The 54,712-nt window shown below is 39.8% G+C and carries 62 protein-coding genes, 9 tRNA genes and 1 riboswitch (1 of these 72 running past the window's edge); of the genes, 4 read left to right on the forward strand and 67 right to left on the reverse strand.

The features are described 5' to 3' along the window. The 9 genes from gatB to DD627_RS02300 all read right to left on the reverse strand — a co-directional run. On the reverse strand, positions 1 to 529 hold the 5' portion of the coding sequence (gatB, locus tag DD627_RS02260) for an Asp-tRNA(Asn)/Glu-tRNA(Gln) amidotransferase subunit GatB (protein ID WP_260274918.1). 899 nt of this gene lie to the left of the window's left edge; only the first 529 of its 1,428 coding nucleotides appear in the window; it begins with the start codon at positions 527 to 529; its stop codon lies beyond the left edge, outside the window. After that, entirely contained in the window at positions 529 to 1,992 is a 1,464-nt protein-coding gene (gene gatA / locus DD627_RS02265) for an Asp-tRNA(Asn)/Glu-tRNA(Gln) amidotransferase subunit GatA (RefSeq protein WP_260267059.1), read from the reverse strand. Before gatA ends, gatB begins: the two co-directional genes overlap by 1 nt. Next, positions 1,993 to 2,310, reverse strand: coding sequence for an Asp-tRNA(Asn)/Glu-tRNA(Gln) amidotransferase subunit GatC (gene gatC, locus DD627_RS02270; protein WP_057782535.1), 318 nt, complete (start codon positions 2,308 to 2,310; stop codon positions 1,993 to 1,995). Positions 2,311 to 2,386: 76 nt separating this feature from the next. Beyond that, positions 2,387 to 3,547 (reverse strand): CamS family sex pheromone protein, encoded by a 1,161-nt coding sequence (locus DD627_RS02275; RefSeq protein WP_057782534.1) that lies wholly within the window; start codon positions 3,545 to 3,547, stop codon positions 2,387 to 2,389. Between the two features lie 113 nt (positions 3,548 to 3,660). Continuing rightward, complete coding sequence (pcrA, locus tag DD627_RS02280; protein WP_068805969.1) at positions 3,661 to 5,928, reverse strand: DNA helicase PcrA; 2,268 nt, start codon at positions 5,926 to 5,928, stop codon at positions 3,661 to 3,663. 178 nt (positions 5,929 to 6,106) lie between these two features. Further along, complete coding sequence (locus DD627_RS02285; protein ID WP_260274917.1) at positions 6,107 to 7,276, reverse strand: ATP-grasp domain-containing protein; 1,170 nt, start codon at positions 7,274 to 7,276, stop codon at positions 6,107 to 6,109. 132 nt (positions 7,277 to 7,408) lie between these two features. After that, positions 7,409 to 7,981: a xanthine phosphoribosyltransferase gene (locus DD627_RS02290; protein WP_260274916.1), complete on the reverse strand. Its 573-nt coding sequence runs from the start codon at positions 7,979 to 7,981 to the stop codon at positions 7,409 to 7,411. 20 nt (positions 7,982 to 8,001) lie between these two features. Further along, positions 8,002 to 8,643 (reverse strand): glycoside hydrolase family 73 protein, encoded by a 642-nt coding sequence (locus DD627_RS02295; RefSeq protein ID WP_260274915.1) that lies wholly within the window; start codon positions 8,641 to 8,643, stop codon positions 8,002 to 8,004. Positions 8,644 to 8,662: 19 nt separating this feature from the next. Beyond that, on the reverse strand, positions 8,663 to 9,268 hold the full coding sequence (locus DD627_RS02300) for an ECF transporter S component (protein WP_260274914.1): 606 nt from the start codon (positions 9,266 to 9,268) through the stop codon (positions 8,663 to 8,665). A 114-nt stretch (positions 9,269 to 9,382) separates the two neighbouring features. Here DD627_RS02300 and DD627_RS02305 point away from each other — a divergent pair, with 114 nt between their 5' ends. Next, complete coding sequence (locus DD627_RS02305; RefSeq protein WP_260274913.1) at positions 9,383 to 10,336, forward strand: NAD(P)-dependent oxidoreductase; 954 nt, start codon at positions 9,383 to 9,385, stop codon at positions 10,334 to 10,336. A gap of 344 nt (positions 10,337 to 10,680) precedes the next feature. Here the strand turns inward: DD627_RS02305 and DD627_RS02310 are convergent, their stop codons facing one another. Together DD627_RS02310 and DD627_RS02315 are read right to left on the reverse strand one after the other, a co-directional pair. Further along, positions 10,681 to 12,120, reverse strand: coding sequence for an APC family permease (locus DD627_RS02310; protein WP_260274912.1), 1,440 nt, complete (start codon positions 12,118 to 12,120; stop codon positions 10,681 to 10,683). Positions 12,121 to 12,239: 119 nt separating this feature from the next. After that, positions 12,240 to 12,785 (reverse strand): PadR family transcriptional regulator, encoded by a 546-nt coding sequence (locus DD627_RS02315; protein WP_260267713.1) that lies wholly within the window; start codon positions 12,783 to 12,785, stop codon positions 12,240 to 12,242. Between the two features lie 105 nt (positions 12,786 to 12,890). On the opposite strand from DD627_RS02315, the gene DD627_RS02320 reads away from it, so the two are divergent. Further along, the gene (locus DD627_RS02320; protein ID WP_260274911.1) at positions 12,891 to 13,427 is read left to right on the forward strand and encodes a phenolic acid decarboxylase; all 537 of its coding nucleotides are present in this window, start codon (positions 12,891 to 12,893) and stop codon (positions 13,425 to 13,427) included. Positions 13,428 to 13,572: 145 nt separating this feature from the next. Here the strand turns inward: DD627_RS02320 and rpsI are convergent, their stop codons facing one another. The 35 genes from rpsI to rpsJ form a co-directional block, all read right to left on the reverse strand. Then, positions 13,573 to 13,965, reverse strand: coding sequence for a 30S ribosomal protein S9 (gene rpsI / locus DD627_RS02325; protein WP_057782518.1), 393 nt, complete (start codon positions 13,963 to 13,965; stop codon positions 13,573 to 13,575). A gap of 14 nt (positions 13,966 to 13,979) precedes the next feature. Continuing rightward, entirely contained in the window at positions 13,980 to 14,423 is a 444-nt protein-coding gene (rplM, locus tag DD627_RS02330) for a 50S ribosomal protein L13 (protein ID WP_057782516.1), read from the reverse strand. A 119-nt stretch (positions 14,424 to 14,542) separates the two neighbouring features. Further along, complete coding sequence (gene truA, locus DD627_RS02335; protein WP_260274910.1) at positions 14,543 to 15,310, reverse strand: tRNA pseudouridine(38-40) synthase TruA; 768 nt, start codon at positions 15,308 to 15,310, stop codon at positions 14,543 to 14,545. A gap of 9 nt (positions 15,311 to 15,319) precedes the next feature. Beyond that, a complete protein-coding gene (locus DD627_RS02340) occupies positions 15,320 to 16,117 on the reverse strand; it encodes an energy-coupling factor transporter transmembrane component T family protein (protein WP_260274909.1) in 798 nt (265 codons plus the stop codon). Then, positions 16,110 to 16,982 carry an energy-coupling factor ABC transporter ATP-binding protein gene (locus DD627_RS02345; protein WP_260274908.1) on the reverse strand — a complete coding sequence of 291 codons (873 nt, stop codon included), beginning with the start codon at positions 16,980 to 16,982 and terminating at the stop codon, positions 16,110 to 16,112. Before DD627_RS02345 ends, DD627_RS02340 begins: the two co-directional genes overlap by 8 nt. Next, a complete protein-coding gene (locus tag DD627_RS02350; RefSeq protein ID WP_068805998.1) occupies positions 16,958 to 17,794 on the reverse strand; it encodes an energy-coupling factor ABC transporter ATP-binding protein in 837 nt (278 codons plus the stop codon). Before DD627_RS02350 ends, DD627_RS02345 begins: the two co-directional genes overlap by 25 nt. Before the next feature lie 232 nt (positions 17,795 to 18,026). Next, entirely contained in the window at positions 18,027 to 18,410 is a 384-nt protein-coding gene (gene rplQ, locus DD627_RS02355; RefSeq protein WP_057782506.1) for a 50S ribosomal protein L17, read from the reverse strand. A 21-nt stretch (positions 18,411 to 18,431) separates the two neighbouring features. Beyond that, complete coding sequence (locus DD627_RS02360) at positions 18,432 to 19,376, reverse strand: DNA-directed RNA polymerase subunit alpha (RefSeq protein WP_260267704.1); 945 nt, start codon at positions 19,374 to 19,376, stop codon at positions 18,432 to 18,434. A gap of 82 nt (positions 19,377 to 19,458) precedes the next feature. Beyond that, on the reverse strand, positions 19,459 to 19,848 hold the full coding sequence (gene rpsK / locus DD627_RS02365; protein ID WP_057782502.1) for a 30S ribosomal protein S11: 390 nt from the start codon (positions 19,846 to 19,848) through the stop codon (positions 19,459 to 19,461). A 21-nt stretch (positions 19,849 to 19,869) separates the two neighbouring features. Beyond that, positions 19,870 to 20,235, reverse strand: a complete 366-nt coding sequence (gene rpsM, locus DD627_RS02370) for a 30S ribosomal protein S13 (RefSeq protein WP_260267703.1) — start codon at positions 20,233 to 20,235, stop codon at positions 19,870 to 19,872. A gap of 21 nt (positions 20,236 to 20,256) precedes the next feature. Continuing rightward, positions 20,257 to 20,376, reverse strand: a complete 120-nt coding sequence (rpmJ, locus tag DD627_RS02375; protein WP_011668476.1) for a 50S ribosomal protein L36 — start codon at positions 20,374 to 20,376, stop codon at positions 20,257 to 20,259. Positions 20,377 to 20,402: 26 nt separating this feature from the next. Then, positions 20,403 to 20,621, reverse strand: a complete 219-nt coding sequence (gene infA / locus DD627_RS02380; RefSeq protein WP_057771895.1) for a translation initiation factor IF-1 — start codon at positions 20,619 to 20,621, stop codon at positions 20,403 to 20,405. 161 nt (positions 20,622 to 20,782) lie between these two features. Next, a complete protein-coding gene (locus DD627_RS02385) occupies positions 20,783 to 21,442 on the reverse strand; it encodes an adenylate kinase (protein WP_260267700.1) in 660 nt (219 codons plus the stop codon). 16 nt (positions 21,443 to 21,458) lie between these two features. After that, complete coding sequence (secY, locus tag DD627_RS02390; RefSeq protein ID WP_260267698.1) at positions 21,459 to 22,772, reverse strand: preprotein translocase subunit SecY; 1,314 nt, start codon at positions 22,770 to 22,772, stop codon at positions 21,459 to 21,461. Continuing rightward, a complete protein-coding gene (rplO, locus tag DD627_RS02395; protein WP_057782494.1) occupies positions 22,772 to 23,206 on the reverse strand; it encodes a 50S ribosomal protein L15 in 435 nt (144 codons plus the stop codon). The genes secY and rplO overlap by 1 nt, the downstream gene beginning before the upstream one ends. Before the next feature lie 29 nt (positions 23,207 to 23,235). Continuing rightward, positions 23,236 to 23,418, reverse strand: a complete 183-nt coding sequence (gene rpmD / locus DD627_RS02400; RefSeq protein ID WP_057751191.1) for a 50S ribosomal protein L30 — start codon at positions 23,416 to 23,418, stop codon at positions 23,236 to 23,238. A 13-nt stretch (positions 23,419 to 23,431) separates the two neighbouring features. Further along, positions 23,432 to 23,935 carry a 30S ribosomal protein S5 gene (gene rpsE, locus DD627_RS02405; RefSeq protein ID WP_057782492.1) on the reverse strand — a complete coding sequence of 168 codons (504 nt, stop codon included), beginning with the start codon at positions 23,933 to 23,935 and terminating at the stop codon, positions 23,432 to 23,434. A gap of 21 nt (positions 23,936 to 23,956) precedes the next feature. Next, on the reverse strand, positions 23,957 to 24,313 hold the full coding sequence (gene rplR / locus DD627_RS02410) for a 50S ribosomal protein L18 (protein WP_147206664.1): 357 nt from the start codon (positions 24,311 to 24,313) through the stop codon (positions 23,957 to 23,959). Between the two features lie 43 nt (positions 24,314 to 24,356). Next, positions 24,357 to 24,893: a 50S ribosomal protein L6 gene (gene rplF / locus DD627_RS02415; protein WP_057782489.1), complete on the reverse strand. Its 537-nt coding sequence runs from the start codon at positions 24,891 to 24,893 to the stop codon at positions 24,357 to 24,359. Positions 24,894 to 24,922: 29 nt separating this feature from the next. Continuing rightward, positions 24,923 to 25,321, reverse strand: coding sequence for a 30S ribosomal protein S8 (gene rpsH, locus DD627_RS02420; protein WP_057782487.1), 399 nt, complete (start codon positions 25,319 to 25,321; stop codon positions 24,923 to 24,925). Between the two features lie 34 nt (positions 25,322 to 25,355). Continuing rightward, a complete protein-coding gene (locus DD627_RS02425) occupies positions 25,356 to 25,541 on the reverse strand; it encodes a type Z 30S ribosomal protein S14 (RefSeq protein WP_074693903.1) in 186 nt (61 codons plus the stop codon). 18 nt (positions 25,542 to 25,559) lie between these two features. Beyond that, entirely contained in the window at positions 25,560 to 26,102 is a 543-nt protein-coding gene (gene rplE / locus DD627_RS02430) for a 50S ribosomal protein L5 (RefSeq protein WP_057782485.1), read from the reverse strand. Between the two features lie 25 nt (positions 26,103 to 26,127). Beyond that, positions 26,128 to 26,439 carry a 50S ribosomal protein L24 gene (rplX, locus tag DD627_RS02435; RefSeq protein WP_057782483.1) on the reverse strand — a complete coding sequence of 104 codons (312 nt, stop codon included), beginning with the start codon at positions 26,437 to 26,439 and terminating at the stop codon, positions 26,128 to 26,130. Positions 26,440 to 26,472: 33 nt separating this feature from the next. Continuing rightward, a complete protein-coding gene (gene rplN, locus DD627_RS02440) occupies positions 26,473 to 26,841 on the reverse strand; it encodes a 50S ribosomal protein L14 (RefSeq protein WP_057782481.1) in 369 nt (122 codons plus the stop codon). Positions 26,842 to 26,895: 54 nt separating this feature from the next. Continuing rightward, a complete protein-coding gene (gene rpsQ, locus DD627_RS02445; RefSeq protein WP_057782479.1) occupies positions 26,896 to 27,162 on the reverse strand; it encodes a 30S ribosomal protein S17 in 267 nt (88 codons plus the stop codon). Positions 27,163 to 27,189: 27 nt separating this feature from the next. Next, a complete protein-coding gene (gene rpmC / locus DD627_RS02450; protein WP_057782477.1) occupies positions 27,190 to 27,384 on the reverse strand; it encodes a 50S ribosomal protein L29 in 195 nt (64 codons plus the stop codon). Then, positions 27,374 to 27,808: a 50S ribosomal protein L16 gene (gene rplP, locus DD627_RS02455; protein ID WP_057782475.1), complete on the reverse strand. Its 435-nt coding sequence runs from the start codon at positions 27,806 to 27,808 to the stop codon at positions 27,374 to 27,376. The genes rpmC and rplP overlap by 11 nt, the downstream gene beginning before the upstream one ends. Before the next feature lie 2 nt (positions 27,809 to 27,810). Then, positions 27,811 to 28,482, reverse strand: coding sequence for a 30S ribosomal protein S3 (rpsC, locus tag DD627_RS02460; protein ID WP_057782473.1), 672 nt, complete (start codon positions 28,480 to 28,482; stop codon positions 27,811 to 27,813). 12 nt (positions 28,483 to 28,494) lie between these two features. Then, positions 28,495 to 28,842: a 50S ribosomal protein L22 gene (rplV, locus tag DD627_RS02465; RefSeq protein ID WP_260274907.1), complete on the reverse strand. Its 348-nt coding sequence runs from the start codon at positions 28,840 to 28,842 to the stop codon at positions 28,495 to 28,497. A gap of 12 nt (positions 28,843 to 28,854) precedes the next feature. After that, positions 28,855 to 29,139: a 30S ribosomal protein S19 gene (gene rpsS, locus DD627_RS02470; RefSeq protein WP_057782469.1), complete on the reverse strand. Its 285-nt coding sequence runs from the start codon at positions 29,137 to 29,139 to the stop codon at positions 28,855 to 28,857. Between the two features lie 29 nt (positions 29,140 to 29,168). Beyond that, the gene (gene rplB, locus DD627_RS02475; protein WP_068806022.1) at positions 29,169 to 30,017 is read right to left on the reverse strand and encodes a 50S ribosomal protein L2; all 849 of its coding nucleotides are present in this window, start codon (positions 30,015 to 30,017) and stop codon (positions 29,169 to 29,171) included. Positions 30,018 to 30,044: 27 nt separating this feature from the next. Beyond that, positions 30,045 to 30,332: a 50S ribosomal protein L23 gene (gene rplW, locus DD627_RS02480; RefSeq protein WP_057782465.1), complete on the reverse strand. Its 288-nt coding sequence runs from the start codon at positions 30,330 to 30,332 to the stop codon at positions 30,045 to 30,047. Further along, on the reverse strand, positions 30,332 to 30,955 hold the full coding sequence (gene rplD, locus DD627_RS02485; RefSeq protein ID WP_260274906.1) for a 50S ribosomal protein L4: 624 nt from the start codon (positions 30,953 to 30,955) through the stop codon (positions 30,332 to 30,334). The genes rplW and rplD overlap by 1 nt, the downstream gene beginning before the upstream one ends. 18 nt (positions 30,956 to 30,973) lie before the next feature. Beyond that, positions 30,974 to 31,609, reverse strand: a complete 636-nt coding sequence (gene rplC / locus DD627_RS02490; RefSeq protein ID WP_057782461.1) for a 50S ribosomal protein L3 — start codon at positions 31,607 to 31,609, stop codon at positions 30,974 to 30,976. Positions 31,610 to 31,657: 48 nt separating this feature from the next. Continuing rightward, positions 31,658 to 31,966, reverse strand: a complete 309-nt coding sequence (rpsJ, locus tag DD627_RS02495) for a 30S ribosomal protein S10 (protein WP_260274905.1) — start codon at positions 31,964 to 31,966, stop codon at positions 31,658 to 31,660. 300 nt (positions 31,967 to 32,266) lie between these two features. Between rpsJ and DD627_RS02500 the strand changes: the two genes are divergently transcribed. Further along, positions 32,267 to 32,833, forward strand: coding sequence for a cysteine hydrolase family protein (locus DD627_RS02500; RefSeq protein ID WP_260274904.1), 567 nt, complete (start codon positions 32,267 to 32,269; stop codon positions 32,831 to 32,833). Between the two features lie 88 nt (positions 32,834 to 32,921). Here DD627_RS02500 and fusA read toward each other — a convergent pair whose 3' ends face one another. The 3 genes from fusA to rpsL form a co-directional block, all read right to left on the reverse strand. Then, complete coding sequence (gene fusA, locus DD627_RS02505) at positions 32,922 to 35,021, reverse strand: elongation factor G (RefSeq protein ID WP_057782456.1); 2,100 nt, start codon at positions 35,019 to 35,021, stop codon at positions 32,922 to 32,924. Positions 35,022 to 35,157: 136 nt separating this feature from the next. Next, entirely contained in the window at positions 35,158 to 35,628 is a 471-nt protein-coding gene (rpsG, locus tag DD627_RS02510) for a 30S ribosomal protein S7 (RefSeq protein ID WP_057782453.1), read from the reverse strand. Positions 35,629 to 35,641: 13 nt separating this feature from the next. Continuing rightward, positions 35,642 to 36,055, reverse strand: coding sequence for a 30S ribosomal protein S12 (gene rpsL, locus DD627_RS02515; RefSeq protein WP_046871289.1), 414 nt, complete (start codon positions 36,053 to 36,055; stop codon positions 35,642 to 35,644). 349 nt (positions 36,056 to 36,404) lie between these two features. On the opposite strand from rpsL, the gene DD627_RS02520 reads away from it, so the two are divergent. Further along, the gene (locus DD627_RS02520) at positions 36,405 to 37,088 is read left to right on the forward strand and encodes a prepilin peptidase (RefSeq protein ID WP_260274903.1); all 684 of its coding nucleotides are present in this window, start codon (positions 36,405 to 36,407) and stop codon (positions 37,086 to 37,088) included. Between the two features lie 67 nt (positions 37,089 to 37,155). Here DD627_RS02520 and rpoC read toward each other — a convergent pair whose 3' ends face one another. The 18 genes from rpoC to DD627_RS02610 form a co-directional block, all read right to left on the reverse strand. After that, positions 37,156 to 40,797 carry a DNA-directed RNA polymerase subunit beta' gene (gene rpoC / locus DD627_RS02525; protein ID WP_260274902.1) on the reverse strand — a complete coding sequence of 1,214 codons (3,642 nt, stop codon included), beginning with the start codon at positions 40,795 to 40,797 and terminating at the stop codon, positions 37,156 to 37,158. Positions 40,798 to 40,839: 42 nt separating this feature from the next. After that, positions 40,840 to 44,460 carry a DNA-directed RNA polymerase subunit beta gene (gene rpoB / locus DD627_RS02530; RefSeq protein WP_260267243.1) on the reverse strand — a complete coding sequence of 1,207 codons (3,621 nt, stop codon included), beginning with the start codon at positions 44,458 to 44,460 and terminating at the stop codon, positions 40,840 to 40,842. A gap of 254 nt (positions 44,461 to 44,714) precedes the next feature. Continuing rightward, on the reverse strand, positions 44,715 to 47,198 hold the full coding sequence (locus DD627_RS02535) for an ATP-dependent Clp protease ATP-binding subunit (RefSeq protein WP_057782443.1): 2,484 nt from the start codon (positions 47,196 to 47,198) through the stop codon (positions 44,715 to 44,717). 19 nt (positions 47,199 to 47,217) lie between these two features. After that, positions 47,218 to 47,685, reverse strand: a complete 468-nt coding sequence (locus tag DD627_RS02540; RefSeq protein ID WP_260267240.1) for a CtsR family transcriptional regulator — start codon at positions 47,683 to 47,685, stop codon at positions 47,218 to 47,220. Between the two features lie 281 nt (positions 47,686 to 47,966). After that, positions 47,967 to 48,040: transfer RNA gene (locus DD627_RS02545), tRNA-Pro, on the reverse strand. A gap of 67 nt (positions 48,041 to 48,107) precedes the next feature. Further along, positions 48,108 to 48,181 (reverse strand) — tRNA-Pro (locus tag DD627_RS02550). A gap of 131 nt (positions 48,182 to 48,312) precedes the next feature. Continuing rightward, positions 48,313 to 48,386, reverse strand: a tRNA-Arg gene (locus DD627_RS02555). A gap of 12 nt (positions 48,387 to 48,398) precedes the next feature. After that, a tRNA-Leu gene (locus DD627_RS02560) sits at positions 48,399 to 48,484 on the reverse strand. A 32-nt stretch (positions 48,485 to 48,516) separates the two neighbouring features. After that, positions 48,517 to 48,588 (reverse strand) — tRNA-Gly (locus DD627_RS02565). An 11-nt stretch (positions 48,589 to 48,599) separates the two neighbouring features. Next, positions 48,600 to 48,672, reverse strand: a tRNA-Thr gene (locus DD627_RS02570). Between the two features lie 27 nt (positions 48,673 to 48,699). Continuing rightward, positions 48,700 to 48,781 (reverse strand) — tRNA-Leu (locus DD627_RS02575). Positions 48,782 to 48,799: 18 nt separating this feature from the next. Continuing rightward, positions 48,800 to 48,872, reverse strand: a tRNA-Lys gene (locus DD627_RS02580). Between the two features lie 3 nt (positions 48,873 to 48,875). After that, positions 48,876 to 48,948: transfer RNA gene (locus DD627_RS02585), tRNA-Val, on the reverse strand. A 124-nt stretch (positions 48,949 to 49,072) separates the two neighbouring features. Then, entirely contained in the window at positions 49,073 to 50,350 is a 1,278-nt protein-coding gene (serS, locus tag DD627_RS02590) for a serine--tRNA ligase (RefSeq protein WP_260267170.1), read from the reverse strand. A 283-nt stretch (positions 50,351 to 50,633) separates the two neighbouring features. Then, complete coding sequence (locus DD627_RS02595) at positions 50,634 to 51,266, reverse strand: deoxynucleoside kinase (RefSeq protein ID WP_260267171.1); 633 nt, start codon at positions 51,264 to 51,266, stop codon at positions 50,634 to 50,636. 129 nt (positions 51,267 to 51,395) lie between these two features. Further along, a complete protein-coding gene (locus DD627_RS02600) occupies positions 51,396 to 52,865 on the reverse strand; it encodes an amino acid permease (RefSeq protein WP_260267172.1) in 1,470 nt (489 codons plus the stop codon). A gap of 118 nt (positions 52,866 to 52,983) precedes the next feature. Further along, positions 52,984 to 53,169, reverse strand: a riboswitch (Lysine riboswitch). 46 nt (positions 53,170 to 53,215) lie between these two features. After that, positions 53,216 to 53,752, reverse strand: coding sequence for an Rrf2 family transcriptional regulator (locus DD627_RS02605; protein ID WP_260267173.1), 537 nt, complete (start codon positions 53,750 to 53,752; stop codon positions 53,216 to 53,218). Then, positions 53,739 to 54,299, reverse strand: a complete 561-nt coding sequence (locus tag DD627_RS02610) for a GNAT family N-acetyltransferase (RefSeq protein WP_260267175.1) — start codon at positions 54,297 to 54,299, stop codon at positions 53,739 to 53,741. The genes DD627_RS02605 and DD627_RS02610 overlap by 14 nt, the downstream gene beginning before the upstream one ends. Between the last annotated feature and the right edge of the window lie 413 nt (positions 54,300 to 54,712).

Here is a 54,712-nt window from a genome sequence, read left to right on the forward strand (position 1 = left end):
ATTGGATGCGTTGACGCAAAGCTTCAAGGTAAGCATAAGCTTCATCAGGTGAAGCAATATCCGGTTTCGACACGATTTCAATCAGTGGCGTTCCCTGACGGTTTAGATCGACAAAGGAGTAACCGTTTGGATTATGGGTATTTTTACCGGCATCCTCTTCAATATGCATTTCAGCAATTCCGATTTTCTTCTTTTCGCCATCAACTTCAATTTCAATCCAGCCATCATGGGCAATGGGTTTGTCAGATTGCGTAATTTGATAGGCTTTTGGATTATCAGGATAGAAGTAGTTTTTACGATCAAAATGATTATGTTTTTCAATTTCTGCATGCAAAGCCAAAGCAGCTTTGATTCCGGACTCCACTACGCCTTTGTTGGTTGTAGGTAAAACACCAGGATAGCCCCAATCAATGACGTTAGTATTTGCATTCGGATCATCCCCGAATTCTACAGGAGACGGACTAAAAATTTTAGAATTCGTCTTTAATTCCACGTGGACTTCAAGTCCAATTGTCGTTTGAAAATTCATTATTTGTCTCCTCCAATCTCAGGGGTTTTGCTATGAAAATCAGTTGCCTGTTCGAAAGCATAACCTGCCTTGTACAAAGTTTGTTCATCAAATGGCTTGGCAATAATCTGCAAACCAACTGGCAAACCATTGCTGAAACCAGCAGGCAATGACATTCCAGGTAGACCGGCCATATTAACAGGCACAGTCAACACATCGTTCATATACATTTTTTTAGGATCATTGGAATCTTCACCAATGCCAAATGCTGGGGTTGGTGCAGTTGGTCCAATAATGAAGTCATGATCTTCAAAGACCTTCTTGAAGTCGTTAATCATTAAAGTTCGGACTTCAGCAGCCTTACGGAAGTAAGCATCGTAAAAACCAGCTGAAAGAGAATAAGTTCCTAACATGATTCGGCGTTTGACTTCATCGCCAAAACCTTCTGAACGGGAACGCACATAAACGTCTTCCAAGTTTTTGACGTCTTTTGCACGGAACCCATAACGAATCCCATCAAAACGTTGAAGATTGGAAGAAGCCTCAGAAGAACTGATAATGTAGTAGGCAGCAATACCGTACTTACTGTGTGGTAAGGACACTTCATCAACAGTGGCCCCAAGTTCTTTGAATGTATTGGCAGCGTCTAAAACGGCCTTTTTGACGTTTTCATCGACGCCTTCACCTAAATATTCTTTTGGTAAAGCAATTCGCATGCCCTTAACCGAACCATCTAAACCAGCAGTAAAGTCAGGCACTTCTTTATCAGAACTAGTCATATCATGCTCATCATGACCGGCAATTAAGTTTAATAAAGTAGCATTATCTTTAACTGTACGTGTGAACGGACCCACTTGATCCAAACTTGAACCAAATGCGATGATTCCCCAACGAGACACACGGCCATATGTAGGTTTGACCCCCACGACACCAGTGAATGAAGCTGGTTGACGAATTGAACCACCAGTATCCGTTCCTAAGGCAGCTAAAACGCCTCCTGCAGAAACGGTTGCAGCAGAACCACCTGAAGAACCACCAGGAACTTTCGATAAGTTCCAAGGATTCCGGGTTGTTTTAAAGTAAGACGTTTCGGTCGAACCACCCATGGCAAATTCGTCCAAGTTAGTTTTCCCAATCACAATCACATCATTGGCACGGAGTTTTTCGATCACTGTAGCATCGTAAATGGGATTGAAGTTCTCCAAAATTTTTGATGCAGCAGTTGTTCGCAACCCCTTTGTCACAATGTTATCTTTGACAGCAATGGGAATACCAGCCCAAAGGTTATCAGGATTAATTCCTTTAGCATCAATAGCCTTAGCCGTTTCAATTGCTGCGTTTTCATCAATTGTAATATAGGCATTGATCGCTTCATTATCAGCTTTAATTTTAGCCAACGTGTCGCGAGTTAATTGTTCAGCAGTCAGTTTTTTATTGACCAGCTTTTCATGCAACGTAGTTAAATCAGTATCGTAATAATTCATCTAGTTGGCACCTTCACTTTCATCAATAATTGCAGGAACGCGAATATAACCGTCCTGAGTATCAGGCGCATTTTTAATTAAGGCGTCTTTTTCATGACTGTTAACAGCCACATCTTCACGCATTGTGTTAAATTGATCCGTTACACTAAATGTGGGTTCGACACCAGTTGTGTCAACTTCACTTAACGTGTTGAACAATCCCATAATGTCGGCTAATTGTGTGGTAAATTTACCCAAATCAGCATCGTTAAATTCCAATTTTGCTAAACTGGCAACGTGCTCTACTTGGGCCTTATCAATTTTTTCTTCGTTTGCCATGTGTTATCCTTCTTTCAAATCTATCAAATTATTTTACCATAAATTTTCTGTGGATTATAAAAAGTACCCTTACCGCTTAATAACTACCGAAAACGTGCGTTGTAAAACTCTTGCCAGAACTCTTGCGACTTAGGAAACTTTGTACCCCATCAGTCGTTGAACTGACCGTGATATCTGTCTTTACACCACTTGGTAAGTATTTTTCCGCCTGATCAGCTAAGAATTGCGTAAAACTCTTAATTTCAGTTTCACTATAAAATTGAGTAGTAATAGAAACGTTCATCCCTTGCAAAGACCCGTTCTTATACTGAGCTTGGGCAGTGACACCACTTAAGTTGGGGAAGAAACTTTCAACTTCTGATTTGAAGTTTGAAAATGCATCGGCATCATTGGTGTTTGGTGCCGTTTCACCAGTTTTAAGTGGGAAAACCACATTTTGAATGTCTAGAGCCTTCCACTTCTTAATAGAATCGCCATTGCTGACAGAGTAAGTAACGTAATGCCCACCAATTAGACTATCATTAGAGGCCTGTTTATACAGGGCAATCACGATTGGGACATTCTTAAGAGCCGCCCTTTTACGTAACCGAGCCAAAACCTCTTTGGCCATGGCTTTTCCCTCTTTTTCCAGAGTTGCATCACTAATATCAGTTTCGTACTGAGCACCATAAGTGGTCTTTCGATAATAATCAACCGAGTTCATTGCTAAGCCAATGGTGACCCCACTCAACTTCAATTTGCTACCACTCTTTTGCATGTAATCTTGTTCTTCAATACTCTGCAAATAAATCGGATTTCGTTTGGTTGGTTCGGTTGAACCATTGCTTGCTGGATTCAATCCAGTCGTATTGGATTTCGTTTTTCGACCAAGCCAATTTTCAACGGTACTCTTAGATAAATATTGACCTTCCTGGAACACATACTTTGTGGTTGAAAATTGTGTTTTTGAAATATCCTGCAAGCCAGTTTCAAAACTCTTCAAATTCATTAAATTAGAATCTTGATTAGCAGTTACACCACGTGATTTACTGGTTAAATATTTTCCATTCTTAATCACACCCGCATATTCCGAATCATTTGTTTGACCCGTCACTTGATAGCTGCCACTCTTAGAACTTGTGGTCGTTTTACTGCTACTTGAACTGGAACTTGATTTATTACTGCTACTGCCACACGATGCTAGGACCACTGCGCTAAACACAACTGCAATGCCAAGCAAACTTTTCTTTAGATTCACCGCGTATTTCCTCCCATTTCAATCATAATTCACTCTTGAATTATGAGGATTAAATCGAAAAACTGTCAAGGTCTTTTCTATAGATAAGCCGTTTATTACTTGAAAATTAACATTTAATCTTTGGAGACGTGACTAATTGGGGCAAAAGCAGCCAGCAGTCGTTTGACACCTTGATCTGGAAAAGCAATATCTAATTCTGCATCTTCGCCTTCGCCAGTTACTTTGACAACTGTTCCAACACCCCAAGCTTTGTGTTGCACTTTATCACCCGCTGACCAACTAACCTTGTCAGCTCCAGTACCAGCATACTTTTGTGGTTTAGCGGCTGGTCGATGATATGTTGTAGCAGTTGCCCGTTCTAGTTTACGATCAAATGGATATGATTTCTGCCGATTGGCATACCCACTTGGTGCAGCCCCAGCTGTTTGATTAGCAGACTCCAAAACATCTGGATCAATTTCTTCAATAAATCTTGATGCTGGGTTATTTTGTAAACGACCATACAGCATTCGAGAATATGCATTGGTAATGTAAAGTTTCTTTTGTGCACGCGTGATGCCCACGTAGGCTAAACGGCGCTCTTCTTCGAGTTGATCTTCGTCCATCGCCGCTCGTGCTAGTGGGAAGATTCCCTCTTCCATTCCAATCAGGAACACAACAGGAAATTCAAGTCCTTTGGCCGCATGCAAAGTCATTAACGTAACTGCGGAAGGTTCTTCTTCCACACTATCCTGATCAGAAACTAACGCTAAGTCAGCTAAGAAATCAGCCAAACGTGTTTCCGCAGTTGTTTCTTCGTCATCTTGATGACTATCATCAAACTGTTTGGTAACTGTCAAAAATTCTTCGATATTTTCTAAACGAGTTTGAGCTTCTAGAGAACGAGATTTCTCAAGTTCAGCTTTGTAACCCGTTTTGTCTAAAACTTGTTCCGTTAAATCGGTGATGTTCAAGAATTCTGCCATCCGTTTTAAATCGGTCATAATACCTGCGAACTCATCAATGGCATTTTTGGCGCGACTCGCAATTTCATTAGCCACTTCCACATTTTGAGCAGCTTCAAACAGGGACCAGTGATTGTAATTTGCAAAATCCGTCAATTTTTCGAGTGAGCTGGTTCCAATTCCACGTTTAGGTTCATTAATCACCCGTTCAAAACTCATCGAATCATCAGGATTGGCAAGTAACGTTAAATAACTCAAAACATCCCGAATTTCTTTTCGATCATAAAACTTATGACCACCAACCATTGTGTACGGTACATTTGATTTTAAAAATGTATCTTCAACGGCTCGTGATTGCGCATTTGTTCGGTACAGCACAGCAAAGTCGCCATATTGATAATGATTATCTTCAATTTGTTGTTTCACCTGTTGCACAATGAAATGCACTTCATCATTTTCACTTTGGCCCCGGTAATAAGTAATATCTTCGCCTTCATTATTTTGGGTCCATAACTTTTTAGGTCGCCGGGTGGTATTGTTTTTGATCACAGAGTTTGCTGCATCCAGAATTTTTTTAGTTGAACGATAATTTTGCTCCAGTAAAATAACCTGGGCATTTTTATAGTCCTGTTCAAAATTTAAAATATTTTGCATGTCAGCACCCCGCCAACCATAAATACTCTGATCAGCATCACCCACAACACAGATATTTTCAAACCGTTTTGCCAACATGTTGACTAATGTGTATTGGGCCTGATTAGTATCCTGATACTCATCAACATGAATATAGTGGAATTTATTTTGGTAATAACTCAGTGTTTCTGGATTTTTTTTGAACAAGAGGATGGTTTGCATAATCAAATCATCAAAATCCAAAGCCTGATTAACTTTCAAACGGCGTTGATATTCTTCATAGGCCGCTGCCACGACAACTTCAAACGGTGTTTTAGCGTTTGCTTTATATTCTTGTGGCGTTAACAAATCATTTTTAGCATTGGAAATAGCTGACAACAATGATTTTGGATCAAATTTCTTAGGATCGTAGTTTAGCTCAGACACAATATGTTTCATCAGCGTCCGTTGTTCACTGGTATCAGCAATTGAAAACGCTCGATTATACCCAATTTGATCAATATTGCGCCTTAAAATCCTGACACACAACGCATGGAATGTTGAAACCCATGTGTCAGATCCGGCACTACCTAGAAGTTTAACAACTCGCTCTCGCATTTCCTTTGCTGCCTTGTTTGTGAAGGTAATGGCTAAAATATTCCAGGGATTAACGGCCTTTTCTTCAATCAAATAAGCCACCCGATGCGTCAAAACTCGGGTTTTACCACTACCAGCACCCGCCATAATTAAAAGTGGCCCTTCAGTTGCCTGAACTGCCTCTTTCTGTTTGTCATTTAGACCCTTTAATAACCTATTTTCGGCCAAAAGTTTCAATCCTCTCTATCCAAAACCAATTCTATTCAAAAAACTCAATTACCCTTAATTATACCAAAAAGTGAGGCATACTTGACCTTCCCGGCCAAAATAACCTAAATTTCTTGCATAATCACAAAAAAAGAATCAAGACAAAGTTTTCTTATCCTGATTCTAAAGATTACTGACTTTATTCTGCTTTCCCAAAGTCGATAATTGGGTGATTCGCCCAAATCTCTGTATTATCAATTTGCTCTTGTGCTTGCTGTGTAGAGTTGGCTTCCACCAATGCATAACCGGCACGTGTTTGTTTTTCGGTTGTTTTATTTTGCGCGTACATGTGGAAATACCAATTATTTTTGATATTCCACTGTGTCCGAATAGCTTCCATCTGGCTCTTATCAAAGTTCACCATAATACTTGGCATGAATAACTTGATATCGCTTAGTGGCATTCCTGCAATTGCTCGGAGCTGTTGGTCAAACACACTCACATTTGTGGCCCGGTTGAAAACATAGCCAGGACGATGAATAGCTGGCACAATGCGATTGACATAAATATCTTCTGATCCGGTTACGGCAAACGAAATTTCAAATACACCCACATATTCCAAAGCATCAGCAACTTCATTTGTAATTCGCAATAGCTCATTTTGGACACTATCAGAAACAACAGCCGGTACAATGGTTTCAACCAAATGTTCCTGAGCATACACGTTTTCTGCAATCGGAAAAATCTTACGTTCGCCGTTCATTCCCTGCACCACTGTAAGTACCAATTCCTGTTGAGAATCAACTGTGGATTCCAGAATGTAAGTCCGCTCATTTAATAAGTCTGCCGCTGCGGGGATATCCGTTTGGGTATTGATCCGTAACTCCGTGTTGGGTTCGAAACTCTTTTGAATTGGTTTCAAAACACTTGGGTATCCAATTGAATTAATGGATTCGTAAATATCACTCAAACTAATCACCGTTGCGTACGGTGCGGAATTTAAATTAAGCTGATCAAAAAAGGCACGCTCAATTAGACGATCTTGGGTGACTTCTAGAGCATTGGTTCCCTGCGGAATTTTCGTAAACTGCTCTAGATATTTAAGTGTTTGTGAATCAACATGTTCGGATTCATAAACTACAGAATCACATTTTTCGCCAAATTCACGTAATTTATTACCATCGTTTGGTTCACCAACGATATGTACATCTGCTAATTGCATAGTTTCACTGACTTCGTTTGCGCCATATGCAATCACCCGAAGACCTAAACGACGTGCCGCTGTGATTAGTTGGGAACCATTTGTACTATCCCCAATAATTCCCAAAGTATCACCAGGATATAACGTTGCATTACTTGCTACTGCCATTTAGCCCACCCATTCTTATGCACCCATTAACGTGCAGATTTCTTTTCATTCTTTTTACCGATCATAATGACTTCAACCTTAATATTACTGTTGTCATCCTTAGTTGGCAAGTATATTCACTGGGTTTTTGCATTAATTTAAAAATTGGACCTCACCATTTTCCAAACTACTAATTTGCGCTAACGCTTCCAACTGAATATTTCGATTGGTGATTAAAGTTCGTCCCTTTTGGAAAGTCTTTTCAATCACAATCCCGATTCCTTGTACTTTAATATTAGCTTCGTCCACAATGTTCAACAGTCCTTGGACAGCCTGACCATTTGCTAAAAAATCATCAATAATTAAAACAGAATCATCTGGGCTGATGAATCGTTTGGCAATTGAAATTTTATTCGTAGTTTGTTTTGTGTAGGAATACACATCCGCCGTATACAGGTCATCAGTTAACGTCAGGCTTTTATGTTTTCGCGCAAAGATCACCGGAACCTGCATAGCTAACCCGGTCATCACTGCTGGTGCAATTCCTGAAGATTCAACCGTTAAAATTTTTGTGATTGGTTTATCTGCGAACCGCTTCGCAAACTCTTTACCCACTTCAAACATGAGCTGCGGATCAACTTGATGATTTAAAAAGCTGTCTACTTTCAAAACATTATGGGGAAGAACAATTCCCTCTTTACGAATGCGGTCTTCTAATAATTTCAAAATAGTGCCTCCAAATAGTTTTATTGTGCATCATATTGCTCTAAGTTATAGGTCTGGATCAAGTCGATCAATTTTTCTGGGTAATTCGGATCGGTTGCATAACCGGCAGTGTAAAGTGCCTGGGCCGCTGTTTTATAGTTAATTGCCGTTCGAACTGCTTTATACTGATCTTTATTCCAATTCGTTCCGTTCACAAATAGTAACGTATGATCTTTAACAGAGTCTTTCCAACTATTGTACACCCGAAAACGGGCGGTAACAGTAATCCATTTACCATTCACAAATTCCTGAGTCTTCATTTCTTTGGTCGTTTGGTAAACGGTCCCTTTTATCCCAAAATAATTGTTGTAGTCTTTCGAAAGCTGACTAGTCCCCCAGTCGGATTCCAAAATGGCCTGCGCAATCGTTATGCTGGGGAGCACGCCATACCTTTTTTGCATTGTTTTTGCATAGGGGGCCATGGTCCGAATAAACTTTTGATGATTAACTGTACTCAAATTAGGTGCCGGCGTTGAATTGGAAAACGAAAGCCTAGGCACCAATTGTGCAAACAACACGATTAACATGCCTAAAACTAAAACCAGCGAAATAACCCCAGATAATTGTAATTTACCTCGTTTAAATAAAAAATTGTTCTTTCGTCGTTTTTTTCGTTTCGCCAAATTCATCCATCTTTCTACATTATTTATTAAATCGTTGTTTTCCCAACTTAGTATATTTCAGAAGCGGTAGCGAAATCAAAGGTACCAAAATACCTGCTGCAATCGCTTCTGGAATTCCGTTAGTTCCTGCCACAAACAAAATGTACGGCGTTAGCGCTTGAAAATTGATAGCCGCTAACACTGCAGAACCCTTGCCAAAGAAGATGGCAATGCCCCCTAAAACTAGGATCGTGTTGACCAAAGCTCCTACCACACCACTTATCACTAGCGGTACGGTTAATTTGGCGTGATTACGTGCCAATTTTGTAAATAGCCAACCAGCAATTAAACCAATCAGAATCCTAGGCAGGACCGAAATGAGCGGATTAACCATTACAATGTTACCTAACACACTCGAGGTAACTGTTAACGCACGAATCCAACCCGCGATACCCCATATGCCGCCAATAATGGCCCCATCAACCGGTCCAAGCACCACCGCGGCAATAATTACCGTAATATGAATCGTGGTAATATTTAGTGGTCCGACTGGTAAATACCCAATTATTGGTACATAATTTTGAAGGATGATGATTGCCGCAAACAATCCTAAAATACTAATCCGACCTGCAGAATTTTTTCCCATTGTTGTCCCTCACAAGATAAAAAGCCATTTGATTTCATAATTGTTAAGAAACATTATACCATGTAAGTGACCAAAAAATTAACTACAAACCACTTTATAAGGAGTTGTTAAGGTTTGGAGAACCTTTTACTTTTAACAGATAATTCAGAATTAAATTTAAGCGCCTACCGAAATTTAGGTGTGCACATTTTTACTGAAGCAACCATTAAGCCGAGCGACTATGCTTCTATCACCATTATGTTCGGCTGGAAACCTGATATTTCCAAAAAAGTTTTAACAGCTACTGGTAGTTCCCTAAAATGGCTGCAAACTTTTAGTGCGGGCGTTGATTATTTACCGCTTGCTCAATTGAAAGCAAAACACATTCTGGTCTCAAATATGAGTGGTGTTCACGCCATCCCTATTTCACAGACTATTTTACTTTATGCGTTATACTTTGCCCGTGATCTACCACGAGTATTGGCTGATGCTGGACAAAAGCACTGGACTGATCAACATAATTTTGGTGAGGTGGTTACCCTCGATGACCTAACCTGGACCATTTTTGGGACTGGCCATATTGGTAGCGAACTAGCCCGCCTGTTAAAGTCATTTCATGCCAAAGTGATTGGTGTCAACCGTACTGGCCACTCAGCTGCCAATTTTGACGAAACCTATGCCCAAAGTGACTGGCGAAAAGCCGTGGCGGATACAGATGTCATTGTAAACATCATGCCATTAACTAAAGAAACTGCTCATTTCTATGACAAAACCTTTTTTGATTTCTTAAAATCGGCTTATTTGTTTGTGAATGTTGGCCGTGGTGGTTCTGTGGATACGACTGCCTTGATTGAAGCGTTGCATTCTGATCATCTTCAGCACGCAGCATTAGATGTATTTGAGCAAGAGCCTTTGCCGAGCAGTAGTCCATTGTGGCAAATGCCCAATGTATTGGTCACGCCACACTACTCTGCGCAAATGCCTCATTTAGGTCGTGCCTGGGACAAAATCTTGCTACCAAATCTAGAACAATTTATGAAGGACGGCACCGTGGCTACTAATCGAGTGAATATGAAAAATGGGTATTGATGCTTGATATTATAGTCTGCAAAAACGGTGATTGGTTTCTTCGTATTTTAAAAGGACTGAAGAAAAAATATTTTCTTCAGTCCTTTTTTATCTGAAACGTGTTCCAATGCGCAGACTCTTCCGCTGCCATGCTTCTTGCGGTCTGCTTTTCGGCCACAAGAATGGTCAACGACCGAAGCACAAAGCTTATTAGCGACTTGGGCTAATACTCACAGTCTAACCGTGCTTTTCCACATTCTTTTCTGAAACGTGTTCCAATGTGCAGACTCTTCCGTTTAGCCCAACATCAGACACCATCCACACAACCCGTGGATAATATCTGATGTTATGCTAATACTCACAGTCTAACCGTGCTTTTCCACACTCTTTTCTTCATTTCTTCTTGCAATACTATGCGAAAATCCATAACTAAAGTAGATCACCAATCCGATCACTAGCCAAATTCCAAACATCTTCCACGTAAATGGCGCCAACTGCAACATCAAATACACGCATGCCGCAAACGACAATATTGGAATAAACGGATACAGCGGCACCTCGAATGACTTAGGCAAATTTCTAAACTTTCGATCACTTCGCAAAAACACAACGCCCAATGACACCATCGCAAACGCAAACAACGTTCCGATATTCACCAACTCCGCAATTTTACTCAATGGAATCACACCCGCAAAAATACTTGCGATCAATCCAAAAATCCAGGTATTAATTACTGGTACATGCGTTTTAGGATTTAGTTTATGTAACGCCTTTGGTAAAAGACCATCCCGACTAATCGCAAAAATCAACCGGGTTCCCCCATAAGACATCACAATTAGCACCGTGGTCATCCCGATGACTGCCCCAAGTGAAACAATGCCGGCCACCCAGTTTTGATGAATCAGATGTAAAGCTAGTGCCACTGGATCAGCCACATTGAGTTTGGTGTAATGGACAACACCAACCAACACCACAGAAAGCGCAATATATAAGACTGAAGCCACAATCAGTGAAGAAACAATTCCAATTGGCATATCTCGTTTCGGATTTTTAACTTCTTCTGACGCCGTAGAAACTGCATCAAAACCAATGTACGCATAAAACGCAACCGCAGCCCCTCTGATCACACCTTTCACTCCGAAAGGTAAAATTGGATTGTAATTAGCGGGACGCACATAAAACGCGGCGACAACGATAAAAAGTAAAATCACCGAAATCTTCAAAATAACCATCACGGCATTAACTCTGGCAGATTCACGCACGCCTTGGACCAGTAAATAAGCAATGATCATTGTAATCACAAAAGCTGGTAAATCAAATAGCGCATGAGGACTACCAGAAGTGCCATAAGCTGCACGAAAAATTTCCGGTAAGTGAACGTTAAACCCAGCCAAAATGTTTTGGAAATAAGCTGACCAACTAACCGCCACCGACGAAACAGCAAACAGATACTCCGAAATTAATGCCCAACCAAGCACCCAAGCAATGAGTTCCCCAAATACAGTGTAGATATACGTATACGCACTTCCAGCTAACGGGATGGTTGATGAGAATTCTGAGTAACACAAAGCCGCTAAGGAACAAACAATCGCTGCCACTAAGTAAGATAACCAAACACCTGGGCCACTATAAGATGCGGCAATAATTCCTGGAGTGATAAAGATTCCAGCACCGACAATCGCGCCAACCCCCATAGTTGTTAAACTAAAGGCATTTAAGGATTTCTCCAATCCAGTCTTTTTAAACATATCAGTATTAACTTCTTTACGAACAAACAAATCCGCAAATTTACTACCTCTTGACATAACTTTGCTCCAATCATTATTGGTTTTCGATTAGACATAATGTTTAATTCTAATCAATATTTAAGAAAATGTCAATTTTGCTTCTCAAATCGAACACCGATGTCAGGCCTTTGTTTTAATCATTCCGTTTTAATTGTTTGCACCATTTCAGCCAACCAGTTGCTATATCCGCGTTCGCGATCAATTGCATGCCGTAATACTAATGAATGCCCAAAATCTTGATCAATTCGTTTTTGATTCGGAAACTTCTCCTGAAATTGTTGCTCTAAATGATGTAATTTTTCATCATGATACTGTTGTTGCGTTGTAATCATTGGTCTAAGTAATTTTGATTTCGGATCATCAATAAAAAATAGCTTCAAAATAAATTCATCATGACTTCCATTCAAATCCGATGGTGATTTTAACCACGAGCTAAAGGTCCGCTGCCCAATCGATGTTACATAATACTGCTTTTTTTGAAGCTTTTGGCCCACCGTAATAGCTTCGTGAGCAATCAGGTGATCAGCCTCCATCCGTTTCAAAAGCGGATAAATTTGACTGTGGTTTGCCGTCCAAAACTCCCCAATATCCGAATCAAACGATTTAGCAAGGTCGTAGCCGGTCTGACGTTGCCTGTTAAGTAATCCTAATAAAATATATTTTAAGCGATTTTTTTGAGCCATTTATGCATCCTCCTTGACGAAGTGTTAAAAATATTGTAGCATGATAAAGTCATCAAAAACATGTAATTAATTACATGATTACTTATTATTGTAGGAATTTAAATTATGACAAAAACATTTAAGACATTGGACGACTTCTTAGGTACTCATTTTATCTATACGTACGATAACGGCTGGGAATATGAATGGTATGCAAAAAATGACCATACGGTTGATTACCGAATCCACGGTGGCATGGTTGCAGGCCGTTGGGTCAAAGACCAAGAAGCCAACATTGTGATGCTCGTTCCTGGAATCTATAAGGTTGCCTGGACTGAACCGACTGGAACTGATGTGGCTCTTGACTTCGTTCCTAATGAAAAGAAGCTTAATGGAACCATCTTTTTCCCTCGCTGGGTTCAAGAACATCCCGAAATTACGGTAACTTACCAAAACGATCACATTGATCTCATGGAAGCTTCTCGGGAAAAATATGAAACTTATCCTAAGTTGGTCGTTCCAGAATTTGCACACATCACTTATATTGGCGATGCGGGCCAAAATAATGAAGATGTCATTAGTGAAGCCCCTTATCCAGAATTGCCTGCTGACATTCGCGCAGGTAAATATTTTGATAAAAATTACAAACGCATCCATAAATAAATAGTTTTTCAAAAAGTTATCACCTGTCAGTTTCTTGCTCTGCGCGTAATCGCATTCGGAAACTGTCTGAGTGATAACTTATTTTTTTATAAAAAAACACCTCTTCGCATAGAAGAAGTGTCTGAAACATTGAAAAGAATGAATTTTAACGTTTTGAGAACTGACCTGCTTTACGGGCCTTTTTAAGACCGTATTTCTTACGTTCCTTCATACGAGGGTCACGAGTTAAGAGACCAGCACGTTTTAAAGGTGTACGGAAGTCAGGATCTACATCAAGCAATGCACGTGCAATTCCATGACGAATAGCACCTGATTGTCCAGAGAAGCCACCACCATTAACATTTACGAGAACATCGTAATTGCCAGTTGTTTCGGTAACTTCAAATGGTTGGATAACAACTTGACGTAAGTTAGCGAATGGAATGTAGTCTTCAATCGCTTTGTCATTTACAGTAATTTTTCCTGTGCCGGGTACAAGACGTACACGAGCAACAGAGTTTTTACGGCGACCAGTGCCGCGATATTGTGCTTCTGCCAAAATTCGTTTCCTCCTTAAATTAAGTTAGTGATGTCAAGCTTTTCAGGTTGTTGAGCTTGATGATCATGTTCTGAGCCAGCATAGACATGTAATTTGAGTCCCATATTATGACCCAGTGAATTATGAGGAAGCATTCCCTTAACTGAAGTCTCAATTAATTTTTCAGGAGTCTTATCACGCATTTCACCAGCAGTCTTAGCCTTTAAGCCACCTGGGTGATTAGAATGATGATAGTAAATTTTACGTGTCGCTTTACGACCTGTTAATTTGACGTTTGCTGCATTCACAACGATTACATAGTCACCTGTATCAACGTTGGGTGTGAATGTTGGTTTGTTTTTACCGCGTAAGATAGATGCAACTGTACTTGCTAAACGTCCCAAAGGAACATCTGTAGCATCTACTACGTACCATTTGCGATCTACTTCGCCTGGTTTTGCTAAATATGTTGTACGCACTTGTATTTCCTCCAATTTCTGTTTTGTTTAACTCAACTTTAATAAGTTTCCGGGGCCTATTTGTGGAGGTAAACAATACCAAGTTCAATTTTACTAATTACCTTCACTAAAGTCAATCATCATTTACCAAAATTTTCCGGGTAATACACTTTTTTTAAATAAAGTCCACTTGCTGGGGCTGTTCCCCGAGCTTCATTCCGGTTTTTAGCCTCAATTATCCGAGAGATATCATTGACCGGACGGCGTCCACTACCAATTTCAATCAAAACAGCGACCATAATTCGTACCATATTATAAAGAAATCCACTGCCATAAAACTCAAACACAATTTCATTTTGTTTTCCGTCAAAAATAGCCGTAGCCTCATAGATCTCCCGAATATTAGTTTTTGTATGCCCGCCAGACGCGCAAAAACTTGTAAAATCATGCTTGCCAAGTAAATCTGGTAACGCACCTTGAATCAGTTTCAAATCCAGTGGAAACTTCCAATGACCTGTATAATTACGTTTAAACGGGTCCACAAATTCTCCTAAAGCCAATCGATACTGATACCGTTTGCCTGCTGTCCCATAGCGTGCATGAAACTCTGACGACACATGTTCAACTTTCAACACCTCGACATCCAACGGTAAAATACTGTTCAGCGCATGCAGCATCGCATTTTCCGTTAAATCAAAAGGAATATCAAAATGTGCGACTTGACCCAAGGCGTGAACACCAGCATCTGTTCTACCAGATCCATAGACCTTTATCAGCTTATCTGGCTTTTTGGCGATTTTATTGACCGCACGTTCCAACGTTTCTTCCACTGTTCTTTGCTTCGGTTGTTTCTGAAAGCCTGCGAAATTGGTCCCATCATAGGCAATTGTAATTTTATAACGATACATAAATTCTCCTTAAAAGAAACGTATAGCAAACACGGTCACCGTCATTAACAAATAAATTAAAGTGGCAATCGTATCCCGTGTTCCCCATTTTAATAATCGATACTTCGTTCGCCCGGCTCCGCCTTGATAGCCACGAGCTTCCATGGCTGTTGCCAAATCCTCGGCCCGATTAAAAGCACTCACGAAAAGCGGAATTAGAATGGGAATAATTTTTTTGATTCGGTTCACAATATTGCCAGTTCCAAAATCAACACCGCGGGCACGCTGAGCATTCATAATGGCTTCCGTTTCATCCATTAACGTTGGCACAAATCGCAAGGCAATTGAGAGCATTAATGCCACTTCATAAACTGGAAAATGGATTTTCGTTAATGGCTTTAATAAAGATTCAATAGCATCCGAAATCTGAATTGGCGACGTTGAAAGAGTTAATAATGTTGAAATTAAAATAATTAACGTGAAACGAACAAAGATGTACGCCGCATTGAGGATTCCTAGGCTCGTGATGGAAAAGATACCCCAATGCCAGTACAAATGCCCACCAGTACCGAAAAAGACCTGTATAAGCATTGTAAAGGCAATGATCCATACCAATGGCAAGATGCCCTCGACAAACAGTTTAAAATTAATTTTAGACGCCCAAATGCTTAGAATAGCGACTAACGCCATTAACAAATAGATCCACCAATTATTGGCGAAAAAAATAACAATCACGTATAAAAAACTGAGAACAAGTTTTGCCCGTGGGTCCATCCGATGTACAAAAGAGTCTTGGGGAATATAGCGACCAAATAATAGTTTATTCATTGGCTAGTCCTCTCTTTTCAAACATGGCCGCAATGTCATCGGCCAACTCCTCTTCTGTTAAAGGTAGTTGGTCAAAATGAAATCCTCTTTTCTGCATTTCAAAGGCAAATTCTGTACTAGCAGGCACATCTAACTGTTTATCGTGCAACCACTCAACGTTTGCAAATACCGCTCGTGGATTGCCTTCTTTAACGATTTTTCCATGCTCCATTACAATCACATGATTTGCATAGTTGGCCACATCTTCCATTTGATGTGTCACTAATACAATCGTAAAGTGTTGGGTTTGCTGCAATTTTGTAAACAATTGCATAATCTCTTGACGCCCACTTGGATCTAATCCAGCCGTTGGTTCATCAAGAACTAAAACCTCTGGCTGCATTGCGAGAACTCCAGCAATGGCAACTCGCCTCATCTGACCTCCCGACAACTCAAAAGGAGAACGGTCCAATAAAGCTTCCGATAACCCAACTAGTTTTATCATCTTCTTCGCAAGTTCATGTGCTTCTTCAGGAGTACTGCCAAAGTTTTCTGGTCCAAACGCAATATCTTTGCCCACAGTGTCCGCAAAGAGTTGTTTCTCGGGAAATTGAAAAACAATCCCCACTTTTTTGCGTAAAGGTTTTAAATTCTTATTGCTGGTTTCGCGCGTAATAGCGGAATTACCAATTAAAACGGTGCCAGAATTTGGTTTTAATAGTGCGTTTAAATGCTGTAGAAAAGTAGATTTACCACTACCCGTATGCCCGATCAAAGCGGTAAATGAACCATCCTTTATGTGCGTTGATATCTCATTTAGAGCCTGATACTCAAATGGTGTGTTGGGTTGATAGGTATAACTTACCTTTTTAAAAGTGATTGCCATAACCAATCCACCATTCCCTTCTCATCAGAATAAGTTTTTGGTGTGTGAATATTTCTTGTTTGCAGTGCAGTTTTTAGACGTTGCGAATATGGTACATCCAATCCTAATTGCAACAATAACTCACTGTGAGCATAAATAACTTCGGGTGTCCCTGTTTCCACAATTTTACCATCATTTAACACAAGAACTTCATCTGCACTAGTCGTTTCGTCAATTTCGTGCGTAATGGATAAAACCGTAATACCCAAACGTTTGCGTAACCGTTTGATCACACCAAGAATTTCTCGACGACCAATCGGATCCAGCATACTGGTCGCTTCATCCAAGATAATAATCTTAGGCTGCATAGCAATCACACCAGCTAAAGCGACCCGTTGTTTTTGTCCTCCCGATAGTTGTTCTGGCTGTTTATGACGAAACGCACTCATTTGAACTTGTGACAGTGCAGAATCAACGCGAGCCTGAATTTCTTCATGTGGCACTGCCATATTTTCCAAACCAAATGCCACATCATCCTCAACAGTCGCGCCCACAAACTGATTATCAGGATTTTGAAAGATCATACCAATTTTACTACGGACCTTCCAAACATTAGCTTCGTTCAATTCAACGCCATCAACCACAATTGTTCCTTGTTTGAAGTCAATTAAACCGTCTAAAGAATGAGCAAGTGTACTTTTACCACTCCCGTTATGACCAACAATTGCTACCCAAGCACCATCTGTAATCTCAAAAGATACGTCATTTAATGCAGGCTGATCATTTTGCGAATACTCGTAAGTTAAATGGGAAACCTTAATTATGTGGTTCATTGCAAACATTCCTTCTAAAGTTATTTTTTCTATTTTAACATATCAAAAACCTGCACCCTAGTATACGTTCTTTTTTATGTAGATACAAAAAAATCACTGAAAAGAAGTGATAGTTAATACAACGTATTAACCGTGGGCTAGACTCGGAATTACTTCCACCATCATTACACCCTACCACAACTTTTAGTGATAAATTTGTTAAATCAAAGATTCAAAAATCTTTGTTTGGAAATTAGTCAACAAACTCCAAGATAACCATTGGTGCAGCGTCTCCGCGGCGAGGCATAGTCTTAAGAATTCGTGTATATCCACCCTTACGATCAGCGTAGCGAGTAGATAAATCACCAAACAACTTCTGAAGAGCCGAAGTAATTTTAACTTCGTCACCGTCTTCAGCAACATCAGCGACTACATTACGAAGAAAAGCGGCTGCTTGACGACGTGCATGTAAGTCCCCACGTTTACCTAATGTGATCATTTTTTCGGTAGTTGATCGTACTTCTTTGGCACGTGCTTCTGTTGTGACAATCTTTTCATTAACAATTAAGTTAGTAGTTAAGTCACGAAGCAAAGCCTTTCGTTGTGAACTCGTACGACCTAATTTACGATAGCCCATGAATGGAAACCCTCCTTATAATTAGTCTTCATTACGTAATGAAAGTCCAAGATCAGTTAATTTAACCTTAACTTCTTCAAGGGATTTACGCCCAAGATTACGAACTTTCATCATCTGTGCTTCAGTTTTGTCAGTAAGTTCCTGAACAGTATTGATACCAGCACGCTTCAAACAATTGTATGAACGAACTGATAAATCAAGCTCTTCAATGGACATTTCTAACATTTTTTCTTTATGTGTTTCTTCCTTTTCGACCATGATTTCAGCATCTTGAGCTTCATCTGTCAAATTAACAAACAATGCCAAGTGTTCTGTTAGAATTTTTGCTGAAAGACTGGTAGCCTCACTAGGACTAATTGAACCGTCAGTCCAAACATCCAATGTGAGCTTATCATAGTCATCCCGCTGACCAACACGTGTATTTTCAACCTGATAGTTGACACGCTCGATTGGGGTATAAATGGAATCGATTGGAAGTACACCAATTGGCATATCATCCTTGCGAGCCTTATTTTCATCAGCCGAAACATAACCACGACCAGTATCAGCTGTTAAAACGGCATGAAAGGTAACACCATCAGCAACGGTACAAATATACTGATCCGGATTAAGGATCTCAACATCACTGTCGCCCTGAATGTCACCAGCAGTGACAGTAGCAGGTCCTTTAACATTAATTTCCAAAGATTTTTCTTCGTCACTTTCAATCTTTAAAGAAACCTTTTTAATGTTTAAGATGATTTGTGTGACATCTTCAACTACGCCTTCAATCGTTGAAAACTCATGAAGAACGCCATCAATTTGAATGCTTGTAACCGCTGCACCCGGCAATGACGATAACAAAATACGACGTAATGAATTACCTAAAGTTGTTCCATAACCACGTTCAAGTGGTTCTACAACAAATTTGCCGTAATTTGCATTCTCATCAATCTTATGAATGTTTGGTTTTTCAAATTCGATCATTCTAATCTTTACCCCTTTCAAAACGCGTTGTGCATAGTAACTTGAAATGCATCATGAAGTTAGCCCTCAAAAAATTGACGCACTATACACGACGGCGCTTTGGAGGACGAGAACCATTATGAGGAACTGGTGTAACATCGCGAATAGCAGTAACTTCCAATCCAGTAGATTGGAGAGCACGAATAGCAGCTTCACGACCAGAACCAGGACCCTTAACAGCAACTTCAACGGATTTCATTCCATGTTCCATTGCTGCTTTTGCTGCAGCTTCAGAAGCCATTTGAGCAGCAAATGGAGTCGACTTACGACTACCTTTGAATCCAAGTGAACCTGCTGATGACCATGCAACAGCGTTTCCTTGAGGATCTGTAATCATAACTAATGTATTGTTAAAAGTTGAGTGGATATGTGCCACACCAGCTTCAATATTTTTTCTTACTCGACGCTTACGAGTAGTCTTTCTGGTTGCCAATATGCTAGCCTCCTTTATTTATTATTTCTTTCTTCCGGCGATTGAAACTTTTTTGCCTTTACGAGTACGTGCGTTGTTCTTCGTGTTTTGTCCACGAACTGGGAGCCCACGACGATGACGCATGCCACGATATGAACCAATTTCTTGGAGACGTTTGATATCAAGACTTACTGAACGACGAAGATCTCCTTCAACACGGTAGTTATCTACTTGTGCACGAACTTTAGCTTCATCATCTGCAGAAAGGTCACGAACACGGACATCTTCTGAGACGCCAGCATCCTTTAAAATCTTTTTAGCAGTAGTATTTCCGATACCAAAAATATAGGTTAAACCAATCACGATTCGTTTGTCTCGTGGTAAATCAACACCTGCAATACGAGCCATTAAATTTCACCTCCAGATTAATTATTTTCCTTGACGCTGTTTATGTTTTGGATTTGCTGAGCAAATAACCATAACGCGTCCTTTACGTTTAATTACTTTACAATGTTCACACATTGGTTTTACTGATGGACGTACTTTCATGAATATTCCTCCTAAAACGTTAAAACTTATCTGAAACGATAGGTAATACGACCCTTTGAAAGATCGTATGGCGACATTTCCACAGTTACCTTATCTCCCGGAAGAATCCGAATATAATGCATACGAATCTTTCCAGAAACGTGTGCCAATATTTCATGACCGTTTTCGAGTTCAACTTTAAACATCGCATTTGGTAAAGTTTCTTTTACCTTACCTTCAATTTCAATGACATTATCTTTTGCCACTAAATGTGCCTCCCATTTTACTGTTCTTTTCTTTACAAAATCAGTCGTTCAGTGCTTATTGTATCGCAAAAGTACCATAAGCTAAACCTGAACAAGCTTACCATAAGGTAATTTCATTTGCAAATAAACAAAATTAACCGGCAATAATGAACAGGCATGCATTAAATAGCTCGTAATACCTTTTGAATTTCTTTATATACATCGTCAATATCTTGATCACCATTAACTGTATATAATAATTTTTTGTCATTATAAAAATCAATCAGTGGTGTATTTAACTTTGTATTAACTTCAATACGATTTTTAACAGTTTCAGGCTTATCATCATCACGCTGATAAAATTCATGGTGTCCACAAACATCACAAGTGCCTTCAACCTTTGGCGGGTTATACAACTTATGGTATGTTGCGCCACAATTCTTACAAATGAATCGACCAGACAACCGCTCAACTAAAACTTCTGGATCAACGTGGATATTAATTACCGCATTAATCGGTTTATTTAGCTTAGCTGTCATCTTGTCCAAAGCATTAGCTTGTTCAAGATTTCGAGGATAACCATCTAGCATAAAGCCCGCATTGGTATCATCCTCTCCAAGACGATCCTCCACAATTCCATCAGTAACAGAATCGGGAACTAAATTGCCTTGGTCAATAAACTTCTTAGCTTCAATTCCCATTTCGGTACCATTTTTCATTGCTGCCCGAAAAATGTCTCCTGTTGAAATATGAAGTGTGTGAAATTCATTAACAATTTTTTGTGCTTGGGTACCTTTACCAGCACCTGGTAATCCCATCAAAACGAGATTAAGAGTTGTCATTTTGTTTACCTCCACTTTAATTGCTTTGTTCTGGTGTTCTGATAAAACCAACATATTCGCGTTTCATCATTAAACCATCAATTTGACTGATGATTTCAATAGCCACACCAACGACAATCAACAAACTTGTTCCACCCAAACCAATTGATTCATCCAAGTTCCAGAAGTCTTGTGCCAATAACGGAATTAGTGAAACTAACCCCAAGAATAGCGATCCAACGACTGATAAACGAATTAACAAATGAGACACATAACTCTGCGTTTCATGGCCTGGCCAAACTCCCGGAATATAACTTCCTTGTTTTTGAAGATTCTCTGCTAGTTTTTCAGGATTGACCTGAACAAAAGCATAGAAGAAAGTAAAGACAACGATCAAGAAGGTATACAGGATGGCTCCATCTGTCGTCTGCATATTAAACACATCCGACAAAACTTGATACCAGGTATCTGAGGAGTGGTTACTTGCGAATGCCATCAAAATGGTTTGTGGCGTTGCAATAAACGAACTTGCAAAGATAACTGGAATAACACCAGCTACGTTAACCTTTAAAGGTAAGTAACTGCTATCGGGTGCACCCGATGCTCTTCTTGTGTACTGGATTGGAACTCGGCGACTAGCCTGTTGAACCCAAGTTACAAAGATTACGATTACCAAAACAGCGACGATCAAAACAGCAACAAAAATGAAACTGTTCAACCACTGGCTTTTGGCGGTATCTACAAATTGCTCTTGATAAATTTGATAGATACTTGTTGGTGTTCTCGCAATAATTCCGGCAAAAATCAGGATTGAAACCCCGTTACCAAGTCCACGATCAGTGATCATATCACCCATCCAGGTTGCTAACATTGTCCCACCAGTTAAGATTAATCCGATCGTTGCATATGTTTGAATGCTCGGATCCTTAACCAAATTCAGACTGCTTAACGCATTAAATCCTGCAGTGATACCAACCGATTGCACGAATGCCAATATAATGGTCAAATACCGAGTTGCCTGATTTAATTTCCGTCGGCCAACTTCACCTTGTTTGCTCCATTCAACAAACCGAGGGACGATGTCCATTTGCAACAGCTGAATAACAATTTGAGCAGTAATATATGGAGAAACTCCCATCGCAAAAATAGAATAATTGGATAGGCCACCACCACTAAAGGTATTTAAGATGCCAACCAATCCAGAGGAAGCAACACTTTGTAATGCTTTGGCGTTAATACCAGGAACTGTGATATACGCACCTAAACGATAAATAATCAAAACACCTAGGGTAAATAGAATCTTGTTTCTAATATCCTTTACTTTAAAAGCGTTTTTGATAGTCGATAGCATTAAATCACCTCAGTTTTGCCACCTGCAGCTTCAATTGCTTTTACTGCACTTTCTGAGAACTTATTAGCTTTAACTGTTAACTTCTTAGATAACTGACCGTCACCTAAAACTTTAACACCACTAAGCACTTTATTAATTACGCCGGCTTTTAAAAGCACTTCTGTTGTAACTTCTGTACCTTCATCAAAGGCATTTAAGCTATCCAAATTTACAATGGCATACTCTTTGCGGTTGATGTTAGTAAAGCCACGTTTTGGAATTCGACGATAAAGGGGCATTTGCCCACCTTCAAAGCCCAAACGAACCTTGCCACGAGCCTTTTGACCTTTTTGGCCACGACCAGATGTCTTACCATTACCAGATGATGTTCCACGACCAACACGATTACGCACTTTGCGTGAACCTTCATTAGGTTTTAATTCATTCAACTTCATAAGTATCGGCACCTCCTAACTAATTTAAATTATTTAACTTCTTCAACTTCGATTAAATGGGCAATATGGAAAATTGCACCACGAGTCGCCTCATTATTAGGTAAAACGACTGAGCTATTAACCCGTCCCAAACCTAATTCTTTAACAATCTTGCGTTGCTTGGGGAGGCGATGTACTGCACTTTTGATAAGTGTAATCTTTAATTGAGCCATCTTTTGTTCCTCCTTATTCAGCCAAGTGCTCTGCTGAAACACCACGTAATGAAGCAATTTCTTCAGCACTACGTAAGCCCTTCAGACCTTCAAATGTTGCACGAATAACGTTAACAGGTGTATTTGAACCCAAACGTTTACTTGTAACATCATCTACTCCTGCAAGTTCCATAACGGCACGAACAGCACCACCAGCTGCAACACCGGAACCTTCTTCAGCAGGTTTCAATAGAATTCGTCCGCCACCAAACTCACCGATGATTTCGTGAGGGATGGTTGTGCCAATAATTGGGACCTGGATCAAACTCTTTGTAGCAGTTTCAACAGCCTTACGAATGGCTTCTGGAACTTCTTGAGCTTTACCAGTACCAAAACCAACGTGACCCTTTTTATCGCCAACAACGACTAAAGCAGCGAAACGAAGACGACGACCACCTTTAACAACCTTAGTAACACGGTTGATAGAAACAACACGATCTTCTAAGTCCAACTTTTCTGGATCGATATAATTCGACATGTACGGTATTCCCTCCTTATCTTAGAATTTAAGTCCGTTTTCACGAGCAGCTTCAGCTAAAGCTTCTACTCGACCATGGTATAAGTATCCGCCACGATCAAAAACGACTTTTTCAATTTTCTTTTCTGTTGCGCGTTTTGCAACTAAAGCACCAACAGAACTTGCTTGATCAGTTTTTGAATCTCCACTAACTTCACTGTCCAAAGTTGAGGCACTTGCTAGCGTTACACCCGCTACGTCATCAATTACTTGAGCGTAGATGTTTTTATTTGAACGATATACATTTAAGCGTGGGCACTCTGCAGTCCCAGAAATCTTATTACGAACACGCAAATGACGTCTTTGACGTGTTTTATTTTTATCTGGTTTTGAAATCACAATTTTCACCTCTAGAATTTTCTATTAACTAGCCTAAGCGGCATTACTTACCAGTTTTACCTTCTTTAAGACGAACGTATTCACCAACATAGCGAACACCTTTACCTTTGTAAGGTTCTGGAGAACGAACGGCACGGATCTCAGCAGCAAAATCGCCAACATGTTGTTTGCTAATTCCACTAACAGTGATATGTGTGTTATCAGGAACTTCCAACTGTAAATCAGCAGGAGTTTCTAGTTCAACAGGATTAGAATAACCTAAGTTCAATACTAATGTCTTGCCCTTAAGTTGTGCACGATAACCAACACCAACTAATTGTAAGTCCTTTTTGTAACCCTTTGTAACTCCCTCAACCATGTTGTTGAAGTTTGCACGAGTTGCCCCATGTAAGGCACGCATTTTATTATCATTACTTGGACGGTCAAATTTTACCACGTTGTCTTTAATAGACATTGTGATTTCTGTGCTAACAGTACGAGTTAAAGTTCCCTTAGGACCCTTAACAGTAACTTGATCACCATCGGCTTTGACTTCAACGCCTGATGGAATTTCTACAGCTTTATAACCAATACGACTCAATTTAACTGCACCTCCTTACTTTTAAAATTTTACCAAATATAAGCTAAAACTTCGCCACCGATTTTTTTAGCGCGAGCTTCTTTATCAGTGATTACGCCTTCAGATGTTGAAATGATTGCAATACCCAAACCATTCAAAACCTTTGGTACATCATCAGCTTTGACATATGAACGTAAACCTGGTTTTGAAATACGCTTCAAGCCAGTAATGACACGTTCTTTGTTTTTACCATATTTAAGGAACACACGAATAATACCTTGTTTGTCGTCATCGACATATTCGACGTTCTTGATAAAGCCTTCATTCTTAAGAATTTCAGCAATATCATGTTTGATTGTTGATGCAGGAACTTCTAAAGATTCGTGACGAACCATGTTGGCGTTACGAATACGTGTTAAGAAATCTGCAATAGGATCAGTCATAGACATTAATGTTTACCCTCCTTTTACTCCGGTATACTTTTTACCAGCTTGCTTTTTTCATGCCAGGGATTTGGCCTTCATGAGCTAATTCTCGAAGGCAAATGCGGCAAAGATGGAACTTACGATATACAGAGTGTGGACGGCCACAACGCTCACAACGAGTGTAGTTCTGTGTCGAATACTTTGCAGGACGTTGACTCTTAATAACTAACGATTTTTTTGCCAAATTTATTGCTCCCTTCGTTTACTTTTCGAATGGCATTCCAAGTTGTGCCAATAATTCACGTGATTCTTCATCTGTTTGAGCAGTTGTTACGATAACGATATCTAAACCACGAACATGGTTGACATTATCATAATCAATTTCAGGGAAGATTAATTGTTCACGAACACCAAGTGTATAGTTTCCACGACCATCAAAGGCCTTTGAGCTAACACCATGGAAATCACGAACACGTGGTAAGGACACATTGATCAATTTATCTAAGAAATCATACATGCGTTCGCCACGGAGTGTAACTTTAGCACCGATTGACATACCTTCACGTAAACGGAAACCAGCAATTGATTTCTTAGCTTTTGTTACCAAAGGCTTTTGACCAGAGATCAATGTTAATTCTTCAACAGCTTCGTCAAGATTCTTAGCATTAGTTGTTGCATCACCGACACCCATGTTTAAGACAATTTTGTTAACCTTAGGTGCTTGCATTACTGAAGTATAATCGAACTTCTTCACGAGTTCTGGGGTAACTTCTTTAACGTATTTTTCTTTTAAACGGTTAGACATGAAAAATTTTTCCTCCTTTCATGAATTATTTGTCGATTGTTTCGCCAGATTTTTTAGCAAAACGTACTTTTTTACCATCTACAACTTTGTAGCCTACACGAGTAGGTTCATTAGTTGATGGATCGATTAACATCACGTTAGAAGCATCAATTGCTGCTTCTACATCAATAATTCCACCTTGAGGGTTAGAGTTACTTGCTTTTTGATGTTTTTTAACTTTATTAAGGCCTTCAACCACAACGCGATTTTTCTTAGCAAGGGTTTTAATAATTGTGCCCTCTTTGCCTTTTTCTTTTCCGCTAATTACGCGAACTTTATCACCATTTTTTACGAACATGCCGTGTCGCACCTCCTTCGATCCGATCGTTAATTACAATACTTCAGGGGCCAAAGAAACAATCTTCATGTAATCTTTGTCACGCAATTCACGTGCAACGGGTCCGAAGATACGTGTTCCTTGAGGGCTCTTATCATCTTTGATTAAAACTGCAGCATTTTCATCAAATTTGATGTATGAGCCATCAGCACGGTGTGCACCGTCTTTAGTACGAACAACAACTGCCTTAACGACGTCACCTTTTTTGACAACGCCACCTGGTGTTGCTTGTTTGACAGTAGCCACAATAGTATCACCAATATAACCAAATTTTACTCGAGATCCACCTAAAACCTTGATTACCAAAATTTCACGTGCACCAGAATTGTCAGCAACTTTTAAACGACTCTCTTGTTGGATCACAGTTAGTGTCCTCCTTCCATTTTTGTATCAGAATACGAAATAAAAATAACAAATTTAGATAGTAACTGCTTTCTCAACGATATCAAGCAAACGGAATCGTTTGGTTGCGGACAAAGGCCGTGTTTCCATGATTCTTACAACATCGCCAACCTTAGCTTCATTATTCTCATCATGTGCTTTATATTTTTTCGAATATTTTACACGTTTGCCATAAACAGGATGCTTTTTGGTAGTATTAATCTGAACCGTGATTGTTTTATCCATTTTGTCAGAAATAACACGGCCTTGATATACTTTACGAGCGTGACGTTCTTCACTCATGTGTTAAGTTCCTCCCTTCGTATTCTTCTACTTACTTAATTCTTTTTGACGTAAAACAGTCTTAATACGAGCAATGTTCTTACGAACTGCCTTTAAACGGGCTGTATTTTCCAACTGGCCAGTAGCTAATTGAAAACGTAAGTTAAAAAGCTCATCTTTATAATCTTGTTCTTTTTTTAGCATCTCATCAGTGGTTAATTCATTAATTTCTTTAGCCTTCATCTGATTCGCCACCTACTTCCTCGCGTTTGATAATCTTTGTTCTAACGGGTAGTTTCATAGAAGCAAGACGCAATGATTCACGTGCAACTTCTTCACTAACACCGCCGACTTCGAACATTACCTTACCGCGTTTCACTGGTGCTACCCAACCTTCGGGAGTACCTTTACCATTACCCATACGAACACCTACACCTTTAGAAGTGTAAGACTTGTGAGGGAAAATTTTGATCCAAACCTTACCACCACGTTTCATGTGACGGTTCATAGCAACACGTGCTGCTTCGATTTGACGGTTTGAGATCCAATGAGAATCTAAAGCTTGTAAACCGTAATCACCGAAAGTGACGGTTCTACCGCCCTTTGCGGCACCACGCATCTTACCACGATGCACACGACGGAACTTAACTCGTTTTGGTACTAGCATGATTATTTCCCTCCTTGCTCTTTAGAATTTCCTTTGGAACCCCGAGCTTCTGGCAAGATTTCTCCACGGTAGATCCAAGTCTTAACACCTAAACGACCGTAAGTTGTACTTGCTTCAACCCAAGCGTAATCTACATCTGCACGCAATGTGTGCAATGGAACTGTTCCTTCAGAATAATGTTCTACACGGGACATATCTGCTCCGTTCAAACGTCCTGCAACCTGTGTCTTGATACCTTTAGCACCTGCACGCATTGTACGTTGCATAGCTTGTTTCATTGCACGACGGAAAGCAACACGGCCTTCCAATTGAGCAGCAATGTTTTCACCAACTAATTTGGCATCTAAATCAGGTTTCTTAATTTCAATAATATTAATATGAACTCGTTTACCTGTAAGTTCATTCAATTGTTTACGTAAGCTTTCTACTTCGGATCCGCCTTTTCCAATGACCATACCAGGTTTAGCAGTATGGATTGAAATGTTCACGCGATTTGCAGCACGTTCGATTTCAACATTGGAAACAGATGCGTCGGCAAGCTTAGTTGAGATGAATTTACGGATTTGTAAATCTTCACGTAAATAGGTAGCAAAATCTTTTTCAGCATACCATTTTGCTTCCCAGTCACGGATGACACCAACACGAAATCCATTTGGATTTACTTTTTGACCCACGCGTGTTCCCTCCTATTTTTCAGATACGACTACTGTTATATGACTTGTTCGCTTGTTGATTGGTGAAGCAGAACCTTTTGCTCGAGGACGGAAACGTTTTAAGGTTGGTCCTTCGTTGACATAAACTTCACTTACAACCAAATCTTCACGATCTAAGTCGAAGTTGTTTTCTGCATTAGCTACAGCAGACATTAAAACTTTTTCTACAACTGGCGATGCACCTCTTGGTGTGAACTTAAGAGTTGCAATTGCTTCTGCGACACTTTTTCCTCTAATAAGATCAATTACTAAACGAACCTTACGAGCGGCAATGCGAACAGTTTTTGCAGTTGCATGTGCAGATGTTACTTGTTCAGCCATGATTCATCCTCCTTATTTAGCAACTGTTGTCTTCTTATCGTCGGTACCATGTCCATGGAATGTTCGTGTAGGAACAAACTCACCAAGCTTATGGCCAACCATGTCATCTTGAATGTAAACTGGGACATGTTTTCTGCCGTCATATACAGCAATTGTATAACCGATGAAACTTGGGAAAATAGTGGAACGACGTGACCATGTTTTAATAACAGACTTCTTCTCTTGATCTTTTTGTGCATCAATCTTCTTTAAAAGATGTTCGTCTGCAAATGGTCCTTTTTTCAAACTACGACTCATTATGAAACCTCCTTTAGGGAAATTTTCGACTAAATATTACCTAAGCGACCACGTTTACGACCACGAACGATAAATTTATTAGATTTACTCCGCTTGTTACGTGTCTTCTTACCAATGGTCTTCTTACCCCAAGGTGATAGAGGCGATGGACGACCGACTGGAGCTTTACCTTCACCACCACCATGTGGGTGATCGTTAGGGTTCATTACAGAACCACGAACGTGTGGACGCTGGCCAGCATAACGAGTACGTCCTGCTTTACCAACATTAATTAATTCATGTTCTTCATTACCAACAGCACCGATTGTGGCACGACCAGCAGATAAGATCATACGAACTTCAGATGAAGCCAAACGTACTAAGACATATTTGCCTTCCTTACCTAATAATTGTGCTGAAGCACCAGCAGAACGGGCTAATTGACCGCCCTTACCAGGCTTTAATTCGATATTGTGGATAATGGTACCAACAGGAATGTCTGTTAATGGCAATGCATTACCAACTTTAATATCAGCATCTGAACCGGATTGAACTTTGTCGCCAACCTTAAGGCCCTTTGGTGCAATAATGTATGATTTAACTCCGTCAGCGTAAACAAGTAAAGCAATGTTTGCTGTACGGTTTGGATCATATTCAATAGCTTTAACAGTAGCTGCAACATCATCTTTGATTCGCTTGAAATCAATAATACGATATTGACGCTTGTTACCGCCGCCACGATGACGAACGGTCATACGACCAGAGTTATTACGGCCGGCTGTGTGGCTTTGAGATTCGAGTAACGATTTTTCAGGAGTCGTCTTGGTGATTTCGCTATAATCAAGCTGTGTCATGCCACGACGAGCATTTGTCGTTGGTTTAAACTTCTTAATCCCCACGTGTTTTTTCCTCCTATAGTTTATTTATTATTCTTCGTTGAATAATTTGATTTCTTTTGAGTCAGATGACAATGTAACAATTGCCTTACGACGTTTCTTGGTATAACCAGAATAACGTCCCTGACGTTTGAGTTTACCTTTAACATTCATAATGTTTACTTTAACAACTTTGACATCAAAGACATCTTCGACAGCTTTTTTGACTTCTGTCTTTGTTGCACGAGTGTCAACATCGAATGTGTAACGTTTATTGTCCATTTCTGCCATTGAAGCTTCAGTGACAACTGGACGTAAAATTACATCACGTGATTCCATTATGCGAGAGCCTCCTCTACTTGAGAAAGAGCCTTTTGAGTAATAACGAGCTTGTCGCTATTGACAACATCTAAAACATTTACACCAGTTGGTGAAACAATTTTGACGTTTTCAAGGTTGCGAGCTGCACGAGCAGTTGCTTCGTTATCTTCTTCAAGGACTAATAATGCTTTCGTTGAAACTTTTAAGCTGTCAAGTGATTGTGCAAATGCTTTAGTCTTTGGTTGATCAAAGCTATAACCGTCAACAACTACCAAGCTGTCATCCAATACTTTTTGTGAAAGTACAGACTTCAACGCTAAACGACGCATTTTCTTTGGCAATTTGTATGCATATGAGCGAGGTGTGGGGCCAAACACAATACCACCGCCACGCCATTGTGGTGAACGGATTGAACCTTGACGTGCACGACCAGTACCCTTTTGACGCCATGGCTTCTTACCACCACCACGAACTGCACTTCGATTCTTAACAGCATGTGTGCCTTGGCGCATTGATGCGCGTTGCATAACAATAGCTTCAAAAATCACATTATCGTTTGGTATGATACCAAAAACGTCAGCATTAAGTTCAACGTCGCCATTCTTCGTACCATCTTGTTTATATAAAGATACGCTTGTCATTTAATTTAGTCCTCCTTTCTACTTTTTGTGTGGTTTAACTGCATTCTTAACAACTAAGAATGAGTTCTTTGACCCTGGGACATTACCCTTGATCAATAAAACATTGTTTTCTGTATCAGCCTTTACGACCTCTAAGTTTTGAACTGTTCGTGTATTGTTACCCATACGACCTGGTAACTTCTTTCCAGGGAACACTCGGTTAATAATTGCACCTAATGAACCTGGACGACGATGATAACGAGAGCCATGTGCCATCGGACCACGATGTTGTCCATCCTTCTTGATATTTCCTTGGAAACCATGTCCCTTAGAAGTACCTGTGACATCAACGATATCGCCTGCTGCGAATAAGTCAGCCTTCAATTCGTCACCGACTTTTAATTCTCCCAGCTCAACATCTCTGATTTCATGAATGAAGCGCTTAGGATTTGTATTTGCTTTTGCTACATGACCTTGTTCAGGCTTGTTGCTCAATACTTTACGTTTGTCATCGAACCCTAATTGCACTGCGTTATAACCATCACTTTCAACGGTTTTAACTTGTAATACAACGTTTGGTGTTGTATCAACAACGGTAACGGGAACTAACTCGCCGTTATCAGTAAAGACTTGGGTCATACCAACCTTTTTTCCTAAGATTCCTTTTGTGGTCATGAGTACACCTCCAATATTATTGTGATACTAAATTTGTGTTTCTAGAAATTAAAGCTTGATTTCAATATCAACGCCACTTGGCAGATCTAACTTCATTAATGAGTCAACTGTCTTTCGTGTTGGGTTAACGATATCAATCAAACGCTTGTGTGTACGCATTTCGAACTGCTCACGTGCTTTTTTGAACTTATGTGGTGAGCTCAAAACCGTATAGATTGTACGTTCTGTTGGTAATGGAATTGGACCAGAAATTGTGGCACCAGTTCTCTTTGCAGTTTCGACAATCTTATCTGCGGATTGATCTAAGATGCGATGTTCGTATGCCTTTAACCGGATACGAATTTTTTGTTTTGCCATTGTGTTACCTCCTTCGTCTATTTTGAAAATGAGACTTGCTCCGTGAAAATTACCGCCACACTGTCGTGGCAAAGCGGCCGGGTGTGTCGCAACCTTTCACATCAAAGCTCCTTGTTTTGACTTGATTAATGGGCATAGTACACCCGTTAAATTTCAAGTACTTGTCCATACTACTAGATAAATAGCCGTTTTACAAGGCTTTCTGCCAATTTATTTTGGGTTTGAAAAAATGTAATATATTTGTAACATTTGAAAACGATTTATGTTTCATAATGAGGACTAAAGATTGGAGGAATTGCAATGAAAAATCCAGAAGCACTTCTTATTATAGATTATACAAACGATTTTGTCGCCGATTTTGTCGCCGACTCTGGTGCGCTCAGTACGGGTAAACCAGGCCAAAAAATTGAACCAGAAATTTTAAAACTGGCGAATCAATTCATTAAAGCCGGCAATTATGTGATTTTTCCTACGGATCTGCACGAAAAGAACGATCTCTTTCATCCTGAAACGAAACTTTTTCCACCACACAATTTAAAAAACACTTGGGGACGGCAACTTTATAATACAGTTCAACCTTGGTATGAATCACATGCAACTAGCCAACAAGTTTATTATTTTGATAAGAACAGATATAGCGCATTCGTAAATACTAACCTTGATAACTTTTTACGCACACATAAGATTAACTCACTCACCTTAACCGGTGTTTGCACCGATATTTGTGTTTTGCATACGGCCATTTCTGCCTATAATCTTAATTATCAACTTACGATTCCACAAAATGCGGTCGCTAGTTTTGATCAGGTTGGGCATAATTGGGCACTGACCCATTTCAAAAATTCTTTGGGCGCCAAGATCATTTAATCTTTATAACTATTGGGAACAAAAAAAGCTCATTAATCACAGTTTTTACACTGCGGCTAATGAGCTTTAATTTATTCTAAATTAGAAATTAGTCTTTACTTGAAGAACCGCCATTTTTCTTGATGATTTCTTCTTGAATAGACTTAGGAACTGCTTCGTAATGATCAAATGTCATTGTGAATGTTCCACGACCCTGTGAAGCTGAACGTAAGGTAGTTGCATAACCAAACATTTCTGAAAGTGGTACAAAGGCATGAATTTCTTCAGCGCCTGAGATAGCTTCCATTCCTTCAACACGACCACGACGAGCTGTAATCTGACCCATGATATCACCCATGTACTCTTCTGGTACACGAACTTCAACCTTCATAACAGGTTCCAAAATTACAGGAGCAGCCTTTTTAGCAGCATTGTGAAGTGAGATTGATGCGGCAACCTTGAAAGCTGCTTCACTAGAATCGACTTCATGATAACTACCATCATATAACTTAGCTTTCAAGTCAACCAATGGGTAACCTGCAAGAACACCGTTATTTAAGGCTTCACGTAAACCTTGTTCTACAGCTGGGATAAATTCACGAGGAACAACCCCACCAACAATAGCATCTTCGAATTCGAATCCTTTACCCTCTTCATTAGGTGTGAATTCAATCCAAACATCACCATATTGTCCTTTACCACCAGACTGACGAACAAACTTACCTTGTGCAGAAGCCGGCTTAGTGAATGCTTCACGGTAAGCAACTTGAGGAGCACCAACAGTCGCTTCAACGTTAAATTCACGTTTCATACGGTCAATGATAATGTCCAAATGTAACTCACCCATTCCGGCAATCAAAGTTTCACCAGTTTCAGGGTTTGTTTCAGCCTTGAATGTTGGATCTTCTTCAGCAAGCTTTTGAAGCGCAATATCCATCTTATCTTGGTCAGCCTTAGATTTTGGCTCTACGGCAACTTGGATAACTGGATCAGGGAATTCCATTGATTCCAAATGTAGTGGATGATCTGGATCAGTCAATGAATCACCAGTAGTTGTGTTCTTCAAACCAATTGCAGCAGCAATATCACCAGAGAAAACTTCTGGGATTTCTTGACGGTGATTAGAATGCATCTGAAGTAAACGACCAACACGTTCACGTTTGTCTTTTGTTGAGTTCAATACATAAGAACCTGATTCCAAAGTTCCCGTATAAACACGAATATAAGTCAAACGACCAACGAATGGATCAGTTGCAACCTTAAATGCTAAGGCAGCAAATGGTTTGTCATCACCAGCAGTTAATTCAACAGCTTCATCAGTTTCAGGATTGATGGCGTTGTATGGCTTAACATCCAAAGGAGATGGCAAGTAATCTACAACAGCATCCAACATCATCTGAACACCCTTGTTTTTGAAAGCTGAACCAGCTAAAACAGGGAATAATTCAAGATTCAATGTACCCTTACGGATAGCAGCCTTGATTTCTTCTTTACTGATTTCTTCGCCACCAAGGTATTTTTCCATGATGTCATCATCGATATCAGCTAATTGTTCGATCATTTCCGTCCGACGCTTTTCAGCTTCTTCTTTATATTGATCAGGCACATCAACTGTATCCCATTCGGTACCTAGTTGGTCTTCATCGTAAAGATCAGCTTTCATTTCGACGAGGTCAATAACCCCTTCAAAATCATCTTCAGCACCAATTGGCATTTGAATTGGCAAAGCATTAGCCTGAAGACGGTCCTTGATTGTTTGTACAGAGAAGTCAAAGTCAGCACCGACTTTATCCATCTTGTTTGCAAAAACAATCCGTGGAACACTGTAATCAGAAGCTTGACGCCAAACAGTTTCAGTTTGAGGTTCAACACCAGCTTGGGCGTCAAGAACGGCAACAGCACCATCTAACACACGGAGGGAACGCTCAACTTCAACAGTGAAGTCCACGTGTCCTGGGGTATCGATAATATTGATACGGTGGTCTTTCCATGCAGCTGTAGTAGCAGCTGAAGTGATGGTAATACCACGTTCCTGTTCTTGGGCCATCCAGTCCATTTGTGAAGCCCCATCATGAGTTTCACCAATTTTATGAATTTTACCAGTGTAGTACAAAATCCGCTCTGTAGTAGTCGTTTTACCGGCATCGATATGAGCCATGATCCCGATATTACGAGTCTTTTCAAGTGGAAATTCTCTTTTGTTAGCCATATTAAAAAATGTTTCTCCCTTCAAATTAATGGTTAAAGAGTCAAAATTAGAAAAAATGACTACTATATGGACTTCATATAATAGCCATTTGTTATTGCTCTTTCCAAACATGTTGGATTAAGCAACAAGCGGAAAATTACCAACGATAATGAGCAAATGCTCGGTTGGCTTCAGCCATTCTATGAGTATCTTCACGCTTTTTAACTGAAGCACCTGTATTATTTGCAGCGTCCATAATTTCACGAGCAAGACGTTCTGTCATTGTATGTTCACCACGAAGGCGTGAATAGTTCACGAGCCAACGAAGTCCTAAAGTTGTCCGACGATCTGGACGTACTTCGATTGGTACTTGGTAGTTAGAACCACCAACACGACGAGCCTTAACTTCAAGAACTGGCATAATGTTCTTCATAGCTTCATCAAATACCTCAGTTGGTTCGTTACCAGTTTCAGATTTGATGACGTCGAATGCATTATAGAGAATTTTTGAAGCTGTACCACGTTTACCATCTAACATTAAATGGTTAATTAAACGAGTTACTAACTTTGAGTTGTAAATTGGATCAGGTAATACTTCGCGTTTTGATGCAGGGCCTTTTCTTGGCATTTAAATAACCTCCTTACTTCTTAGGTTTCTTTGTACCGTATTTAGAACGGCTTTGTTTACGATCAGTAACACCGGCTGTATCAAGTGCACCACGGATAACGTGATAACGTACACCAGGTAAATCCTTAACACGACCGCCACGAATGAGCACAACACTATGTTCCTGTAAGTTATGTCCGATTCCTGGGATATATGCTGTAACTTCGATCAAGTTAGAAAGACGTACACGAGCATATTTACGTAAAGCAGAGTTAGGTTTCTTAGGTGTCATAGTACCAACACGAGTTGCAACGCCACGTTTTTGTGGTGCTGGGTTAGCAACAGCTTTTTTCTTCATACTGTTGTAGCCATAATTTAAAGCAGGAGCCTTAGATTTAGAACCGTGTGAATGACGACCCTTACGAACCAATTGGTTGATTGTAGGCATTAATTGTTTCCCCTTCCGAATAAAAAATCTTGTTTGTTTAAGTACACACATCCAGGTGGGTCTTTTTTATTGATAAAAAAAACCGCCTCAACATGGCTTTGTGCCACCGTTTCCAGTCAGCATGTCTGTCTAATACAGAACCTGTCCACAAAAAGCACCTTTCTTAGATTATCATCATCAGCATGCCTTGTCAAACTTTTTTCCAAAATAAATTCGAGTCTTCTCCTTGTTTCACGGGCTTTGTCACCTGTTTTACATCCTATGCAATCAAATTGAAAAATTAAAACTTATTTTATCGTCAAATAAGTCAATCAAATTTTCGTAACTTATTAATATCGGAGGTAATTAAATGCTTATTCAAATTTACTTTTTTATCACGGGAGCTACCATTGGCTCCTTTTTGACACTTTGTATCGACCGTGCGGAAACGAAGCAGTCTATCATCAAACCTCGTTCTCATTGTTCAAACTGCCAAACCATTCTTAAACCGGTTGATTTAATTCCAATTTTTAGTTATTGCTGGCTAAATGGTCAATGTCGTTACTGTCACCAAAGGTTTCCACCCACTTCATGTTGTGTGGAATTAGTTCTGGGCATCCTTTACTTGCATGTTTTCACGGTCACATTTCAACCATTAAAACTTTTCTTTCAACTTTTCGTTGTCACCGTATTAATTTATTTAAGTCTCATAGATTTTAAACAAACATATGTGAATGGCTACTTTCTTGGTGTTTTAGGTCTATTAGGATTAAGCTTTCAATTTACGATACTAAACTGTATGATATTTCTGGCTTTAATGCTAAGCGTTTTTTCGTCGTTTCAATTTTCAAACCTTATTAAAGGATTCGGTGAAGCAGATTTTGAACTAGTATTTGTCTTCATCATTCTTTCCCGTTTACAAGTCATCTCTTCAATTCTATGTCTTGCCTCTACCCTTTGTTTAATTCTAACGCTCTGTTTTCCGCATTTACATGCGCGTAAAATTCCATTTATTCCTTATTTAACTTTTGGCTATCTCTTAATTTCAGCCTAAAAATTGCAACAAAAAAGCAGAACTTGATTTGGCTCAAGTTCTGCTTTTAATTATCAGATTAGAAACACTATTTAGTTGTTTCTGTATCCATTTCTTTTTCGACATCACTGAGTGACTTAGGTTCGGCCACTTTTCCACCAACGGTCTTTGGAATGATCTTACGATAATCAGGCATTCCTGTTCCAGCAGGAATAATCTTACCAATAATAACATTTTCCTTCAAACCAACTAATGGATCATTCTTACCACGGATAGCAGCATCAGTTAATACTCGTGTTGTTTCCTGGAATGATGCAGCTGATAAGAAACTATTTGTTTCCAAAGCAGCCTTTGTAATTCCGAGAAGAACAGGACGAGCAGTTGCTGGAATACCACCGGCAATCAATGTCTTGTAGTTCGCATCTTTGAAATCGTTGATATCAAGCAAAGTACCAGGAAGGACATCTGTATCGCCAGGATCCATAACACGAATCTTACGAAGCATTTGACGAACCATGATTTCAATATGTTTATCCAAGATTTCTACACCTTGCATACGGTAAACACGTTGAATTTCACGTAACAGATAGTTTTCAGTTGAAAGAACATCACGAACCTTCAACAATTCCTTAGGATCAATTGAACCTTCATTCAAAGCTGAACCACGGTGAATAAAGTCACCTTCAGCAACCTTCATGCGTGCTGTAATTGGTAAAGTGTAAGTCCGTGTATCAGTTTCACCTTTGATCGTAACTTCTTTGCTACGTTCGGCAGGATTCTCTTCAACTGACTCAACTGTACCAGTAACTTCAGTAATTTCAGCACGACCTTTAGGATTACGCGCTTCAACAATTTCTTGAATACGAGGAAGTCCTTGGGTAATATCATCGTTTCCGGCAACACCACCAGTATGGAAGTTACGCATAGTTAACTGAGTACCTGGTTCACCGATTGATTGAGCAGCAACAGTACCAACTGCTTCACCAACTTCAACCCGGTCACCAGTAGACATGTTCCGTCCATAACACCGTTCACAAACACCATGACGAGTGTTGCAAGTAAATGCCGAACGAATGGTAACAGTCTTAATACCAGCATCAATGATTTGTTGAGCTTTTGGTTCATCGATCATTTCGTTCTTGCCAATAATCTTCTCGCCTGTTTCAGGATTATAAACTGATTTTTGAGTGTAACGACCTAAGACACGATCATACAGAGACTCAATCACTTCATTACCTTCAACAATTGCAGAGATCGTTAAGCCACGATCAGTTCCACAGTCTTTTTCACGAACAATAACATCCTGGGCAACATCAACCAAACGACGGGTTAAGTAACCTGAGTTGGCAGTCTTCAAGGCAGTATCAGTCATACCTTTACGAGCACCATGGGTTGAAATAAACATTTCCAAAACAGAAAGACCTTCACGGAAGTTTGAAAGAATAGGCAATTCCATAATTTTACCATTAGGAGCAGCCATCAAACCACGCATACCAGCTAACTGAGTAAAGTTTGAAATGTTACCACGAGCACCAGAATCACTCATCATATAAATTGGATTTTGAGGATCAAAACTCTCCATCAATTTTTGTTGAATATCATCTTTAGCATCGTTCCAAATTCCAACAACTCGTTCATAACGTTCGTCATCAGTAATTAAACCACGACGGAATTGTTTTGTAACGGTTGCGACTTGTTTGTGGGCAGCTGCTACAATTTCTGGTTTTTCTTTCAAATCAGTAATATCCGCAATTCCGACTGTTAATCCAGACTTAGTCGAAATATCATAACCAAGATCCTTCATACGGTCCAAAAGTAAGGAAGTTTGGGTAACTTTATATTGCTTGTAAACTTGCGCAATAATATCACTCAAGAAACCTTTTTTGAATGGTGGGATTAAAGGCTGTTCTTTAATAAAGGCCTTAATGTCTTCACCAGGTGCCAAGAAATATTTATCCGGCGTACCATTGACTAAGTTTTCATCAGTGGGTTCGTTCAAATAAATTAAGCCCTTTGGTAAAATATCATTGAAAATCGCTTTTCCAGCGGTTGTCACTAAAATGCGATTGCGTTGTTCATCAGTGAATGGTTTCTTTGGCATTGAGCTAACTTGAAGCCCAATTCGTGTATGTTCAGAAACATAGCCATTTTGCATAGCTAAACGAATTTCATCAAGATCTTTAAAGATCATGCCCTCGCCAACACTATTTTCACGTTCCATGGTCAACCAATAGTTACCAATAACCATATCCTGAGAAGGTGTTACCACAGGTTTACCATTAGCAGGAGCCAAAATATGATGGGCAGCAAGCATTAACAAACGTGCTTCGGCTTGAGCTTCATCTGATAAAGGCAAATGAATCGCCATTTGATCCCCATCAAAATCGGCATTGTAAGCTTCACAAACTAATGGATGCAAACGCATTGCTTTACCACTTACCAAAACAGGTTCGAAAGCCTGAATTCCAAGTCTATGCAAAGTAGGTGCACGGTTCAACAATACTGGATGTTCTTTAATAACATCTTCCAAAACATCATAAACATCATCATCTTTGCGATCAATTTTGCGTTTAGCATTCTTAATGTTTGAAGCTAAGTTACGTGAAACCAATTCTTTCATGATGAATGGCTTGAATAATTCCAAAGCCATTGGGACAGGTAATCCCATTTGGTTCATCTTAAGTGATGGCCCAACATCAATAACGGAACGGCCAGAATAATCAACACGTTTACCAAGTAAGTTTTGACGGAAACGTCCTTGCTTACCTTTCAACATATGTGAAAGTGACTTCAATGGACGATTACCAGGTCCAGCAACTGGACGGCCACGACGACCATTATCAATCAATGCATCAACGGCTTCTTGTAACATTCGTTTTTCATTTTGAACGATAATTCCAGGAGCATTCAAGTCTAATAAACGTTTCAAACGATTGTTACGGTTTATTACTCGACGGTACAAATCATTCAAATCAGAAGTGGCAAAACGACCACCATCCAATTGAACCATTGGCCGTAAATCTGGTGGAATGACAGGAATTGCATCCATAATCATCCAGTCAGGCTCGTTACCAGATTGAATAAAGGCTTCAATAATGTCTAAACGACGAACGGCACGAGTCCGCTTTTGTCCAGAAGCATCCTTGAGTTCTTCTTTTAAAGTTTTAGCTTCTTTTTCAAGATCAACATCTTGAAGCAATTCTTTAATTGCCTCGCCACCAATCTTGGCATTGAAGGTATTACCATATTCTTCTAATTTTTCACGGTATTCACGCTCTGTTAATAATTGTTTCTTTTCGAGTGGTGTTTTACCTGGATCAATTACAACGTATGAAGCGAAATAGATGATTTCTTCAAGAGCACGAGGACTCATATCCAAAACTAAGCCCATTCGACTTGGGATACCCTTAAAGTACCAAATGTGAGTAACTGGAGCAGCTAATTCAATATGACCCATCCGTTCACGACGAACTTTTGACTTAGTAACTTCAACACCACAACGGTCACAGACAATTCCCTTATAACGAATTCGCTTGTATTTTCCACAGGCACATTCGTAATCTTTAGTTGGTCCGAAAATTCGTTCATCGAACAAGCCATCTTTTTCAGGCTTTAATGTTCGATAGTTAATCGTTTCTGGCTTTTTAACTTCACCATATGACCAACTTCTGATCTTGTCAGGGGATGCGAGCCCAATTTGCATGCTTTCAAACTTATTGACATCGATCAAAGGATCGACCTCCTTCTTGATTTGATTATTGACTAGTTAAACTTACTTTTTATTATTTTCTGTTTCAGCTTTTGTTTCACTTACAGAAGAAGCATCTTTGGCAGTTGCAGCTGTTTTAGCATCTGCTTTTGATTTATCTTTCTGTTCTTCAGCATACTTACTGAGTGCATCCACATTGACAACATCATCATCTTCGTCATCCATGTCACGCAACTCAATTTCATTCTTATCATTATCAAGAACTTTCATATCCAGACCAAGTGCTTGTAATTCCTTCACAAGAACACGGAAGGATTCAGGTACACCTGGACGTGGAATTGGATCACCTTTGACAATGGCTTCATAAGTCTTAACACGACCGACAACATCATCTGATTTGTAAGTCAAGATTTCTTGCAAAGTATATGCAGCACCATAAGCTTCAAGAGCCCAAACTTCCATTTCACCAAAACGCTGACCACCAAATTGGGCTTTACCACCTAATGGTTGTTGCGTAACTAATGAGTAAGGTCCGATTGAACGGGCATGAATCTTATCGTCAACCATGTGGGCTAACTTCATGTAATGCATAACTCCAACGGCAATCCGTTGTTCAAATGGTTCACCAGTCCGACCGTCATATAAAACGGTCTTGGCATCTGATTGCATCCCCGCTTCTTTAACCGCATCCCAGATATCTTTATCACGGGCACCATCAAAGACAGGTGTGGCAACATGGATTCCCAAGTTACGGGCAGCCATTCCTAAATGCAATTCCAAAACCTGACCGATATTCATACGTGACGGCACACCCATTGGACTTAACATAATGTCAATTGGCGTACCATCTGGCATGTATGGCATATCTTCTTCAGGAATAACTACAGAAACAGTACCCTTGTTACCATGACGTCCGGCCATCTTATCGCCAACTTGTAACTTACGCTTTTGAGCGATATAAACCCGAACCATCATATTAACACCAGGTGAAAGTTCATCCCCATTTTCACGAGTAAAGATCTTTACATCCTGGATAATACCGCCGCCACCATGAGGAACCCGAAGTGAAGTATCACGAACTTCACGGGCCTTTTCACCAAAGATTGCGTGAAGTAGACGTTCCTCAGCTGATAACTCAGTCACTCCCTTAGGTGTAACCTTACCAACTAAGATATCGCCATCTTCAACTTCAGCACCGATTCGAACAATTCCGTCTTCATCAAGATCTTTAAGGGCATCTTCACCGACGTTAGGAATCTCACGAGTCATTTCCTCAGGTCCGAGCTTGGTATCACGAGCTTCTGATTCGTACTCTTCAATATGAATAGAAGTATAAACGTCATCACGAACTAATCGTTCATTAATAGCAATGGCATCTTCGAAGTTATAACCTTGCCATGTCATGAAGGCAACTAGTGGGTTTTGACCAAGTGCTAATTCTCCACCTTCCATAGAAGGACCATCAGCTAAAACCTCATCATTATCCACATGATCATTAACTTTCACGATTGGACGTTGGTTGTAGTTCTTACCGCCATTAGAACGACGGAATTTCATTAATTTATAGGTATCTAAAGCACCATCATCACGACGTACCCGAATTTGACGGGCATCAACGTATTCAACAGTTCCGTCATGTTTACAAATCAACGCAACTCCAGAATCATGGGCAGCTTTATATTCAATACCAGTTCCGACCAATGGTGCATGTGGGTCAAGCAAAGGAACAGCCTGACGCTGCATGTTAGCTCCCATTAAGGCACGGTTAGAATCATCATTTTCCAAGAAAGGAATACATGCTGTAGCGACCGCAACTACTTGTTTTGGTGAAACATCCATGTAATCGACATTGTTAATGCTAATTTCAATATTGTCACTTTCATGACGCGCCATAACTTCATCATCAACGAATGAACCATCATCATTTAATGGTGAGTTTGCCTGAGCAATAACAAATTGATCTTCTTCATCAGCAGTTAAATAATCAATCTTGTTGGTAACTGCATGAGATGTCCATGAGACACGACGGTAAGGAGTTTCGATAAAACCATATTTATTGATTTTAGCGTAACTAGCCAAACTGTTAATTAAACCAATGTTAGGACCTTCAGGCGTTTCGATAGGACACATACGACCGTAATGAGTGTAATGCACATCACGAACTTCATATCCGGCACGGTCACGAGTTAAACCACCAGGACCAAGGGCTGATAAACGACGCTTATGCGTTAATTCACCCAATGGGTTAGTTTGATCCATGAATTGTGACAACTGTGAAGAACCAAAGAATTCTTTGATTGAAGCCACAACAGGACGAATATTAATTAATTGTTGTGGTGTCACTGTTGTTGCATCCTGAATGGACATCCGTTCACGAACAACACGTTCCATTCGAGAAAGGCCAATTCGGAATTGGTTCTGCAATAATTCACCCACTGAACGAATACGACGATTACCCAAATGGTCAATATCGTCAGTTGAACCGATTCCCTCTTGTAATAAGAAGAAATAGTTAATTGAAGCGATAATATCAGCAGGTGTAATGTGTTTCAATTTAAGATCGATGTTGTCATTGCCAATCATCGTCAATTCACGTTCTGGATCGTTAGGGTTCACAATCTTAATTGATTGAACGGTCATTGGTGCTGTAACAACTGATTCGTCAGATGGTGTATAAGTGATTGCCTTAAAATCTTTTTTGTCTAAATATGGTGCCAAGTCTTTCATGACATCTTTAGTCACAACAGTTCCCTTTTGCACAATAACTTCACCAGTATCTGGATCGGCTAAAGTTTCAGCCAAGGTTTGACCAACTAAACGAGTCTTCAAACTTAACTTCTTGTTAACCTTGTAACGGCCAACAGGAGCCATATCATAACGTTTTGGATCAAAGAAACGCGCAGTTAAAAGACTACGTGAACTATCCGCAGTTTTAGGTTCACCTGGGCGGAGACGTTCGTAAATATCCTTCAAGGACTCTTCAACACGAGAATCCTCAGAATTTTTATGAACATCTTTGTCCAAAGTATTATCTAAACTATCTGTTTGACCCAACATATCAACGATTTCTTCATCAGATCCGAACCCAAGAGCTCGAACTAATTCAGTCATCGGAATTTTACGAGTTCGGTCAATTCGTACATATGCAATGTTCTTTGCATCTGTTTCGTATTCTAACCAAGCTCCACGATTAGGAATAACTGTTGTGCCCCAAATATCTCGGCCGTTTTTGTCAGCTTCCTTAGTGTAATAAACACCAGGTGAACGAACTAACTGAGAAACGATAACCCGTTCTGCACCATTAATAATGAACGTACCTTGTTCTGTCATTAATGGAAAATCACCAAAGAAAACATCCTGAGATTTAATTTCGCCAGTTTCATGATTTGTTAAACGCAAAGTAACGTGCAAAGGTGCTGAGTAATTTGCTTCATGCTCACGCGCCTCATCCACTGTATACTTTGGTTCTAATAATTGATAATCCACGTATTCCAGTGAAAGATTTCCGGCAAAATCGTCGATTGGCATAATGTCATCGAACATGTCTTTCAATCCTTCATCAAGGAACCACTGGTATGAATTACTTTGAATCTCAATCAAGTTAGGAAGTTCCAGCACTTCTTTAATCCGCGCGTAACTTCTACGGGTTCGGTGCTTACCGTACTTTACCAAATGTCCTGCCAAGTTATTCACCTCTCTAAAATATTCCGCAAACGGCCTTTTACATTACAGTTTGATTACATTTCACAAATTGCACTGTTTTTTGGCAAAAAAAAACCAAAAATAGCTCTTAAATTTGATAGCTATTTTTGCTTTTTTATGAAAAGCGCCACGGACAATAGATCGCAACGCTCCATTTCATTCACAGTTACAAACAAAGTTAATAATACTCAATTTGTTATCATCTGTCAAACATTAAAACTGTAAATTTATTTAATTTAAGCTGTTGGCTGTTTTGAATCCGGCTTTGGATTTTTAACGGCCACCTGAATCTTACCATGACGAGCACCAACAGTGATATTATCACCAATTTTAGCCTGTCCTGACAACATTAATTCACTTAGTTTATCTTCAACTTTGGTTTGGAACGCACGGCGAATTGGTCGTGCCCCATATTCAGGATCGAAACCAGCTTCCGCCACCGCATCAATCGCCGCTGGTGTAATTTTGACTGTCATACCCTGATCTGCAACTCGTTTCAAAATCTGACGAGCCATCAATTTCACAATTTTATGAAGTTGTGGACGGGTCAAAGAGTGGAAGATAATGGTTTCGTCAATCCGGTTTAAGAATTCAGGTCGGAAGCTTTGTTTGAGCACTTCGCGAATCTTGGCCGACATTGCCGTATAATCCTGACTTGCATCCTTGGCACCAAAACCAACTGATTTTTCATCTCGCAATGCTGTGGCACCCAAGTTAGAAGTCATGATTAAAATAGTGTTTCTAAAATCAACTTTTCGCCCTTTAGAGTCAGTTAGATAACCATCGTCCAAAACTTGTAACAAAATGTTAAACACATCCGGATGGGCCTTTTCAACTTCATCAAATAACACAACCGAATAAGGTTTTTGACGAACACGTTCCGTTAATTGGCCGCCTTCATCGTACCCAACATAACCGGGGGCAGACCCAATCAAACGACTAGTACTATAACGTTCCATGTATTCAGACATATCAATTCGAATCATGTTATCTTCAGAACCAAACATAGCTTCGGCCAACGCTTTGGCCAATTCAGTTTTCCCGACTCCAGTTGGGCCCAAGAACATAAACGAACCAATTGGACGACCTGGATCTTTCAAGCCACTTCGTGCACGTCGAATTGCTCTGGAAACTGCTGACACCGCTTCTTCTTGACCAATAACACGTTTATGCAGAATAGATTCAAGATTAACTAAACGTTCACTTTCAGTCTTTTGCAACTGGGTTAATGGCACACCTGTCCACTCAGAGACCACTTGTGCCACGTCCTCAGCAGTTTCTTGAAGTTGATATTTTGGCTTTGCATCATCAGCTGTAGCAGTAGCCTTAGCTTTTTCAATTTTGGCACGCAGCTTTTCTTCCTTAACCCGAACCTTTTGAGCTTCCTCAAAATTCTGGTCCTCAATAGCAGCTTCTTTGGCATCCGTTAACTCTTGTAATTTACTTTCAGAAGTTGATTTCTCAGTTTTGCCCATTTGGTCAATTCGTACTTTAGCAGCAGCTTCATCCATTAAATCAATGGCCTTATCTGGTAAAAAGCGGTCACTAATATAACGATCAGAAAGTTCGACCGCTTGTTTGATCGCATCATCAGTAATTTCAACATGATGGTGTTCCTCATATTTACCGCGTAAGCCTCGTAGAATCTGAACAGATTCTTCAGGGGTTGGTTCATCTACTTCAACTTTAGCAAAACGGCGTTCTAAGGCTGCATCAGTTTCGATATATTTTTGATATTCATTAAGCGTTGTGGCCCCAATTGTTTGGAGTTCACCGCGTGCTAAAGCAGGCTTCAAAATATTCGAAGCATCAATTGCACCTTCAGCACCACCAGCACCGATTAATGTGTGTAATTCATCAATAAACAAGACAATGTGTTTATCTTCATGAATTTCATCAATAACTTTTTTCAAACGGTCTTCAAATTCGCCACGATACTTGGTTCCGGCGACTAGCGATCCCATGTCAAGCATCATCAATCGCTTGTTAGCTAAGTCATCCGGCACATTACCATCAATCATACGTTGTGCAAGTCCCTCAGCAATTGCTGTTTTACCAACGCCGGGTTCACCGATTAAAACCGGATTGTTTTTAGTTCGGCGACTCAAAATCTGAATCACACGTTTAACTTCTTTTTCGCGGCCAATCACAGGATCAATTTGACCCTCTTGTGCCATTTGAGTCATGTCACGCGCAACTGAATCCAATGTTGGCGTGCCTTTTGGCTTAGCTCCTCGACTATTTTGCGCTTGGTTTTGCCGTAGCTGTGCCGAAGCACTAACGCCTAACTTACGTAAAATAACTTTGCGAGTTTGGCTAAGATCCATGTCCAAACTAATTAAAATTCGTGAAGACAGAATATTTTCGTCACTTAATAAAGCAAGCAACAAATGTTCCGTTCCTATTTTTGCTGCACCTAACCGCTTGGCTTCATCCCCAGCAGCCGCTAAAACTTCTTTGGCTTTTGGTGAATATGGCAAATAATCGTTTGCACCCACATTTTTCAAAGTGCCATAACCAGTAAAACGTTCAATTTCTTCTACAATATCAGTTTCAGTTACTGAAAATTGTTGAAAAACTTTATAGGCAATACCATTCTTTTCGATTGCTAGGGCCAACAGTAAATGTTCTGTTCCAACTGCTTGGTGCTTAAAACGTTTAGCTTGTTCTTGTGAAATAGCCAGCACGTTTTTGGCACTTGGTGTAAATAAGTTATCCATGCTAACACCCTACTTTCTTTTAACTCTCATACCTTAAGTGATTTAAAATGCCGATTAAAATTCTTGCTCGCAACTGATTTTCCATATCCCGATCGTTAATCGCTAGTGTCTTCTTATCAATTGCTGCTAAAATCAGGTTTCCTTCTCGTTTGTTAATGACGTCGTCTTCATACAAACTTTTGACAATGGAAAGGGCATCACGTTGATTGATGGATTCACCAATCACTTGAATAAGTGTATCCAAAACATCCAAATCATCAAGTAATTTGACTTTTTCAATGCGAATATAGCCACCGCCACCCCGTTTACTTTCCACGACATAGCCATTTTGAATGGTGAAGCGGGTTTTAATAACGTAATTTATTTGAGACGGCACAACATCAAACAAATCAGCAATTTCCGAGCGTCGAATCTCAATTTCTTCCGAGTCCGCTAAAATCTGTTTTAAATATTTTTCAATGATATCGGAAATATTCTGACCTTGCATTTCGCACACCCTTTCTTGCATCTTTGACTAATGTTGACTTTCATTATACGAAACTCTTCATAAAAAGCAAAGTTTTTTGTACTGAGGCCGACACTTGATGATTAAAACTTAAAAATAGTGGTCATCAGGTGAACAATTTAGAGATATTCAATCATTTTTGAAATGGACCTTTTAATTTTTTGATTAAACTTTGTACTATTGTAAACTTTGTACTATTGTAATGTAGCATTTTATAAAAAGAGAAGCATCAAATCGGCTGATTTGATGCTTCTCTTCATAAATCGGGAAAACAGGATTCGAACCTGCGACCCCCACGTCCCGAACGTGGTGCTCTACCAAGCTGAGCTACTTCCCGTTATTGGTAAATAACTTTAAGTGGGTAATTCTCCGTAAATGCACTTTTCCACCGTCTAAGTGCGTAATCGGGAAGACAGGATTCGAACCTGCGACCCCCTGGTCCCAAACCAGGTGCTCTACCAAGCTGAGCTACTTCCCGTTTGTTCTTAAATCCACACATTGTTGCTAAAATACTCCTAAACGTAAAATGCCAACTAGTAAACGAATTACAGTTGGCATTTTATGTTTTTTTCAGTCAATCTGTCAATAAACAGTTAATCCTGAAGGGGATGCACCCAGTAGGAGTCGAACCTACAACCTTCTGATTCGTAGTCAGACACTCTATCCAATTGCGCTATGGGTGCTTATTTTAAAAATGCCGAGGACCGGGATCGAACCGGTACGGTCATCACTGACCGCAGGATTTTAAGTCCTGTGCGTCTGCCAATTCCGCCACCCCGGCAAATATATGTGTGCTTGTAGTGAAAACTACAAAGCGGAAGACGAGATTCGAACTCGCGACCCCCACCATGGCAAGGTGATGTTCTACCACTGAACTACTTCCGCATAGTTGCTAATGCCGACTAGAGGATTCGAACCTCCGACCTCCTGTTTACAAAACAGATGCTCTGCCAACTGAGCTAAGTCGGCTAATTAATACAGAATATTAATTAGAAGTGCGGGCGAAGGGACTCGAACCCTTACATCTTTCGATACAAGAACCTAAATCTTGCGCGTCTGCCAATTCCGCCACGCCCGCAATGCTTATATTTGTAAATGAGCCGTGGCAGCCTCGAACTGCCGACCCTCTGATTAAAAGTCAGATGCTCTACCAACTGAGCTAACGGCTCAAATGGAGGATACAGGGCTCGAACCTGTGACCCTCTGCTTGTAAGGCAGACGCTCTCCCAACTGAGCTAATCCTCCATCAAACGACAACTACATAATATTATCATTGACCCCTACCAATTGTCAATAAATTTTTGTAGTTGTCGTAAAATATCCACTATGAATTATATTTGATCCTTTCCTAGTATCACCCAGTTCACAGCTACTTTGTAATTTTTGTCACACCACCCATATAGGGTACTAAAACGTCGGGGATGGTAACTGATCCATCTTCGTTTTGATAATTTTCAAGAATAGCAGCCACTGTTCGCCCAACTGCTAATCCAGAACCATTCAAAGTGTGCACATATTGTAATTTGCCATTTTCATCTCGATAACGAATTTGAGCCCGACGAGCCTGAAAATCTGTACAATTTGAACAACTCGAAATCTCACGATACATGTTTTGAGCTGGAATCCAAACTTCCAAGTCATGCGTCATCGCAGCAGTAAAACTCATATCACTCGTTGTTAAGGTAATCACATGGTATGGCAATTTCAATAATTTCAGTAAACTTTCTGCCTGATTAGTCAACTTTTCAAGTTCGTTCCATGAATTTTCAGGTTTTGTAAACTTAACCATTTCCACCTTGTTGAATTGATGCATCCGAATCAACCCACGCGTATCACGGCCAGCACTCCCCGCTTCAGAACGAAATGCAGGTGATAAAGCTGTTTCATTAATTGGTAAATCATCCCCATCCAAAATTTCATTGCGATGGAAGTTAACCAATGGTACTTCAGCAGTTGGAATTAAAGTTAATTCACTATCTTGAATCTCATAGCCGGCATGATTTTCCTTAAACTTAGGGAATTGGCCTGTTCCATACATTGACTCATCATTCACCATGTAGGGCGTAATCATTTCCGTATAACCAGCTTTATCATTTTGATCTAAGAAAAAGTTATAAACCGCCCGTTCCAGCTTAGCACCCATGCCAATATAATAAACAAACCGACTGCCTGATACCTTGGCTGCTCTTTCAAAATCTAAAATGCCTAAATCTTCACCAATGTCCCAATGTGCTTTTGGTTTAAACGTGAATTTACGAGGTTTACCCACTTTGCGTAATTCCACACTGCCTTCTTCGGTCAAACTGATTGGGACATCTTGGTTAGGAATGTTTGGTAAATGAGCTGCCATATCCTGAACTTGTTCAGTCAATGTTTGCAATTGGGCATCAAGTTCCTTGATCTCGCCACTTACTTTGCGCATTTCAGTAATTTTGTCATTGGCATCTTCTTTTTGACGTTTCAATAACGAAATTTGGTCTGAAACCTCGTTACGCGTCTTTTTGAGTGTTTCACTTTCGACGATTAAGTCCCGACGTTTTTGATCCACGTCCAATAATTTTTCAATTTCTTTTGGATCAATACCGCGTGTCCCTAAACGTTCTTTTACGAAATCTGTATTTGTGCGAATATTTTTTAAATCTAACATTTTCATGTCCTCCTTCAATTTTGTATACATAATAAAAAGACCTAATCATCCCATTAATTGGGACGAAAAGGTCTTTTTCGCGGTACCACCCAAGTTTGCTGTTACCAGCACCCTTAATTGGAGTTTAACGACCGCAGCCGTGTGAAATTACTCACCCGTTTTAATCCACCGGAGTTTCGATTGATAGCTTTCACTAACTCTATCTCGCTTTAAATCTACTTTATGTGAATCTACGTTTATTTATTAATAACCTAATCATAACCGAAACTAATCCAATAGACAACTAAATTTCAGCAATTTTTTGATCAATTGTTTGAATTACTTTTTGACGTGCCTGTGGATCTTCCACAAAATCAAACTGATCCCCATCAATTTGAATCTTTGGACTCTCATTATAATTGTCATACCACTCACTATAACGATCATTCAAGTCACGATAATACTCATATAAACTAGGATCATTATCAATCTGTTCATATGAGCGACCACGATTTTTGATCCGTTCCAACATTGTATCAAACGAAATGTTGATATCAATTAACAAATCAGGATTCTTTTGATAATGAGTTTCTGGAAGTTCTTCCATCATATTTGTTAGTAAAGAGTCATAGATCTGAACTTCGGTGCTTGTTGCCCGACCCAAATCTGCATTCAGATGGAATAGAAGTGAATCTTCATAAATAGAACGATCCATCACACTATTTTTGGTTTGAAAAGCTTCTTTAATACCATCTAAACGGCGATTCAGAAAATAAATCTGAAGAAGAAAAGCATAGCGTTTAGGATCTTTATAAAAGAGTGGCAAAATCTTATTATCATCCACCGATTCATAAAATGCTTTTGTACCTAAATGTTGTGACAAAATTTCTGTTAACGTTGTTTTTCCTGCGCCGATTGGGCCTGACAATGCAATCATTCGAAGTTCCCCTTTATTCCTGTTTTAATACTATATATTGTAGCATGAATCTAAGTTAAAACAACATGTAGATTAAAACTTCTTTTCTCAAAAACAGTCTGTTTTATTGCAGCGCCTTACATTATACACTTATTTTTCAGCTTTTCGAGCCTTTAAAATAAAATCAGGTTGTGTTAAATCAACTTCGTCCAACGAAATAACATGAGTATGATATTTAATTTTATAATACGTATATAAAATGATAAAAATCGGGACACTCATGTAACTGATCCCAATTGCTTCCCAGTTAAACGTGGCAAACGAATGGATATCTTGACCGGCAATAACGAGTAGACACAGTACAAACGCAAAAATCGGCCCAAATGGGAACCATTTTGCATGGTAGCGTAATTCTTCGACTTTGTGTCCTTGTTTGACGAATGCCCTGCGAAAACGGAAATGAGAAATAGCAATCCCTAACCAAGCAATAAAACCAGTCAGCCCACTTGCAGCGACCAGCCACATATAGATTTCAGGGCCTGCAATGCTAGAAATAAATGTTAACGCCCCCACAATCGTTGTGCCAATCAACGCCATCAAAGGAATTCCTCGTTTTGTGGTTAAGCTAAATGTCTTGGGTGCGTATCCTTGTAAAGCTAACGAATAAAGCATCCGAGTTGAAGCGTACATGCCAGAATTAGCCGATGAAATCACCGACGTCAAGATCACGGCATTCATAATGCTGGCCGCACCTGCCAAACCAGCTCGCCGGAACACTAGCGTAAACGGACTAATTTTGACATCACTTGCAGAAGAACCCAATAAATCGGGACTTGTGTACGGGATGATACAAGCGATGACAAAAATAGCTAAAATATAGAATAATAAAATGCGCCAGAAAACTTGATTAATCGCCTTAGGGACACTCTTTTCGGGAGTTTCAGATTCTCCAGCTGTAATTCCAATCAATTCAGTTCCTTGAAATGAAAATCCAGCAACGACGAAAACACTTAAAATCATCGGAAGCCCACCGACAAACGGTGCTTTTTTATAGGTGAAGTTGTTTAGATAAGTTGCATGACCACCCATAATGCCAAAAATTACTGCCACACCAATGACTAAGAAAATAATTACCGTGACAACCTTAATCAACGCCATCCAGTACTCAGTTTCACCAAACGTCTTTACCGTTAAAGCGTTAATCGCAAAAATCAAGATCAGCGCTACCGTACTCCAAACCCAACCGGGTACGTTGGGTAGCCAAAATTTCATGACAATGGAAACTGTACTGATATCAACTGCCAAGGTAATTGCCCAGTTAAACCAGTAATTCCAGCCCATCGCAAATCCCAAAGCCGGATCCACATATTTTGTGGAATAGGTCGCAAACGAACCCGAAACTGGCATGTAAGTGGCCATTTCCCCTAAACTCGTCATCAAGAAGTACACCATGATCCCCATTGCCACGTACGCAATCAGTGCACCAGCTGGACCAGCCTCTGAAATCGCTGACCCACTAGCCACAAATAATCCAGTTCCAATACTTCCTCCAAGCGCGATCATGGAGATATGCCGTGTCTTCAAAGATCGATCAATTGAATGATTCTCTTCCTGTGCCATAAAGCTACTTCCTCCTTAAAATTCGAATTAAAAAGGCAATCTTATTTTTAACCAATAAAAAAAGCCTTTTTGCATAACAAATCGCCATACAAAAAGACTTACTAAATTTCTCAGTCAAATCGTAGATAGCGCCCCGCGATGTGTTTGAATGCACCACGACAGTCCCTGATTTATTAAACCAGATCCCAACTCTAAGTTGAAAAAGCAACTTAAAATTTCGGCCAAACACCCTTTTGCAACTTGTCTACAATGCTTTTTCATCTACAAGCTGTGACTGATGAGTTTGGCAACCTCTTCTTTCGATATGAATCAATTATATACAAGCTCAGTGTATCTGACAACACCAAGTGTTAATCATTCGTTAATTTTGTGCCCTGAATTTTCTCGTTTAGCTTTTGAAACTGGGCATGTAACTCATTGTCAGAGCCGTTCCAATCAATTCCCGGAACTGCAGGTTCACCCATGATTTTAACGAGCACATCATTCAAACTTTGATGTTTGAGATAGTCGCGCCACAAATTATCTGCCTGTTGAAATGTGTCGTTTAAAACATTTTTACCACGCTCGGCAATCGGATGGGCCTCAGAAAACACATTTTCAATAAAACCCATGTCTGGATATGTTTTAATGGGTCCTTCACTCGCTTCAACAATGTCCAGTAATGAAATTTCACTTGGCTTTTTGGCTAGTCGAAAACCGCCATTATTTCCCGGAATTGAGGTAACCAAACCGGCAACAACCAATTTACGCATAATTTTTCGCAAATAAGTCTCTGATCCTGTTAATCGATCGTGAATCACCGCCGTCGTCAACGGAATTGAGCGATCCTGTGTACACAATAACGCAATAATACATGCTGCTTGTTCAAATCCTTTAGTGAGTTGCATAATGACCACCTTCTATAAATGCTTGCGCTGTTAATTGATAAAAATTTTCTTGTCGCGAAACCGGATTTAACACACTTGCCGGTAAAACATGTTCACCGACCTTCTTAAAACTAAGATGTTCTAAAATAGCTGCCGATCGTTTATTTTCAGCATAGGTACTTGCCAATACGACATATGCGGAGTTTTCATGAAAAGTATGATTTAAAATTGATTGAACGGCTTCTGTCATATACCCGCGGCCCCAAAAATCTTGATTCAGCATGTAACCTAATTCCAGTTTTAATGGATCTCGTTCATGATTATCACCCACCACTGGATAAAGCCCAACACTACCGATAACTTCTGAAGTTTGCTTTATTGTCATAGCCCAAATGTTGGGTTGCATAAGTTGCTGTAAAAAATAATCACTTTCAAACGCGTTTGCAGCCACACGAAAACTAGCCATCTCTGCAATTTCTTCGTTTTCAACGATGGCTCGTAACCCTGTTAAATCAGCCGGCACAAATGGTCGCAGCTTTAGCCTTGTGGTATAAATTTTTTTATTCACAGCTATCCCCGTTCATTACTTTCAACGTGTGATGTTAATATAAATTAACACATCAAAACGATCTACGTATAAGAATACCAGAATTTGTTCTCATAATGTACTTTTTTTGTCCAGTTTCAAAATGTTTCGTTGCTAATTTACTGCCACCCTTATCATACCGCACAACTAAACTAACGCGTGAAATTTTATCCGCCAGTTCCAATCAAAAAAAGAACCAGAAGTCATTTCACTTCCAGTTCTGCATCAATCAATATTTAAAAATCTCAAGGTGAAACTACAAAACTTATCTTGTTGCTTGATACGAAACCGTTCATGACAGCAAAATTAGATAAAATGCCGTCTTCCAGCAAATTTGGGCTTGGAACGTAGTGCGAGTTCTTGCGGCCGAGTTTGCCACAAGAATCGACATCGAC

Origin of the sequence: Pediococcus sp. (assembly GCF_003533255.1) — a bacterium.
In the GTDB taxonomy this organism is placed as follows: Bacteria; Bacillota; Bacilli; order Lactobacillales; family Lactobacillaceae; genus Pediococcus; species Pediococcus parvulus.

Coding starts and splice junctions, on each gene's coding strand:
- gatA (WP_260267059.1), bottom strand. CDS start 1,992: ATGAATTATTACGATACTGATTTAACTACGTTGCATGAAAAGCTGGTC.
- gatC (WP_057782535.1), bottom strand. CDS start 2,310: ATGGCAAACGAAGAAAAAATTGATAAGGCCCAAGTAGAGCACGTTGCC.
- DD627_RS02285 (WP_260274917.1), bottom strand. CDS start 7,276: ATGGCAGTAGCAAGTAATGCAACGTTATATCCTGGTGATACTTTGGGA.
- DD627_RS02300 (WP_260274914.1), bottom strand. CDS start 9,268: ATGGGAAAAAATTCTGCAGGTCGGATTAGTATTTTAGGATTGTTTGCG.
- DD627_RS02310 (WP_260274912.1), bottom strand. CDS start 12,120: ATGTCAAGAGGTAGTAAATTTGCGGATTTGTTTGTTCGTAAAGAAGTT.
- DD627_RS02315 (WP_260267713.1), bottom strand. CDS start 12,785: ATGGCTCAAAAAAATCGCTTAAAATATATTTTATTAGGATTACTTAAC.
- DD627_RS02320 (WP_260274911.1), top strand. CDS start 12,891: ATGACAAAAACATTTAAGACATTGGACGACTTCTTAGGTACTCATTTT.
- truA (WP_260274910.1), bottom strand. CDS start 15,310: ATGTATCGTTATAAAATTACAATTGCCTATGATGGGACCAATTTCGCA.
- DD627_RS02340 (WP_260274909.1), bottom strand. CDS start 16,117: ATGAATAAACTATTATTTGGTCGCTATATTCCCCAAGACTCTTTTGTA.
- DD627_RS02345 (WP_260274908.1), bottom strand. CDS start 16,982: ATGGCAATCACTTTTAAAAAGGTAAGTTATACCTATCAACCCAACACA.
- DD627_RS02350 (WP_068805998.1), bottom strand. CDS start 17,794: ATGAACCACATAATTAAGGTTTCCCATTTAACTTACGAGTATTCGCAA.
- rplQ (WP_057782506.1), bottom strand. CDS start 18,410: ATGGGCTATCGTAAATTAGGTCGTACGAGTTCACAACGAAAGGCTTTG.
- DD627_RS02360 (WP_260267704.1), bottom strand. CDS start 19,376: ATGATCGAATTTGAAAAACCAAACATTCATAAGATTGATGAGAATGCA.
- rpsM (WP_260267703.1), bottom strand. CDS start 20,235: ATGGCTCGTATTGCAGGTGTTGATTTACCACGAGACAAACGAATCGTG.
- rpmJ (WP_011668476.1), bottom strand. CDS start 20,376: ATGAAAGTACGTCCATCAGTAAAACCAATGTGTGAACATTGTAAAGTA.
- DD627_RS02385 (WP_260267700.1), bottom strand. CDS start 21,442: ATGACAACTCTTAATCTCGTTTTGATGGGATTACCAGGTGCTGGTAAA.
- secY (WP_260267698.1), bottom strand. CDS start 22,772: ATGCTATCGACTATCAAAAACGCTTTTAAAGTAAAGGATATTAGAAAC.
- rplO (WP_057782494.1), bottom strand. CDS start 23,206: ATGAAGTTGAATGAATTAAAACCTAATGAAGGTTCACGCAAAGTGCGT.
- rpmD (WP_057751191.1), bottom strand. CDS start 23,418: ATGGCTCAATTAAAGATTACACTTATCAAAAGTGCAGTACATCGCCTC.
- rpsE (WP_057782492.1), bottom strand. CDS start 23,935: ATGTCGAATTATATCGATCCAGAAAAGTTGGACTTAGAAGATCGTGTT.
- rpsH (WP_057782487.1), bottom strand. CDS start 25,321: ATGTCTATGACTGATCCTATTGCAGATTTCTTAACACGTATTCGTAAC.
- rplE (WP_057782485.1), bottom strand. CDS start 26,102: ATGTCTAACCGTTTAAAAGAAAAATACGTTAAAGAAGTTACCCCAGAA.
- rplX (WP_057782483.1), bottom strand. CDS start 26,439: ATGTTCGTAAAAAATGGTGATAAAGTTCGCGTAATTAGCGGAAAAGAA.
- rpsQ (WP_057782479.1), bottom strand. CDS start 27,162: ATGAGTGAAGAACGTCACGCTCGTAAAGTATATCAAGGCCGTGTTATT.
- rpmC (WP_057782477.1), bottom strand. CDS start 27,384: ATGAAGGCTAAAGAAATTAATGAATTAACCACTGATGAGATGCTAAAA.
- rplP (WP_057782475.1), bottom strand. CDS start 27,808: ATGCTAGTACCAAAACGAGTTAAGTTCCGTCGTGTGCATCGTGGTAAG.
- rplV (WP_260274907.1), bottom strand. CDS start 28,842: ATGGCTGAACAAGTAACATCTGCACATGCAACTGCAAAAACTGTTCGC.
- rpsS (WP_057782469.1), bottom strand. CDS start 29,139: ATGAGTCGTAGTTTGAAAAAAGGACCATTTGCAGACGAACATCTTTTA.
- rplW (WP_057782465.1), bottom strand. CDS start 30,332: ATGGAATCACGTGATGTAATTTTACGTCCAGTTGTCACTGAAGCTTCA.
- rplD (WP_260274906.1), bottom strand. CDS start 30,955: ATGACAAGCGTATCTTTATATAAACAAGATGGTACGAAGAATGGCGAC.
- rplC (WP_057782461.1), bottom strand. CDS start 31,609: ATGACCACAAAAGGAATCTTAGGAAAAAAGGTTGGTATGACCCAAGTC.
- rpsJ (WP_260274905.1), bottom strand. CDS start 31,966: ATGGCAAAACAAAAAATTCGTATCCGGTTAAAGGCATACGAACATCGC.
- DD627_RS02500 (WP_260274904.1), top strand. CDS start 32,267: ATGAAAAATCCAGAAGCACTTCTTATTATAGATTATACAAACGATTTT.
- fusA (WP_057782456.1), bottom strand. CDS start 35,021: ATGGCTAACAAAAGAGAATTTCCACTTGAAAAGACTCGTAATATCGGG.
- rpsG (WP_057782453.1), bottom strand. CDS start 35,628: ATGCCAAGAAAAGGCCCTGCATCAAAACGCGAAGTATTACCTGATCCA.
- rpsL (WP_046871289.1), bottom strand. CDS start 36,055: ATGCCTACAATCAACCAATTGGTTCGTAAGGGTCGTCATTCACACGGT.
- DD627_RS02520 (WP_260274903.1), top strand. CDS start 36,405: ATGCTTATTCAAATTTACTTTTTTATCACGGGAGCTACCATTGGCTCC.
- DD627_RS02535 (WP_057782443.1), bottom strand. CDS start 47,198: ATGGATAACTTATTTACACCAAGTGCCAAAAACGTGCTGGCTATTTCA.
- DD627_RS02540 (WP_260267240.1), bottom strand. CDS start 47,685: ATGCAAGGTCAGAATATTTCCGATATCATTGAAAAATATTTAAAACAG.
- serS (WP_260267170.1), bottom strand. CDS start 50,350: ATGTTAGATTTAAAAAATATTCGCACAAATACAGATTTCGTAAAAGAA.
- DD627_RS02595 (WP_260267171.1), bottom strand. CDS start 51,266: ATGATTGCATTGTCAGGCCCAATCGGCGCAGGAAAAACAACGTTAACA.
- DD627_RS02600 (WP_260267172.1), bottom strand. CDS start 52,865: ATGGCACAGGAAGAGAATCATTCAATTGATCGATCTTTGAAGACACGG.
- DD627_RS02605 (WP_260267173.1), bottom strand. CDS start 53,752: ATGCAACTCACTAAAGGATTTGAACAAGCAGCATGTATTATTGCGTTA.